The organism is Pseudemcibacter aquimaris, from assembly GCF_028869115.1.
Lineage (GTDB): Bacteria > Pseudomonadota > Alphaproteobacteria > Sphingomonadales > Emcibacteraceae > Pseudemcibacter > Pseudemcibacter aquimaris.
In genome coordinates this window covers 2,748,186-2,805,856 of record NZ_CP079800.1, presented here as the reverse complement: position 1 = coordinate 2,805,856, position 57,671 = coordinate 2,748,186, and the positions used below count along the sequence as shown (strand labels likewise).

The 57,671-nt window shown below is 42.6% G+C and carries 50 protein-coding genes and 1 other RNA gene (2 of these 51 cut by a window edge); 30 read left to right on the top strand and 21 right to left on the bottom strand.

Features of this window, described 5'->3' with window-relative positions:
• From murB to ftsZ, 5 genes are all read left to right on the top strand, one after another.
• On the top strand, positions 1 to 11 hold the end of the coding sequence (murB, locus tag KW060_RS13160; RefSeq protein WP_420833196.1) for a UDP-N-acetylmuramate dehydrogenase. The gene continues 907 nt to the left of window position 1, outside the view; only the last 11 of its 918 coding nucleotides appear in the window; the start codon falls outside the window, past its left edge; it ends in the stop codon at positions 9 to 11.
• On the top strand, positions 8 to 913 hold the full coding sequence (locus KW060_RS13155; RefSeq protein ID WP_249035849.1) for a D-alanine--D-alanine ligase: 906 nt from the start codon (positions 8 to 10) through the stop codon (positions 911 to 913). Before murB ends, KW060_RS13155 begins: the two co-directional genes overlap by 4 nt.
• Positions 901 to 1,785 (top strand): cell division protein FtsQ/DivIB, encoded by an 885-nt coding sequence (locus KW060_RS13150; protein ID WP_249035848.1) that lies wholly within the window; start codon positions 901 to 903, stop codon positions 1,783 to 1,785. The genes KW060_RS13155 and KW060_RS13150 overlap by 13 nt, the downstream gene beginning before the upstream one ends.
• Complete coding sequence (gene ftsA, locus KW060_RS13145; protein WP_249035847.1) at positions 1,786 to 3,021, top strand: cell division protein FtsA; 1,236 nt, start codon at positions 1,786 to 1,788, stop codon at positions 3,019 to 3,021.
• A gap of 196 nt (positions 3,022 to 3,217) precedes the next feature.
• Positions 3,218 to 4,852, top strand: a complete 1,635-nt coding sequence (gene ftsZ / locus KW060_RS13140; RefSeq protein WP_249035846.1) for a cell division protein FtsZ — start codon at positions 3,218 to 3,220, stop codon at positions 4,850 to 4,852.
• A 71-nt stretch (positions 4,853 to 4,923) separates the two neighbouring features.
• Here ftsZ and hppD read toward each other — a convergent pair whose 3' ends face one another.
• Entirely contained in the window at positions 4,924 to 5,979 is a 1,056-nt protein-coding gene (hppD, locus tag KW060_RS13135; protein WP_420833195.1) for a 4-hydroxyphenylpyruvate dioxygenase, read from the bottom strand.
• Between the two features lie 125 nt (positions 5,980 to 6,104).
• Between hppD and KW060_RS13130 the strand changes: the two genes are divergently transcribed.
• Positions 6,105 to 6,578 (top strand): Lrp/AsnC family transcriptional regulator, encoded by a 474-nt coding sequence (locus tag KW060_RS13130; RefSeq protein WP_249035844.1) that lies wholly within the window; start codon positions 6,105 to 6,107, stop codon positions 6,576 to 6,578.
• 1 nt (position 6,579) lies between these two features.
• Here KW060_RS13130 and KW060_RS13125 read toward each other — a convergent pair whose 3' ends face one another.
• The gene (locus tag KW060_RS13125) at positions 6,580 to 7,533 is read right to left on the bottom strand and encodes a zinc ABC transporter substrate-binding protein (protein WP_249035843.1); all 954 of its coding nucleotides are present in this window, start codon (positions 7,531 to 7,533) and stop codon (positions 6,580 to 6,582) included.
• A gap of 218 nt (positions 7,534 to 7,751) precedes the next feature.
• Between KW060_RS13125 and KW060_RS13120 the strand changes: the two genes are divergently transcribed.
• From KW060_RS13120 to KW060_RS13105, 4 genes are all read left to right on the top strand, one after another.
• Entirely contained in the window at positions 7,752 to 8,522 is a 771-nt protein-coding gene (locus tag KW060_RS13120) for an outer membrane protein assembly factor BamD (RefSeq protein ID WP_249035842.1), read from the top strand.
• 15 nt (positions 8,523 to 8,537) lie between these two features.
• Positions 8,538 to 10,208 (top strand): DNA repair protein RecN, encoded by a 1,671-nt coding sequence (gene recN, locus KW060_RS13115; RefSeq protein WP_249035841.1) that lies wholly within the window; start codon positions 8,538 to 8,540, stop codon positions 10,206 to 10,208.
• Between the two features lie 4 nt (positions 10,209 to 10,212).
• The gene (gene ligA, locus KW060_RS13110) at positions 10,213 to 12,300 is read left to right on the top strand and encodes an NAD-dependent DNA ligase LigA (RefSeq protein WP_249035840.1); all 2,088 of its coding nucleotides are present in this window, start codon (positions 10,213 to 10,215) and stop codon (positions 12,298 to 12,300) included.
• Positions 12,301 to 12,441: 141 nt separating this feature from the next.
• Positions 12,442 to 12,702, top strand: a complete 261-nt coding sequence (locus KW060_RS13105) for a hypothetical protein (protein WP_249035839.1) — start codon at positions 12,442 to 12,444, stop codon at positions 12,700 to 12,702.
• Between the two features lie 33 nt (positions 12,703 to 12,735).
• Here KW060_RS13105 and KW060_RS13100 read toward each other — a convergent pair whose 3' ends face one another.
• Positions 12,736 to 13,674 (bottom strand): 50S ribosomal protein L11 methyltransferase, encoded by a 939-nt coding sequence (locus KW060_RS13100; RefSeq protein ID WP_249035838.1) that lies wholly within the window; start codon positions 13,672 to 13,674, stop codon positions 12,736 to 12,738.
• A 166-nt stretch (positions 13,675 to 13,840) separates the two neighbouring features.
• On the opposite strand from KW060_RS13100, the gene KW060_RS13095 reads away from it, so the two are divergent.
• Genes KW060_RS13095 through KW060_RS13085 form a run of 3 tightly spaced genes read left to right on the top strand, consistent with a single transcriptional unit; the run spans position 13,841 to position 16,114 of the window.
• Positions 13,841 to 14,497: a head GIN domain-containing protein gene (locus KW060_RS13095; RefSeq protein WP_249035837.1), complete on the top strand. Its 657-nt coding sequence runs from the start codon at positions 13,841 to 13,843 to the stop codon at positions 14,495 to 14,497.
• Positions 14,498 to 14,533: 36 nt separating this feature from the next.
• Positions 14,534 to 15,316, top strand: coding sequence for a head GIN domain-containing protein (locus KW060_RS13090; RefSeq protein ID WP_249035836.1), 783 nt, complete (start codon positions 14,534 to 14,536; stop codon positions 15,314 to 15,316).
• Positions 15,317 to 15,331: 15 nt separating this feature from the next.
• Entirely contained in the window at positions 15,332 to 16,114 is a 783-nt protein-coding gene (locus KW060_RS13085) for a head GIN domain-containing protein (protein WP_249035835.1), read from the top strand.
• Here the strand turns inward: KW060_RS13085 and KW060_RS13080 are convergent, their stop codons facing one another.
• Both KW060_RS13080 and KW060_RS13075 read right to left on the bottom strand, forming a co-directional pair.
• Positions 16,115 to 18,409, bottom strand: coding sequence for an ATP-dependent helicase (locus tag KW060_RS13080; protein ID WP_249035834.1), 2,295 nt, complete (start codon positions 18,407 to 18,409; stop codon positions 16,115 to 16,117). It lies immediately after the preceding gene.
• Positions 18,410 to 18,467: 58 nt separating this feature from the next.
• Positions 18,468 to 20,249 (bottom strand): chloride channel protein, encoded by a 1,782-nt coding sequence (locus tag KW060_RS13075; RefSeq protein ID WP_249035833.1) that lies wholly within the window; start codon positions 20,247 to 20,249, stop codon positions 18,468 to 18,470.
• Positions 20,250 to 20,396: 147 nt separating this feature from the next.
• On the opposite strand from KW060_RS13075, the gene KW060_RS13070 reads away from it, so the two are divergent.
• Positions 20,397 to 24,017, top strand: coding sequence for an AsmA family protein (locus tag KW060_RS13070; protein ID WP_249035832.1), 3,621 nt, complete (start codon positions 20,397 to 20,399; stop codon positions 24,015 to 24,017).
• A 5-nt stretch (positions 24,018 to 24,022) separates the two neighbouring features.
• Here KW060_RS13070 and KW060_RS13065 read toward each other — a convergent pair whose 3' ends face one another.
• The 4 genes from KW060_RS13065 to ssrA all read right to left on the bottom strand — a co-directional run bounded on the left by KW060_RS13065 (position 24,023) and on the right by ssrA (position 26,816).
• Positions 24,023 to 24,241 (bottom strand): ribbon-helix-helix domain-containing protein, encoded by a 219-nt coding sequence (locus KW060_RS13065; RefSeq protein WP_249035831.1) that lies wholly within the window; start codon positions 24,239 to 24,241, stop codon positions 24,023 to 24,025.
• 9 nt (positions 24,242 to 24,250) lie between these two features.
• A complete protein-coding gene (locus KW060_RS13060; protein WP_249035830.1) occupies positions 24,251 to 25,861 on the bottom strand; it encodes a fumarate hydratase in 1,611 nt (536 codons plus the stop codon).
• Positions 25,862 to 25,884: 23 nt separating this feature from the next.
• Complete coding sequence (locus KW060_RS13055) at positions 25,885 to 26,388, bottom strand: SspB family protein (RefSeq protein ID WP_249035829.1); 504 nt, start codon at positions 26,386 to 26,388, stop codon at positions 25,885 to 25,887.
• A gap of 102 nt (positions 26,389 to 26,490) precedes the next feature.
• Positions 26,491 to 26,816, bottom strand: a transfer-messenger RNA (tmRNA) gene (gene ssrA, locus KW060_RS13050).
• A gap of 57 nt (positions 26,817 to 26,873) precedes the next feature.
• On the opposite strand from ssrA, the gene KW060_RS13045 reads away from it, so the two are divergent.
• The gene (locus tag KW060_RS13045; RefSeq protein WP_249035828.1) at positions 26,874 to 27,668 is read left to right on the top strand and encodes a thymidylate synthase; all 795 of its coding nucleotides are present in this window, start codon (positions 26,874 to 26,876) and stop codon (positions 27,666 to 27,668) included.
• A complete protein-coding gene (gene folA / locus KW060_RS13040; protein WP_249035827.1) occupies positions 27,668 to 28,177 on the top strand; it encodes a type 3 dihydrofolate reductase in 510 nt (169 codons plus the stop codon). Before KW060_RS13045 ends, folA begins: the two co-directional genes overlap by 1 nt.
• Here folA and KW060_RS13035 read toward each other — a convergent pair.
• The 4 genes from KW060_RS13035 to ilvD all read right to left on the bottom strand — a co-directional run bounded on the left by KW060_RS13035 (position 28,174) and on the right by ilvD (position 32,902).
• Entirely contained in the window at positions 28,174 to 28,926 is a 753-nt protein-coding gene (locus KW060_RS13035; RefSeq protein ID WP_249035826.1) for an SIMPL domain-containing protein, read from the bottom strand. The genes folA and KW060_RS13035 overlap by 4 nt on opposite strands.
• 64 nt (positions 28,927 to 28,990) lie before the next feature.
• A complete protein-coding gene (locus KW060_RS13030; RefSeq protein WP_249035825.1) occupies positions 28,991 to 29,725 on the bottom strand; it encodes an SIMPL domain-containing protein in 735 nt (244 codons plus the stop codon).
• Positions 29,726 to 29,788: 63 nt separating this feature from the next.
• Positions 29,789 to 31,048: a threonine synthase gene (locus KW060_RS13025; protein WP_249035824.1), complete on the bottom strand. Its 1,260-nt coding sequence runs from the start codon at positions 31,046 to 31,048 to the stop codon at positions 29,789 to 29,791.
• Positions 31,049 to 31,054: 6 nt separating this feature from the next.
• Positions 31,055 to 32,902: a dihydroxy-acid dehydratase gene (ilvD, locus tag KW060_RS13020; RefSeq protein ID WP_249035823.1), complete on the bottom strand. Its 1,848-nt coding sequence runs from the start codon at positions 32,900 to 32,902 to the stop codon at positions 31,055 to 31,057.
• Between the two features lie 98 nt (positions 32,903 to 33,000).
• On the opposite strand from ilvD, the gene KW060_RS13015 reads away from it, so the two are divergent.
• The 5 genes from KW060_RS13015 to KW060_RS12995 all read left to right on the top strand — a co-directional run bounded on the left by KW060_RS13015 (position 33,001) and on the right by KW060_RS12995 (position 37,896).
• On the top strand, positions 33,001 to 34,026 hold the full coding sequence (locus KW060_RS13015) for a threonine aldolase family protein (RefSeq protein ID WP_249035822.1): 1,026 nt from the start codon (positions 33,001 to 33,003) through the stop codon (positions 34,024 to 34,026).
• Positions 34,027 to 34,061: 35 nt separating this feature from the next.
• Entirely contained in the window at positions 34,062 to 34,385 is a 324-nt protein-coding gene (locus KW060_RS13010; RefSeq protein WP_249035821.1) for a hypothetical protein, read from the top strand.
• 66 nt (positions 34,386 to 34,451) lie between these two features.
• Positions 34,452 to 34,715 carry a DUF6460 domain-containing protein gene (locus KW060_RS13005; RefSeq protein WP_249035820.1) on the top strand — a complete coding sequence of 88 codons (264 nt, stop codon included), beginning with the start codon at positions 34,452 to 34,454 and terminating at the stop codon, positions 34,713 to 34,715.
• A gap of 60 nt (positions 34,716 to 34,775) precedes the next feature.
• Positions 34,776 to 35,312 carry a cytochrome b gene (locus KW060_RS13000; protein ID WP_249035819.1) on the top strand — a complete coding sequence of 179 codons (537 nt, stop codon included), beginning with the start codon at positions 34,776 to 34,778 and terminating at the stop codon, positions 35,310 to 35,312.
• A 121-nt stretch (positions 35,313 to 35,433) separates the two neighbouring features.
• A complete protein-coding gene (locus KW060_RS12995) occupies positions 35,434 to 37,896 on the top strand; it encodes a hypothetical protein (protein WP_274757293.1) in 2,463 nt (820 codons plus the stop codon).
• 29 nt (positions 37,897 to 37,925) lie between these two features.
• Here KW060_RS12995 and KW060_RS12990 read toward each other — a convergent pair whose 3' ends face one another.
• Positions 37,926 to 39,302, bottom strand: a complete 1,377-nt coding sequence (locus KW060_RS12990; RefSeq protein WP_249035818.1) for an MATE family efflux transporter — start codon at positions 39,300 to 39,302, stop codon at positions 37,926 to 37,928.
• Positions 39,303 to 39,462: 160 nt separating this feature from the next.
• Between KW060_RS12990 and yaaA the strand changes: the two genes are divergently transcribed.
• The gene (yaaA, locus tag KW060_RS12985; RefSeq protein WP_249035817.1) at positions 39,463 to 40,242 is read left to right on the top strand and encodes a peroxide stress protein YaaA; all 780 of its coding nucleotides are present in this window, start codon (positions 39,463 to 39,465) and stop codon (positions 40,240 to 40,242) included.
• 3 nt (positions 40,243 to 40,245) lie between these two features.
• On the opposite strand, the gene KW060_RS12980 is transcribed toward yaaA, so the two are convergent.
• From KW060_RS12980 to KW060_RS12970, 3 genes are all read right to left on the bottom strand, one after another.
• Complete coding sequence (locus tag KW060_RS12980; protein ID WP_249035816.1) at positions 40,246 to 40,866, bottom strand: DUF1134 domain-containing protein; 621 nt, start codon at positions 40,864 to 40,866, stop codon at positions 40,246 to 40,248.
• On the bottom strand, positions 40,866 to 41,096 hold the full coding sequence (locus KW060_RS12975; RefSeq protein WP_249035815.1) for a DUF2842 domain-containing protein: 231 nt from the start codon (positions 41,094 to 41,096) through the stop codon (positions 40,866 to 40,868). Before KW060_RS12975 ends, KW060_RS12980 begins: the two co-directional genes overlap by 1 nt.
• A 149-nt stretch (positions 41,097 to 41,245) precedes the next feature.
• Positions 41,246 to 41,680: an NUDIX hydrolase gene (locus tag KW060_RS12970; protein ID WP_249035814.1), complete on the bottom strand. Its 435-nt coding sequence runs from the start codon at positions 41,678 to 41,680 to the stop codon at positions 41,246 to 41,248.
• A gap of 52 nt (positions 41,681 to 41,732) precedes the next feature.
• On the opposite strand from KW060_RS12970, the gene KW060_RS12965 reads away from it, so the two are divergent.
• The 3 genes from KW060_RS12965 to KW060_RS12955 are packed head-to-tail and all read left to right on the top strand — an operon-like array spanning position 41,733 to position 45,992.
• Entirely contained in the window at positions 41,733 to 42,464 is a 732-nt protein-coding gene (locus tag KW060_RS12965; RefSeq protein ID WP_249035813.1) for an SOS response-associated peptidase, read from the top strand.
• Between the two features lie 23 nt (positions 42,465 to 42,487).
• Positions 42,488 to 44,242, top strand: coding sequence for an ATP-binding protein (locus tag KW060_RS12960; protein ID WP_249035812.1), 1,755 nt, complete (start codon positions 42,488 to 42,490; stop codon positions 44,240 to 44,242).
• Positions 44,235 to 45,992, top strand: coding sequence for an ATP-binding protein (locus KW060_RS12955; protein ID WP_249035811.1), 1,758 nt, complete (start codon positions 44,235 to 44,237; stop codon positions 45,990 to 45,992). Before KW060_RS12960 ends, KW060_RS12955 begins: the two co-directional genes overlap by 8 nt.
• Positions 45,993 to 46,040: 48 nt before the next feature.
• Here KW060_RS12955 and KW060_RS12950 read toward each other — a convergent pair whose 3' ends face one another.
• The 4 genes from KW060_RS12950 to KW060_RS12935 form a co-directional block, all read right to left on the bottom strand.
• Positions 46,041 to 48,128, bottom strand: a complete 2,088-nt coding sequence (locus KW060_RS12950; RefSeq protein ID WP_249035810.1) for an outer membrane protein assembly factor BamB family protein — start codon at positions 48,126 to 48,128, stop codon at positions 46,041 to 46,043.
• 121 nt (positions 48,129 to 48,249) lie between these two features.
• The gene (locus KW060_RS12945; protein WP_249035809.1) at positions 48,250 to 50,304 is read right to left on the bottom strand and encodes a molybdopterin-containing oxidoreductase family protein; all 2,055 of its coding nucleotides are present in this window, start codon (positions 50,302 to 50,304) and stop codon (positions 48,250 to 48,252) included.
• Between the two features lie 3 nt (positions 50,305 to 50,307).
• A complete protein-coding gene (locus tag KW060_RS12940) occupies positions 50,308 to 51,735 on the bottom strand; it encodes an FAD-binding oxidoreductase (RefSeq protein WP_249035808.1) in 1,428 nt (475 codons plus the stop codon).
• Positions 51,736 to 51,738: 3 nt separating this feature from the next.
• Positions 51,739 to 52,701, bottom strand: a complete 963-nt coding sequence (locus KW060_RS12935) for an L-threonylcarbamoyladenylate synthase (protein WP_249035807.1) — start codon at positions 52,699 to 52,701, stop codon at positions 51,739 to 51,741.
• A gap of 93 nt (positions 52,702 to 52,794) precedes the next feature.
• Here KW060_RS12935 and KW060_RS12930 point away from each other — a divergent pair, with 93 nt between their 5' ends.
• The 5 genes in view from KW060_RS12930 to KW060_RS12910 are tightly spaced (at most 50 nt apart) and all read left to right on the top strand, a layout consistent with a single transcriptional unit that may run on beyond the window.
• Positions 52,795 to 54,582, top strand: coding sequence for an acyl-CoA dehydrogenase (locus tag KW060_RS12930; protein WP_249035806.1), 1,788 nt, complete (start codon positions 52,795 to 52,797; stop codon positions 54,580 to 54,582).
• A gap of 22 nt (positions 54,583 to 54,604) precedes the next feature.
• Positions 54,605 to 56,299, top strand: coding sequence for a long-chain-fatty-acid--CoA ligase (locus tag KW060_RS12925; RefSeq protein WP_249035805.1), 1,695 nt, complete (start codon positions 54,605 to 54,607; stop codon positions 56,297 to 56,299).
• Positions 56,296 to 57,213 (top strand): histone deacetylase family protein, encoded by a 918-nt coding sequence (locus KW060_RS12920; protein ID WP_249035804.1) that lies wholly within the window; start codon positions 56,296 to 56,298, stop codon positions 57,211 to 57,213. The genes KW060_RS12925 and KW060_RS12920 overlap by 4 nt, the downstream gene beginning before the upstream one ends.
• 50 nt (positions 57,214 to 57,263) lie before the next feature.
• Positions 57,264 to 57,530 carry an exodeoxyribonuclease VII small subunit gene (locus KW060_RS12915; RefSeq protein ID WP_249035803.1) on the top strand — a complete coding sequence of 89 codons (267 nt, stop codon included), beginning with the start codon at positions 57,264 to 57,266 and terminating at the stop codon, positions 57,528 to 57,530.
• Between the two features lie 2 nt (positions 57,531 to 57,532).
• Positions 57,533 to 57,671, top strand: partial view of a polyprenyl synthetase family protein gene (locus KW060_RS12910; RefSeq protein ID WP_249035802.1) — the 5' portion only. The gene runs 764 nt beyond the window's last position; the window shows 139 of its 903 coding nt (coding positions 1–139); its start codon is at positions 57,533 to 57,535; its stop codon lies beyond the right edge, outside the window.

Genomic DNA, 57,671 nt, shown 5'->3' with positions numbered 1-57,671 from the left:
GCAAATCATGAAGAAATTTCAAAATATTTGCGTACTAAAAGGTGGATGGTCCAGTGAACGGGAAGTGTCGCTCGTGAGCGGTGCCGCCATTGCGGAAGGGCTTCGTGAAGCTGGGTATAATGTGACCGAAGTTGATGTGCAGCCAGATATCTATGAAGTTCTAACAGAATTAAAACCCGAAGCCGTTTTTAATGGTCTTCACGGTACGTGGGGTGAGGATGGCTGTGTTCAGGGAATACTTGAAACATTGAAAGTCCCATATACTCATTCCGGTGTTAAGGCATCGGCACTAGCCATGGATAAAATATTATCCAAAAAACTGTTTCATTCAATTGACATACCATGTGCGCCAGACATGATTATCCACCGTGATGAATTGTTTAAAACTGACCCAATGAAGCGTCCATTTGTGGTGAAGCCTTATAATGATGGCTCAAGCGTCGGTGTGATCATTGTGGATCATGGTGATGACTTTCACGAGAACTTAGAGGGACCGTGGAAAGATACAGAATACTTGATGGTGGAAAAATATATTCCGGGCCGTGAACTCACTGTTTCAGTGATGGGGGATAAAGCGTTATGCATCACAGAATTAAAGCCCAAGGCCGGATTTTATGATTATAAGGCCAAATATCAGGACGGTATGACGGATCATATTATTCCCGCGGATTTAAGTGATGAACAAGAACATGACTTAAAAGATATGGCGTTAAAGGCTCATAAAATTCTTGGCTGTCGCGGTGTAAGCAGATCGGATTTCAGGATGGATGGCGATGATGTTTATATTCTTGAAACCAATACGCAGCCAGGTATGACACCACTTTCGCTTGTTCCAGAGCAAGCAGCATATTTGGGTATGTCATTTTCAGAATTGGTTGGCTGGATGATGGAGGATGCATCATGCGAGCGATAAGGGAAAATGCAAATTCTGCACAAAAAACAATGCGTCGCGGTGAACAGGAAGCCATCAACCTGCGACGCCGTAGGTTGAGAATTTCTATTCTACGCGGTGTTTCTGTATTTGTAATTTGTGTGTCCATTATCAGCAGTCTTTATTTATGGCGTAGCGGGCAGATTGAAACCTGGATTAACAGTGCGGAAACTAAGGTCGAGGATAGTCTTGTGGATGCGGGGCTAACGGTAGAAAAAATTGATATCGAAGGTGAGCTTCAAACCAGCGTTGGCGAGATAATGGAAACGGCGGGTATTGAAATTGGCCAGCCATTACTTGCGGTTAATATCAAGGAAATTAAAGAGCGTATAGAGCTTTTAAATTGGGTAAAAACAGCAACGATTGCACGAAAAATGCCTGATGGTGTTGCCATAAATATTGTTGAACATCAACCGGCCGCCCTTTGGCAAGTGGATAATAAATTGTGGATTCTTTCTGATGAAGGGGTGCGCATTACGGATCAGGGGCTTGAGTATTTTTCGGATCTTCCGATGATCAGCGGCAATGGCGCCGATGATAATCTGGAAGAATTAATGATCACCGTATCACAGAATATGGAACTTTTTGACCGTGTTGAAACGGCAACGTGGGTTGGCGGTCGCAGGTGGGATTTGATCTTAAATAACGGCATTAAAATTATGCTGCCGGAAAATGGCATGGAAGTCGCCTGGCAAAACCTAATCGAATTTGAAAGGCAGGAAAAATTGCTCGCGAAAAATATATTGGCGGTTGATTTTCGCATTCAGGATAAAACGGTTGTCCGTTTAACACCGGAAGAAGCAGCAAGAAGAAGACTAATGGCAAAGACCAGTGGTAAGGGAGAAGAAATTTAAATGGCGGATCAAACTATTGCCATATTGGATGTAGGCAGCAGCAAGATTTGTTGTTTCATCGCCGAAGTGGATCCGGTGACAAACAGGCCACGAGTGATCGGCATTGGCCACCGTGAATCCAGAGGGCTTAACCTTGGTACGGTTGTGGATATGGTGGAAACGGAAAATGCCATTCGCACGGCTGTTGATGCGGCGGAAAAAATGGCGGGCGGCGCACCAATTGAAAATGTTGTTGTAAATCTTTCTGCGGGTGAGCCGAAATCAACCCAACTTGCTGTTGAGGTGGATGTTGCCGGTCATGAAATCAGCGATATTGACATTGAACGGGTTCTTAATCATGGCAGACAACATTTAAATGAACAAGAACGGTTTGTTATTCATTCAAGACCGACGAGCTATATTATTGATGGGGTAAGTGGCGTTCGTGATCCAAACGGAATGTACGGTGAAAAACTTGGTGTGGATATGCATGTCACAACCGCATCCGTTAGCCCGCTTCGAAATTTGCAGGCATGTGTGAATAATTGTCATTTAAATATGGTTGGAATTGTATTTTCGCCTTATGCATCCGGTCTTTCCACATTGGTTTCTGATGAAATGGAACTTGGTTGTATCTGTATTGATATGGGTGGGGGTGTTACGACCATCGCGGCGTTTAAGGATAATGAATTTATATATGGTGATATGGTGCCATTTGGCGGTCATCACGTAACCAAAGATATTGCACAGGGGCTTTTCACACCGATCAATTCTGCTGAAAGATTAAAAACATTATTTGGGAATTGTATGGCGGGAATGTCGACGGTTCGTAATCAGATTGATGTGACGCAAATCGGCGACAATGGTCAGGAAAATGTAACCACAATTCCACGCCGTATGTTGACGTCGATCATTGAACCGCGTGTTGAAGAAATATTTGAAATCGTTCGTGACAAAATCAGGAATGCCGGGCTGGAAAATACGGCTGGTCGCAGACTTGTCATTACGGGCGGCGGAAGCCAGCTTGGTGGTGTTGAGGAACTTGCGAAAAAGGTTTTTGGCGGCAGTGTCAGGTTAGGGCGGCCGCTTAATGTTGATGGTCTGGCCGACACGACGGCCGGTGGCGGATTTGCAACCGGTGCAGGATTGCTGATGTATATGGCAACAAAACCGGATGAACTGCATTTTGCAGAAGAAAAAAGTAAAGGTCAGGGAATTTTCGAAACGATCACAAATTGGTTTAAAGAGAATTTCTAGTTAAGTTTATTACCATAAGTTGAAAATGACTCGTATAAAGGGCAAAAATATTTGCCAAACGAATCGTAAGTTAAAAAAAACGACTCGGATTCATTTTTTTAAAGACAGCGCGAATCACTTGTTATAAAGTTACTGTTAACTGTTTGTTAAAGAAGAATGAATCCAGATTTAGCAATAAGAATCCTGGGAGGTTAAGATGACAATTGAATTTACATCGCCGGAATTAACGGAACTAACACCAAAAATTACTGTGTTTGGTGTCGGCGGTGCAGGTGGGAATGCTGTTAACAACATGGTTAACTCCTCACTTAAGGGGGTTGATTTTGTCTGTGCAAATACGGATGCGCAGGCATTAAGTCATTCCCTTGCCGAACAAAAAATACAGCTGGGTGCTGAACTGACACAAGGGTTGGGCGCAGGTGCCCGTCCGGAAGTTGGCCGTGCAGCCGCAGAAGAAACAATGGACGCTATTGAAGAGCATCTTGAAGGGTGCCATATGGTGTTTATCACAGCCGGAATGGGTGGTGGTACGGGTACGGGTGCTGCGCCGATGATCGCACAAAAAGCACGTGAAAAGGGTATCCTGACCGTTGGTGTTGTTACCAAACCTTTCCAGTTCGAAGGTGGTCGCCGCATGAACCTTGCGGAAGATGGAATTTCAGAACTGTCAAAGCATGTTGATACGCTGATTATTATTCCAAACCAGAACTTGTTTAGAATTGCAAATGAACGCACAACATTTGCCGATGCCTTTGCGATGGCGGATGAAGTGTTGCATTCAGGTGTTCGTGGTGTAACGGATCTTATGATGTTGCCGGGCCTTGTTAACCTTGATTTTGCCGATGTTCGCACAGTGATGAGCGAAATGGGTAAAGCAATGATGGGTACTGGTGAGGCAGAAGGTGAAAACCGTGCGCTAGAAGCAGCTGAAGCAGCCATTTCAAACCCACTTCTTGATGAAGTGTCCATGAAAGGTGCGCAAGGCGTTCTGATAAATATTACAGGTGGTATGGACCTGACGCTGTTTGAAGTGGACGAAGCAGCAAACCGTATTCGCGGTGAAGTTGATCCAGAAGCAAATATCCTTGTGGGTTCTGCATTAGACGCAAATCTTGATGGTAAGATGCGTGTTTCTGTGGTGGCAACTGGTATTGAAGCCAGTTCAATGCCAAAGGCAGAAATTCCACAAAAAACATATAGTCATCAGCGTCCTGAAACGCCAAAGATAGAAGAAAAGCCAGCTGAGCCAGTAGAAGAAGTTAAAACGGAAGAAGAGCTGCTTGATCTTGTGGATGAAGCGGCACCAGAGCCAATGGAGCTTGTTGATCAAATTCGTGAAGAGCAAGTTCAAAAAGAAGAGCCTGTTTTAGAAGAGAAGCCGGTAGAAGAAAATATCGCTGAAGACCGCGATGCCCCTTTTATTGCGCCTGAGCCAACAATGCCGGAAGAGCCGATTGAAGTTAAAATGGCGGAACCGGAAATTATTGCTGAGCCAGAACCAGAAGTAAAACCGGCGAAAGTGGAAAAACAGCCAAGACAAAAACTTGGTCTTTTCCAAAACCTTCTTGGCAATAAGAAAGAGCCTGCTGTTTCAAAAGAGCCAGTTATTAAAAACGAACCAACCGTTCAAAAGAAGCCGATCATTAAGCAAGAGCCATCAATGAAACAGGGTGATATGCTTGATTTTGAAAGCACGGCTGAACTTGAGCTTTCTATTGAAGCAGAGCAGCCAAAACCGGAACTTGTTGTTTCAAAAGAGCCAGAAATAAAGCAACCGGAAAAAGAAGATCATCTTGAAATTCCGGCCTTCTTAAGGCGCCAGGCTAACTAAATTAAAGTTTATAAAATGAAAAAAGGCGGCTTATATAAGCCGCCTTTCTTTTTGTCTTATCGTAACCTTTATTAGATTACACCGCGTCTCATTTGATCAAGTTCGATTGATTCAAACAACGCTTTGAAGTTACCCTCACCAAAACCTTCGTTGCCTTTTCTTTGGATGATCTCAAAGAAGATCGGGCCAATAACAGTATCAGTAAAGATTTGCAGTAAAATGCCGTCATCTTTACCGCCATCAATAAGAATACGACGTTTGCGTAGCTCTTCAACGTCTTCTGCATGTTGGTCGATACGGTCATCAATGAGGTCATAATAGGTGTCAATCGTATCCTGAAGCGGTACGTTTCGGGATTTAAGTGTATCAACCGTCTTATAAATATCATTGGTATAAAGTGCGATGTGTTGAATGCCTTCGCCGCGATATTCGTTAAGATATTCAACGATTTGTGATTGGTTATCCTTTGATTCATTCAGCGGAATGTGAATCTGACCGCATGGGCTTGTCATAGCCTTACTTGTAAGACCTGTTTTTTGGCCATCGATATCAAAGAACTTTAACTCTCTAAAGTTAAAGATACGCTCGTAGAAATCAGCCCAGTAGCTCATACGGCCCGTATAAACATTGTGGGTTAGATGATCGATGAATTCAAAGCCAGTGTCAGCGATTTCGGTGACGTTGTCATCTTCGCATGGCACAAAATCCACGTCATAAATTGTATTTTCACCGTAACGGTCCACAAGATAAAGACGGCTGCCGCCGATGCCTTCGATTGCAGGGATGTATAGTTCCATTGGTGCTACTTCTTGCACAACTGGGTTTGCGCCTTGTGCGATGGCGTGGTCGTATGCTTCTTTTGAATTACGAACACGGAATGCCATTGCGCAAATGCTTGGTCCATGGGCAAAAGCATAACGCTGTGCGAAACTGTTAGGTTCTGCGTTAATCAGGAAATTAACGCCGCCAGCTTTGTGAAGGGTTACGTTCTTTGAACGATGCTTGGCAACCATTTTAAAACCAAGTTGATTAAATAGTTCTCTTAATTTTTCTGGTTCAGGAGATGCATACTCTACAAATTCAAAACCATCTACACCCATCGGATTGTCAAATAAATCAGCCAAAATCTTATCCTTCGCTTTATTGTTGAAATTGACGGAATTATACACCGAAATTGGTGAAATTTTGTTTTTAAATTCGTGCAAAATTGGATATAATTGAAATTATAATTCAAAAATAAGGTTATATATAAATGTCAATTTCACTTGATAATTCTGATGTAAAGATCTTAAATCTTATACAAGCTGATGCCACACTTACAAATCAGGACATCGCAGAAATAACCGGTGTATCCGCCACTTCGGTTTGGAGACGCATAAAAAACCTTGAAGATGTAGGCATCATTAAAGGGACAGTCGCCCTACTTGACCGTAAAAAAACGGCATTAAACGTATCAGCGATCATACATGTAAGACTAAGCCGACATGGTGAAGATACCAGAATGGAATTTGAAAATTTTATCGAAGGTCGCCCGGAAGTAACGGAATGTTATGCCATTCTTGGACAACATGATTATGCGCTGACAGTAGTGGTTCCGGATGTAGAAAAATTTGAAAAGTTTTTGGCGGGTCATTTATTAAATCACCCGCTCATTTCTGAATCGACGTCATTTTTCACCCTAAGGCAGGTAAAATATACGACAGCATTACCGCTTGAACTGCAGTGAATTAATTGTCACCAAACATGGCATTGTCATCTTTTTCATGACAGTCCAAAATACTTTGTGTGATTTCAAACATTAATTGAAGATAGCTTTGCGGCCCGGCTTCCAAGTATTGACCAAGATGGTCAACGACACCATACCCGGTATCCATTTCACCCATCACAGCCATGGCGATTTTTGGGTGGGTTCCTGGAATGGCAAGCACGCAGGCAACGTTTTTCTCTTCTGCGATTCTTTTAAGTGCAGTCAGATGTTTCACACTTGGTGTTTCATCTGCATGCAGCTGGATCGCGCCCATACTTCTTAAGGAGTAAGCACGTTCATAATATTGGAATGCATCATGATATACGATCATTGCGCTGTCACGCAGCGGTCTTAGAAGTTCTCTGATGAGTTCTTCTTGCTCATAAAGCTCTCTCTTTAATGATTGCGCGTTACGGGCGTAATGAATTGAATTCATTGGGTCAAGTTCAGAAAGGGTTTCTTGGATGATATCAACAATACGTCTTGTGTTAGAAGGGTCTAACCAAATATGAAGATCTACATCACTATGATGGTGTTCATCCTCTAGATCGCCTTCGCTAAACCATACTTTACTGTCGCGGTATGGATATAGCTTAATACCTTCTTGTTCTGCCAAGATAATCGCATTTAATGATGATCTGTTAACAAGAGATGCGGATTTTAGGAATGTTTCGAATTTAGGGGAAATGTAAAACAAGACATCCGCATCAACGATCTTTTTTAAATCGGAAGGACGCATTCTGAAAATATGTGGCGTGACGCCACCATTTACCAATAGCTCCACTTCGCCACGGTCGCCCATTACACGTGCTGCAAGAGAATGGATTGGTTTGATGCTTGTAACAACTTTAAGGTCTTTTGCATTTGCGTTTACTGTGCCCAATGTAATTACAGTAATAGCCGCTAACGCGAATAATTTAATAAATGATTTCATTTATACCTTCTATAAAGATTCGTAATTGTTATTATATAACATTTTTATTTGCATTGGCAAATAGTCAATTTTGAACGATATTACAATAGTCTGTTTAAGTTTTTTTCCAAAATGTAAAAAATTAGGCTACTAATTAAATTAGCAGTGGTGATTTTCACTTGAAGCGTGGTATATATTTGCGATATTGATTTTTCTGCAAATTGAAAATTGGAAAAAGTATGAACTTCAGGCTCTCAAAAGCATTCATAAAAAATATTTCAGTCGCACTGGTTGCAATAATCGGTCTTAGCGCTTGTGGTGGCGGGACGTTGCAGTATCGTGATCTTCCTGTTGAGCAATTATATGTTGAGGCTCAGAAATATAGTGACCGTGGACAATGGAAGTTTGCTGCCGTTGCATTTGACGAGGTTGAAAGACAGCATCCATATTCTGTTTGGGCGACACGGTCAAAATTAATGTCTGCCTATGCCCATTACATGGCAAATAATTATGAAGATGCGATTTTGACAGCACAAAGATATCTTGCGCTTCATCCGGGTAATAAAAATGCGGCATATGCCAGATATATCGTTGCGCAAAGTTATTATGAACAAATTGCAGATGTCAGACGCGATCAAATGAACACAGAGCTTGCTTTATTTTCATTTAACGAAGTGATCAGACTTCATCCTGATTCTGATTATGCCAAAGATGCCCGCGTAAAAATTGAACTTACACTTGACCATTTGGCGGGTAAGCAAATGGAAATCGGCCGTTTTTATCAATCAACGGGTGACTTTTTTGCTGCCATTGGACGTTTTAATAATGTGGTGGATGAATATGAAACTACCAGCCATACCGCAGAAGCCTTACACAGAATCACAGAAGCATATTTGGCACTTGGGATTGTGATTGAAGCCAGAAAATCGGCAGAGGTTCTTGCGCTAAATTATCCTGATAGCGAATGGAACGGGTATAGCCAGAATCTATTGCAGCGTTATTCAAATTAATAGGTGAAATGATCTATGATTGTTTCGCTCACGATCAAGGATATTGTTCTTATTGACCGCCTTCAAATGGATTTTGAAGACGGTCTTTCAGTATTAAGTGGTGAAACAGGGGCTGGGAAATCTATTCTTCTTTCCGGTATTGGCCTTGCGATCGGGGCAAGAAGTGGCCGTGAAATTATCAGACAAGGACAGGACCAAGGTTCTGTGACGGCTGAGTTTTCATTGTCAGAAGATCATAGAATATGGGATGTCCTGAATGATCAGGGACTGGATCACGAAGATGGTCAATTGATTCTTCGTCGTGTGATTGGAAAAGATGGCCGTAGTCGCGCATTCATTAATGACCAATCCGTAAGCATTACACTTCTTAGACAAATTGGTGAAACACTTGTTGAAATTCATGGGCAGCATGATGAAAGAGGATTGCTTAATCCATCGGGGCATAGAAGTCTTCTTGATGATTTTGGTGATTATCAGGAATTGCATATAAAAGTACGAAATAATTTTGATAATTTAACGGCTCTTCAGGATGAACTTGCCGATGAACAAGCAAAATTAGAGCAAGCAAAACAAGACGAGGATTATATCAGATATAATCTGGAAGAACTTGATCAGCTAAACCCGCAGGAAGGCGAAGAAGAAGAGCTTGCCAAAGAGCGCACCCGAATGATGCAGGGCGAAAACTTATCAGAGGGGCTTGGTGAACTGCTCAATAAGTTATTATCCGATAAAGGGGTAGATACGGTCTTAAGGGCGACAATCCGTAAAATGGAACGGATGGCGGCACAAGCACCGGGTTTATTAGAAGGCGTATCTGAAAATCTTGACCGTGCGGCCAATGAAACGGCAGATGCGATTGCGGAACTAGAAGAGATTATCCGTAATCTTGAATTTAATCCTTATGATCTTGAAAACACGGAAGAAAGGCTTTTCGCATTAAGGGCCGCAGCGCGTAAGCACAATTGTCAAGCGGATCAATTGCCGGCCTTAAAAGCCGAATTTGAAGAAAAACTAAGCACAATTCAATATGGCGATGAAGAGGTTAGAAGGCTGACTGAAGATGTTTATCGTGCGCAAACAATATTCGAGGCCAATGTGGAAAAACTGTCCAAAGAACGCGAAATGGCTGCGGCGATATTAGATGCGCAAGTGAATGAAGAACTACCGGCGCTGAAAATGGACAAGGCAGAATTTAAAACATTTTTGGAACCGCTTGATAAAGAACATTGGAACGGCGAGGGCGGTGAACGTATTGATTTCAGGGTTTCCACAAACCCTGGCGCACCATTTGGCGGCCTAGTTAAAATTGCATCGGGCGGTGAACTATCCCGGTTTATCCTTGCGTTAAAAGTGGTGCTAGCCAGAAAAACAAGTGTTGCCACACTTATATTTGATGAAATTGATCAGGGCGTTGGTGGTGCTGTTGCCAATGCGGTTGGTGAAAGGCTTTCTGAACTTTCCGATAAGGGACAGATTTTAGTGATAACGCATTCACCGCAAGTAGCCGCCCGCGGCAAAAATCACTGGTTAATAAAGAAAGCGGCCAATGAATCAGATGGTCCGGTCACAACGGCTGTAACACCGCTTTCTGATGACTTAAGACGCGAAGAAATTGCACGCATGCTTGCGGGTGCTGAAATCACCAACGAGGCCCGCGCCGCTGCAGATAATCTTCTGGATTGGTAAATATATGAGCGATTTTAGCAATACACCTATTGATGAACTTGATAGCAATGCTGCGGAACATGAACTTGAACGCCTTGCGAAAGAAATAGCTCGTCATGATGAACTTTACCATAACAATGATAATCCGGAAATTAGTGATGCGGATTATGATTTATTACGTATCCGTAATGAAAAAATAGAAAAGAAATTCCCGTTACTTATCCGCCCGGATAGCCCAAGCAGAAAAGTTGGCAGTATTCCCAAAAGCGGATTTCAGAAAGTTGACCATGTTAAGCCGATGCTGTCGCTTGATAATGCTTTTTCAGCAGAAGATGTCCATGATTTTGCAGGACGTATCAAGCGATTTTTAAATCTGGAAGAAACAGCAGAAATTGAAATTCTGGCTGAGCCAAAAATCGATGGCCTTTCGGCAGCACTTAGATACGAAAAAGGTGTTTTTGTGCAGGGTTTAACCCGTGGTGATGGCAAAACGGGTGAGGATATAACAGAAAATCTGAAAACCATTGATCAAATCCCACATAGTTTATCCGGTGATGAATGGCCAGATGTGGTTGAAGTCCGCGGCGAAGTTTATATGGCCAAGGATGATTTTGAAACCTTGAACAAAAGCCAAATCGCAGCAGATAAACAACCCTTTGCAAACCCGCGCAACGCGGCGGCAGGTTCCTTAAGACAGCTTGATAGTAGTATTACAAAATCAAGGTCATTAAAGTTTTTTGCTTATAGCTGGGGTGACCTGTCAGCGCCACTTGGTGAAACACAAGATCAGGCGATAGAAAAGTTTAAAAAGTGGGGCTTTACCACAAACGATATGGTTTATGTGAACAGTGATGTCGATGAAATTATCAAACATTACGAAATGATTTCAGATAAACGTGCTTCATTAAATTATGATATTGATGGTGTGGTTTATAAGGTTAACCGCCTTGATTACCAGGAACGTCTTGGTATGGTGGCGCGAGCGCCAAGATGGGCGATTGCCCATAAGTTTCCGGCAGAAAAAGCAAAAACCATATTGAAAACAGTGGACTATCAGGTTGGTCGAACGGGTGCAATTACCCCTGTTGCAAGGTTGGATCCAATTACCGTTGGCGGTGTGGTGGTGTCCAATGCAACGCTTCATAATGCCGATGAAATTGAACGTCTGGGCATTAAAATTGGTGATGAAGTTGTCGTGCAACGTGCTGGTGATGTTATTCCGCAAGTGGTGGAAGTCGCCTCTACTAATGAAAAAAATGAAGCCGTTAAATTTCCAACGGAATGCCCATCATGCAGCAGTCATTTGATCCGCGAAGGGGATGATGTTGTCTGGCGCTGTTCTGGCGGACTTATATGTCCCGCGCAACGTGTGGAACGGCTTCGTCATTTTGTCTCGCGTAATGCGTTTGATATTGACGGGCTTGGCAATAAGCAAATCGAGTTTTTCTTTAAAGAAGGCATGATCGAAAGTCCGGCTGATATTTTTAGGTTGGAAAAAAATGATAATGATGCGCCATTAACATCACTTAAAAACCGTGATGGTTGGGGCGAATTGTCAGTTACTAATCTATGGAATGCCATAAATGAAAAACGCAATATTCCCATGGACCGTTTTTTATTCTCGCTCGGGATTCGTCATTTAGGACAACAAAACGCAAGATTGATGTGTTTGAATTATTTGACCATCGATAATTTCCTGCAAAATATAATTGCGGCCACAGATAGGGAAAGTAACGAGTATCAATTGCTGTTGGATATTGATGGCATAGGTGAAAAAGTGGCGGATGCCATAATTGATTTCTTTGATGAACCGCAAAATATGGACGTGGTAAATGATTTACTTAATCAAATTACTGTCGAGGAATTTACACCACCGGAAACAGGAAATTCGGAAATTGCCGGTAAAACAATCGTTTTCACTGGCAAGCTCGAAAAAATGAGCAGACAAGAAGCAAAAGCATCCGCAGAAAATCTGGGGGCTAAAGTTTCTGGTTCTGTATCAAAGAAGACAGATATACTTGTTGCGGGGCCAGGTGCGGGTTCAAAGTTAAAGAAAGCAAATGACCTTGGAATCAAGACGTTAACCGAACAAGAATGGCTTGATATTATTTAATATATTTAGCTATGCATTTTTTGCATGCCTGTAAAGTGATTTTTCCTACTACTCATACCATATGAACATGGACTATATCCTGCCTCACAAGATGATGAACATCTTATGAGATTAATATTCAGCAGATTTAAGGATAGATCAATGACATATATATTCGACACATATAACTTCATGGATCTGTTGAAGGACAAGAAATATGTACCTGAGGCAGATGTAACAGAAACAACATACACACAGGATATCAATGAAATGATTGATACTGTTTCAGCGTTTGTGAAAAGCCGTACAGAAGATTATGACTTTATGGATCTTCTTGGCGACAAAGGTTACCAATCAGTCAATGATAACTGGGTGAAATCACACAGTAATGACAACCAATCGACGTTGGAAGTAGCGTCATAAAAAATAATAAATGCGGTTTCATGCGTGCCGCATTTATTCATTCATATCTAAAACAAGCGTTACCCATTCATTGATCGGGTAGCGCTTTTTTAGTATCCAGCCATGTTTTTTATAAGCGCCCAGCACGTCATCTTCTTGGGTTTGTAATAATCCGGAAAGAACAAGGGTTCCAGTATCCTTTAAATGCGATGTGATATCAGGGGCAAGCATTTGAAGTGGTTTCGCAAGAATATTGGCAACCGTAATATCATAAGGCGCGTTTGATTTTATTGCGTCATGTTCATAACCATCACTGGTAACCGCAAGAATGCCGGAACCATTTTCCCCTTCGTTCAAGGCGGTAATGTTATTCATTCTTATATTGTCTTTGGCCGTTTCAACGGACACTGGATCAATATCACTGGCGATAATTTGAATATCCCAGTATTTCGCCATGGCAATGGCGAGAACACCACTGCCGCATCCAAGATCCAAAATGGACGCAGGGTTTAATTCATCACAAAGATCACTGATCGCAAGCAAACAGCCGTTGGTTGTTTCATGGCTTCCGGTGCCGAATGCTTGTCCGGCTTCCATTTGAATGGCAAGCTTTCCTTCGGGAATGCTGTCCGCATCATGGCTTCCGTATAGATGAAATTTTCCTGCTGTGATCGGTTTAAGCATTTTTTGCGATTCGGCGACCCAGTTCTTTTCTTCGAGCAATTCAACATCAGCATTTGGTGCAGAAATTCCCATAACAGATGCCATGTTTTCGATGTTATTTTGCAAAATGGACATGTCAGGTTCGATATTCAAATAACATTCCATCAGCTTGTTATCTGTATCGCCCTTGATTTCAAAGGCGGCGAGTGATGGAAATTCATCATCATATGTCGCGTATAGAATTTCTTCCAATGCAGGTAAAAATGCGATGGGGGAAATGATGCTGATTTTCCATGTTTTTGGATTCGAAAGTTCTTTGTTGTCGGTCATTATTTATCCATTCAGCGGTACAATAATACGGAATATATCCTTATTTCATGCGGTTTTAGTTGTCGTTTTGCGATGAAATGCATTCAAAATGAGATAAGCCGTCTTTCGTCCTATTGTGCCGTTTTTGTCCGTTTAATATAATGGCAATCTATAGGAGATACCCGATATGGCAATTAAATTTTCAAAGTTTTTTATCATAAATGCATTTCTAGCAACCACGTTTGTAGCAGGTGCAAATGCACAAGAAGCATTCGTTGAACATGATCTGGAAGGATTTGATAAAATCCGCCTGGATGAAGTTGGCATTGAGCTAGATGTAAATGTTGGCGAAGATTTTGAAATTATTGCTGAGGGTGACGAAGAGTTACTAGAACACCTTATGTTCCGCGTAAGAGGCGACAAACTGGTTATTTATAAAGACGGCGGCAAAAAAGTGTGGGATCACAGCGGCAATGACAGCCCGAAAGTGACCGTTAATATGCCATCATTTACCGGTCTTGATCTTAAAGGTGCGGTTGATGCAGAGATTAAAGGTGTTGATAGTGACGAAGTGGAATTTGACCTAAAAGGCGCAGGCAATATTGAAGTCGAAGGTACATGTAACTGGCTGATTATCGATTTGAAAGGTGCCGGCAACGTAGAAGCCGATGAGCTTATTTGCAAAAAGGTCGATGTAGATTTGAAGGGTGCTGGCAATATTGAAGTATTTGCCAGCGAAGAAGTAGATGCCGAAATTAGAGGCATGGGGAACATAGATGTCTATGGTAATCCGGAAAACGTAACAAAAAGTGATGGATGGTTTAGCAATATTTCAATCCATTAATATTTAAAAATACGGAAGATAATCCAGGAGGTTATTATGAACAAATTGATTAAACTAGCCGGTGTATCCGGCGCGGCCCTAACGGCGGCACTTTATGCAGCATCCGTCACTGAATCAGTGGCAGCGGATATTACAAAAAGTTCTGATCTTAGCGGCTTTACTAAAGTACAGCTTAACACATCATCTGATGTAAACATTAAAATGGGAAATGATTATTCCGTTGAAATGGTTGGTGATGAAGAACGTATTGGTAATACAATCCTTGAAATTAAAGGCGACACTTTAAAAATCAAACATAAAAAAGGTAATTTCAATTATGACCATGATCAAGATATGGTTGTAAACATTGTAATGCCAAACATCGAAGCCATGAAAATCAATGGTTCTGGTGATGCGGTCATTACAGGCGTTGATAATGAATCCCTTGAATTAAACATCAATGGTTCTGGTGATATGGATGTTGATGGTAAAACAGAAGAACTGGATATCAGCATTAACGGTTCTGGCGATATTTCCATGGATGAAGTCGATGGTAAAAATGTTGAAATTTCCATTAATGGTTCCGGCGATGTGATGCTAAACGGCGGCGTTTGCCAGTCACTTGAAATAGATATTCATGGGTCAGGCGACGTTGAAGCAAGAGATATGAAATGCGAAGATGTGAATGTAGATGTTTCAGGATCAGGCGATAGCGAAGTATATGCGAGCAATTCACTGACCTTTGATAGTCATGGTTCCGGTGAAGTAGAGGTTTACGGCAAGCCACAAACTGTGATAGACCATGAAGCTAAGCGTAGAAGCAAAATTAGAATTCACTAATCGGTAGTTAGTTTTATGTCTATGAAGTATTCAAATATATTAATGCCAGCGGCCATATCCATGGCCGCTATAGCTGCTCCGGCAAATGCCGAAGACCGTAAACTCATTACAGATATTGATGATTTCATTGAAGTTCAACTTAACACCTCTTCTGATGTTCATATTACAATAGAAGATGAATATTCAATTGAGCTTGTTGGTGACGCTGATGCCATTGAAAAAATGGTTCTAAAAAGACGCAGCGATGCTTTACAGATTAACAGCAAAAGTAGCGGTTGGTTTGGCTTTGGTCGCGGCAATAGTGGTTCTGTAACTGTCTTTATTACCATGCCGGATCTTGAAGAGCTTGAAATCAATGGGTCTGGTAATGTGGAAATTAATGATCTTGATAATGATCAAATTGAATTAAGCATTAATGGTTCCGGTGATATTTTCATGAAAGGCAGCAGCAACCAGGTAACCATTGATATCAATGGTTCCGGTGATGTTGAACTTGATGAAATTACTGGTGATGATGTTGAAATTGATATTCATGGTTCCGGTAATGTAGATATTGATGGCGGCACATGTAATTCAATGGAAATTGATATTAATGGCTCCGGTGATGTGGATGCCAAGGATCTTATTTGCAAGGAAGTCACTGTTGATGTTTCCGGATCCGGTAACAGCATGGTTTATGCCGTTGAAAAATTAGAATTTGATGGCAGTGGTTCTGGCAGCGTTGATGTGTTCGGCAGACCGGAAGAGGTCATCGATCATCAGGCAAAACGAAACAGCAAGATTAAGATCCGTAACTAATCAGGCGGGCTTGATAAAACTGTCCATCACTTTACGGGATGAGCCCATTTCAAAATCAATCATCAATTTATTGCCATCAATTGATGTGACCTTGCCGTAACCAAATTTATCGTGAAAGACGCGGTCGCCAATCGAATATTCAGATTGGATGATCTTGGTTTTACGTGCGCTTGATGTTGGTCGTTTTTTCGCTTTGCTGCGGTCCAGTTGATAATTTTCGCGCCCTTCACCGAAATTGAAACCCAAATTTGGTGCGGCATCAAAACTGCGGCCAAAGGTGCCGTGATCAAGTTTGCTTAAACCTTGTTGGCCATGACGTTCAATATGTTCATCTGGCAGTTCTGCGATGAAGCGGGATGGAATAGGTGACATATAATTGCCGAACATATAACGGCTAGCGGCATAGAAAATATGGGCACGTTTTTTCGCCCGTGTGATACCGACGTAAGCAAGACGGCGCTCTTCTTCAAGTCCCTTTTCACCATGTTCATCGATTGATTTCTTACTTGGGAACAGCTCTTCTTCCCAACCGGGTAAGAAAACGGTATCAAATTCAAGTCCTTTTGACCCATGCAGCGTCATGATGCTGACACTGTCATATTGGCTTTCGGCTGTATTTTCCATCACAAGCGATATATGTTCCAGAAACTCTTCCAGATTTTCAAAGGCTTCCATACCGCGCAGAAGTTCTGATAAATTTTCAAGCTTGCCCGGGGCATCCGGCGATTTATCATTTTTCCACTTGTCGTAATAACCACTTTCTTCAAGGATAGTATCGGTTAAATCAATATGGCTCGTGTCCGTAGATAGTGAACGCCAACGGTCAAAATCGGCGATTAATTTGGTTAGTGAATTTCGTGCTTTTTTCGGAATTTCTTCCGTTTCAATAATATCCCGGGACGCGCGCATTAATGATGTGCTGCTCGCACGGGCAATGCGGTGAAGTTTCGCGACCGTACTGTCACCAATGCCGCGCTTGGGCACGTTGATAATACGTTCAAAGGCAAGATCATCATCCTGATTATTGATCACGCGTAAATATGCCATCGCATCACGGATTTCCGCACGTTCATAGAAGCGGACCCCGCCAATGATACGGTATGGAATACCAAGTGTTAAAAAATTTTCTTCAAATTCACGGGTTTGGAAACCAGCACGAACAAGCACAGCCATTTCATTAAGGGGGGCCTTTTTTCTTTGAAGGTCTTCTACCATATCACCGATGGCACGGGCTTCTGCGCGGCCATCCCATACGGCGTTTATGGATACTTTTTCACCGCCATTTTCTGCGGTCCAAAGCGTTTTGCCAAGGCGGTCTTGATTGCTGTTGATCAAGCCGCTCGCGGCACCAAGAATATGTGTGGTTGAACGGTAATTTTGTTCAAGGCGGACAACTTTGGCCCCTTCGAAATCTTTTTCGAAGCGCAGGATATTCCCAACTTCTGCGCCGCGCCAACCGTAAATTGATTGGTCATCATCACCAACGCAGCAAATATTTTTATGGGCCATGGCAAGTAACCTTAGCCATAAATACTGCGAAATGTTGGTATCCTGATATTCATCAATCAAAATATATCTGAAACGGTTTTGATATTCGCGTAACACATCTGGGTGTTTTTGGAACATATTGACACATAACAGGATCAAATCACCAAAATCCGCGGCGTTTAATTCTTTAAGTCTTGCTTGATAGGCCGCATATAATTTTATGCCCTGCCCATCGGCATAAGAATGTGCCTCATTCGCGGGTACTTGGTCGGGAAGGAACCCTTTATTTTTCCAGCTGTCGATTAGGCCTGCGAGCATACGCGGCGGGTATCTTTTTTCATCAATATCTGCAGCGCGGATAAGCTGTTTTAATAGTCTGATTTGATCATCCTGATCCAGAATGGTGAAATTGGGACCAAGTCCGGCGAGGTCCGCATGACGGCGCAGTATTTTCACGCAAATGGAATGGAATGTTCCAAGCCAGAACATGCTTTCTACGGCATCGCCAATGATCGATCCGACACGTTCTTTCATTTCCATCGCCGCTTTATTGGTAAAGGTTACTGCCAAGATTTGATTGGGAAAGGCGCGGCCTGTTGCCAAAATATGTGCGAGCCTTGTTGTAAGAACGCGTGTTTTTCCCGTTCCGGCACCCGCAAGCACCAACAGCGGGCCATCAACGCTTTCGATTGCTTCTGTTTGTGGTTCATTTAACCCTTCCAGATAAAAAGGTGGCACGGCCGCACGCGCTTCTTCTGCAGGTGAGGGAGTTTCGGTTAAATTATCAAGGTCAAATGGATCAGACATGGGATCATATATACCCTAGTTCTGAAAAAATGACAGATGAAAAAAACGGAATTAAAAATTATTCCTGATCGGCTTCGATCAGGACACGGTTATAGGTCCTAAGCAGATTTCTTTGGGATACAACACCAAGAATATTGGTGGGGTCATCATCGGCAATAACAGCAATTCTTTCTTCGCCGGTTTGCTTAAATAAATATATGGCCTGTTCCAAAGTATCATTCGGGGAAAGGTGGAAATTTTGCTGATGGCAGATCATTTCCGCGGTTAGCTCTTCATCCGTAGTATCTCTGTTAAGCCCTTCACGTAATTCATCGATGGTAATAATGCCGCGTATGTTAAATTTATCACCAACCACAAAAAGATTATTTTTGTTTTTGTTAAGTAGTAATTCCTTTACTCGGTCAATATTTGTATCGGTACCAACGGTCGAAAAATCATGGGTCATAATTTTCCTTATGGATATTTGCCTACTTAGGGTTTGTGCACGGCTTCCTTCAAGATCTTTACCGCTTCGTTTTAATTGTAAGTGGAAAAAGGATGATGCCTTTAAATAATGATTGGTGATCAGGTTGGCGGTGACAACCGCAGCCATCAATGCAAGGGTAATTTGATAATCGCCAGTTAATTCAAAAATAATCAAAATGGTTGATATAGGCGCGCCGAGAATGGCCGATGAAACAGCGCCCATGCCCACGATGGCATAAAGGCCGTTACTGCTTGCCAGATCAGGCTGTGCCATTGTGGCGAAATAGCCAAATGTGCTACCGACCACGGCACCTAGCAGAATAGATGGACTAAAGATGCCGGAACCATATCTGAAGGCAAGACAAATTGATGTTGCTGCAATTTTTGCAACAATCAAAATAATCAACAGATCAATTGAAATGATGTTCTTAAGGGCAGCGTCAGTCGTGCCGTATCCTGCACCCAGAATATAAGGGCAAAGAATAGCGATAAGACCAATACCAACACCACCAATTGGTGGTTTCGCCCAATGGGGTATCGGAAGTTTTGACGCCAAATCATCTGTAAAGAATATAGACTTTATCATGATGATGGCGACAAGCGCACTAACAGCACCCAGCATAAGGAATGCCGGAAATTCCAAGAAGCTGACAATCTGATAGTCAGGAATGTTAAAGGCGGGAAAATCACCAAAATGGATGCGTGAAATAATCGCTGCAGTCACTGATGAAATCACGATCGGCGCAAATGCATGAAGTGCATAATTGCCAAGTATAACCTCAAGTGCAAAGAAAACACCGGCAATAGGTGCATTAAATGATGCGGAAATCGCCGCCGCAACACCGCATCCGAATAATGTTCTGCACATTCTATTTGATAAATGAAGCTTCGATGATACCCACGATGATAACGTCGCCCCCAGATGCACAACCGGTCCTTCACGACCCGCACCGGATCCGGTGCCTAGGGCAACGGCAGCTGTGATGGCGCTGAATATGCCATCTTTGGTGTTCATTTTCGTATTGTGGTATGTGTTTGCGTCCATTACTTCGGCAATGGCGCCTGCTTTTTTCTCACCCATGAACAAGAAATAAATAATGCTGATGATGACACCGCCAGATATGGTTGAACTCATGATTTGCCACCATTCAAGTGTGGTGACATATTCATAAATATTCTCTTCAAATGTACCTAGTGCGAATAGCTGGGTTATATGAATTAGATAGCGAAAACCAATGGCTGCATAAGCAACAAGTGCACCAACAAAAACAGCGAGCAGCACGCCGGTGACTTTATCATGGATATTGATATAGTTCCGTATGCGTATCTGGCTTTGGATAAATTGCCTTTTTATTGTGCTGTTTTTATCGGCCATATTGTTAAATTTATTCCCTCGTACTACAAATATACATATTATTCATAATATGTTGACCAATTATTGCCACTATTTTCGTGTTATGTATAATTATGGTGATATGATTTAACAGTAAATCATTATTAAATCGTGAATTGCGGGGTTTAAATGAAAAAAGTTGGCATTATTGCCGGAACATTACTTATTCTATTAATTGGCGGTGCGCTTGTCGTGCCGAGCTTCATTGATTGGAATCAGTATAAGTCGGAAATTGAAACGACCGCATCGAACCTTAGTGACCGTAAAGTCACGATTAATGGTGATTTGTCGCTTTCGATTTTACCTTCACCTGCCTTTTCCGCGGAAGATGTAATTGTATCTAATGTTGAGGGCGGTGTTGCCAGTAATTTTATTTCTTTAAAATCCGTTGATGTGAATGTTGCGTTTTTCCCTCTTTTAAGCAGCGATATTCAAGTTAAAAAATTCATTTTGGTTGAGCCTGTCATCGCACTTGAGGTTGATGAAAACGGTAAAGGAAACTGGGAATTTGGGTCTGGTGGTGATGAAAGTTCCGGCGGTGGTGGAACAGAATTAAGTTTCGAGCAGTTCCAGATTGAAAATGGCCAAATTAGTTATCAGGATCTTTCCGCAGGCACGCAGGAACTGGTTCGCGGCATTAACGCCGATGTATCTATGGAAAGTTTGGACGGCCCATTCGAAGTTGCCGGCAGTGTTCGTTATAAGAACTTGCCTGTTTCAGCAGATGTTACCGTCGGCAGAATTCGTGAAGGGCGAAAAATTCCGATTAATCTTACTGGAACGCTGCTTGATGATGATGTGGACTTCAGGTTTTCCGGTGGAGTTGATCTGTCGAATGATGCACCAATGGGTGATGGTAAAATCACATTAAACACTTCTGATATCGGTTATTTGATGGCAGCGGCTGTGATGCTTGATCCGGAAGCGGCGGATCAACCGACACCGGAATATAACCAGCCCTTATCCCTTGAAACAGAATTTGCCTATGGCGGCGATGCGGTTAATATTTCTGCACTTTCATTTGAAATGGGTGAAAGCCGTGGTAGCGGTAATTTAAAAGCGACCCTTGGCGATCTCTCAAGGTTTGAAGGCGCCCTTAATATCAATAGCTTTAATCTGGATGATTTTTTACTGGCGTCAACAAGTGATGCAGAAGAGGCTGTAACAACAAGCGAAAGTGAAGCCGATTTTTCATTTTTAAATGATTACGAGGGAACGTTTGATTTTAAATTAGGGGCCCTTGAATATAATGAAAAAATCGCAAGTCAGCTTGATGTAACCTTATCGATGACAAACGGTGGGTTTAACATATCCGATTTGAAAATGAATTTACCGGGCGGTTCGGAACTCGCCGTTGATGGAACGTTAACGGCCCCTGAAAATAAACCGGAATTTAATGGCGATGTAAAACTGGCTTCTGGCAATTTACGTGCTTTTCTTGAATGGTTGAAAGTTGACGTGACAACCATACCGACGGGGCGTTTAACCAGATTAAATTACGCTAGCGCGGTGCGTGCCGATGAAAGCGTTATTCAAATTTACGGCATTGATGGCGCACTAGATACGTTCCAGTTTAAAGGTGGCCTTTCATATGCATTACAGGACCGTCCATCATTTGGTATTGATGCAGAAGTCAGCAATTTAAATATTGATAATTACCTGCCGGAAACAGAAGAAGAAACGGATTATAAAGCGGCACTGGCGATCCTTGCGGATTTCGATGCTAATTATAATTTGACCTTGAATAACATTACAACAGGTGGTGTTACCGTTAAGAAAACAACATTAAATGGTGAACTTTTTGACGGCAGATTAAATGCCAGAACAATCAGTGTCGAGGATTTCGTAGGTTTTGATTTTAACGGATCCTTGATCGCGAGCAACTTGGGTACAGAACCGGGATTTGAAACATCGTTTAATACAACGGCAGCATCACTCGTTCCATTACAGCGAGCATACAGATTTAAAACGGAATTTGATATTGCCGAGGTTGGCGCGGTTGCCGTAAATGGAAGGTTGAACGGCACATTTTCCAATGCCAATGTTGATATTAAGTCCACGATTGGCAGCACTAAAGCGGATTTTGATGGTGTCATTAATAGCCCTGCTGGTGGCGGGCTTCCCGATATTGATAGTTATGATCTTGTCGTTTCAGCATCAAACCCGAGCCTCGTTAGCCTAATCGACCAGTTTGATTTACCGCTTGAAAAACCAGCAGCCAATGATGACCGTGCCATTACCGTAAATTCTGCCCTTAAAGGAACCATGGAAACAATTGATGTTGATGGTTCCATGTCACTTGCCGGTGCTGATATTACTTTAAAAGGAAACAGCCAGTTTACGGCGGAAAATGGTTTAAGTGCATTTGATATGGCCGTGAATATCGCTGGCGATAATATGCGTGAATTTATTCGTGGCATCGGCACAGAATTTAACCCGGCGAATAGTAATCTCGGCTCTATTAACCTTGCGATGAATGCGAGCGGTGACGCGAACAATATGTCATTTAGCAATATTGCCGGTAATCTGGGCCCGACCAGCCTTAATGGTAATGGATCACTCACCGGATTAGGGGCAGAGGGTGAAAATGCAGCAAAACCAAACTTTGATTTCACATTGGTCATTGACAGAATTCCAGTTAAAGAATTTATGGAGCCGGAACCAGAAGTTCCGGCGGATGAGGACTGGGGCAATTGGAGCGATGAACCAATGGAACTCGCCGTAATGAATGATTATGATGGTCGGATAGGTATTAATGCCGCAAGCATTGAATATGATGATTATCATTTCCAGAACCCACGTTTTGAAGCTATCCTTAAAGATGGTGTTTTAAACATCAGTAATTTTACCGGAAAGCTATTTGATGGTGATGTTAATGTTGCCGGAACCTTTAGCAGTACGGGTGACCTTAACATGGATGTTGGACTTAAAGGGGCAACCCTAAATCAGGCGACATCCATTTTTGCGGGAATTAGTCCGGTTTCCGGAACATTTGATATGACGCAAAACATAACCGGACAAGGCTTAAGCCAAAATGATCTGATATCATCGTTAAATGGTACTGGCGAAGTTGTAGCAACACCGGGCGCTATTAGAGGAATTGATATCCCGCGCATCAGTGAACAAATTGACGGTTTGAGGGAACAAAGAGGCATACTTGGTTTCTTAACCACTGCCTTATCAGGTGGTGAAACACCCTATCAAGGCGGGCAAACAACCATCACTATGAAAGATGGTTTCCTGCAGTTAAGCCCATTTGATATTCAAATGTTGGGTGCCGATAGTGCCATTAATATGGGTATTAACCTGGCGCAGTGGAAGATGAATTTAACCGGTGATATGGCATTAAGTGAGCATCCGGATGCACCACCAATTGGTATGAGCATTGCGGGTGATCTGCATAATCCGGATATTAGTTACAATACGAAAGCACTTGAAGGATATATCGGTGAAAAAATTGCGGCAAGCCTGTTGCAAAATATGGTTGAAGGCAACGGCGGCTTAAGCGATTTATTCGGTGGTGTCGTTGGTGGCACTTTACCAGGTGGACAAGCACCAGCAGCAGAGCCACAAACAGAAGGACAGGCCGCACCAGCGGAAACAGAACCACCTGCACAAGATTTCATTGAGCCGGAAATTGAACAATCTGAAGAAGCGCCAGCCGAAGAAGAAGAGAGACCGGAATCTGTTGAAGAGTTGGGTACCAAGCTGCTGGAACGTTTATTCCAACGTCCCCCACCCCCCCGGTAATTAAATTATTCTTTTAATCGTTTTAAGATAAAAACACGAATAGCGCTGCTTAAATTTGTGCGGCGCTGTTCGTCGATTTCTGTGATAAGTGATTTGATGCTTTTGCCTTCTTCCTTGGCGATTTTTTTAAGCTCAAGCCAGAAGATTTTTTCCAGTGTAACGCTGGTTTGATGGCCGGATATGACGACAGAATGTTTTTCCAATAATTCGTCGTCATAATCCATGTGATTTCCTTAGATCGCCTTGAAGAAATCGTTGCCTTTGTCATCAACGATGATAAAGGCAGGGAAATCTTTAACTTCGATTTTCCAAACGGCTTCCATACCGAAATCTTCGAAATCTAGGACCTCAACTTTGGTGATATTGTTTTTAGCGAGGATCGCAGCTGGGCCACCAATCGAACCAAGATAAAAACCACCATTTGCATTACAAGCATCCGTTACTTGTTTGCTGCGATTTCCTTTCGCAAGCATCACCATGCTGCCACCTGCTTTTTGGAAGGTATCAACATAACTGTCCATACGGCCTGCTGTGGTTGGACCAAATGATCCTGATGCATATCCATCCGGTGTTTTGGCCGGACCCGCATAATAAACAATATGATCTTTTAAGTACTGCGGCATTGGTTCGCCGTCCTCTAATTTCTTGAGGATTGCCGCATGGGCAAGATCACGGGCCACAACGATGGTACCTGTTAATGAAAGACGTGTACGGATCGGATGTTTGCTCAGTTCCGCGCGGACCTCATCCATCGGACGGTTAAGATCAATGCTAACCACTGTATCGCTTAGGTTATCTTCGGATACTTCCGGCATAAAGCGGGCAGGGTCACGTTCCAATTGTTCAAGGAAGATACCGTCTTTGGTAATCTTGCCTTTTGCCTGACGGTCAGCGGAACATGAAACACCAATACCGATTGGAACCGATGCACCATGACGTGGCATACGAATAACGCGAACGTCATGACAGAAATATTTACCGCCGAACTGGGCGCCAATGTCAAAATCCTGCGTCATTTTCAGCACCTTTTCTTCCATTTCAGGGCAGCGGATGGCTTGACCGAAATCACTTCCTTCTGTTGGAAGGTTATCCAGATAATGGGTACTGGCCATTTTAACGGTTTTAAGGTTTTGTTCCGCGCTTAAGCCACCAATGACGATCGCAAGATGGTATGGCGGACAAGCTGCTGTGCCAAGCGTTCTGATTTTTTCATCAAGAAATTCAGTAAGCTTATCTTCACGAAGGACCGCTGGTGTTTGTTGGAACAGGAACGTTTTATTGGCGCTGCCGCCACCCTTCGCGACGAATAGGAAATGATATTCGTTGCCCTCTGTCGCGTAAATATCCACCTGTGCCGGGCCATTTGTTTTTGTGTTGGCTTCTTCAAAAAGGCTTTTTGGCGCAAGCTGTGAATAACGTAAATTTGTTTGCGTATAAGTATCAATCACGCCTTGATTTAATGTTTCCGCGTCATTGCCATCGGTCCAGACATATTGTCCTTTTTTACCCATGATGATGCCGGTGCCGGTATCCTGACAACTTGGTAAAATCATACTGGCGGCAATATTCGCATTTTTAAGAAGTTCTGTTGCGACAAAGCGGTCATTGTCGGACGCTTCCGGGTCATCAAGAATGCTTGATAGTTTTTCAAGATGTGTTGGACGCAAAAGATGAGAAATATCTTTCATTGCTTCCGCGGTTAAAAGACGGATGCCTTCCGGATCAACTTTTAGAATTTCTTTGCCGTCAACCTCAACGGTTGAAACATAATCGGATGTAATTTTGCGGTATTCTGTATTGCTCGGGCTTTGAGCATACATGTCAGTATATTTTGGAGATGTCATAAGTAATCCCGGTATTTAATAATCTATTTCTTATTACGGAAAGCATCGAGCGTGACGATGTTGTCTTTTTCTTCAGATGCTTCATCTGTTGCCGCTTCATCATCATCTTTTGCTGCAACATTTGCTGTTTCTTCTGTTGCTTCTTCCTCGATCTCTTCTGCTGTTTCGTCAACTTCAGTGTTAAAATGAAGCCCGAAATCAACGCTTGGATCAAAGAAACCAAGAAGTGCATCAAATGGAATTTTAAGATGTTCTTTATTGCGGTTGAAACTTAGTGAAATTTCAAAAAAATCTTCTTCAACATTTAAATCCCAGAACTGGTTCTGAAGAACGATTGTCATATCGTCTTCATAACGTTCCCTTAAGTAAGGTGGCATAATCACGCCGGGATGTGTTGTTTGAAAGGTAATATAAAAATGATGTTCGCCCGGAAGGCCAAGTTTTTCAGTATCAGTTAAAATATCACGGACAACGCCAATCAGGGCGTTTTGTACCATTTCGTCATATTTTATAATGTTGTCGGTCATATTAATTGCTTACTTCTTTTTTCGACTCTATATTTTCCGGATTATAGCCCCAACACCAAATCGGTGCTAGTCATTTTCGATATTTGATTTTGCATGGAAAATAGTGGTGGGCTTCTGTTGCTAGGTGCCCACCGAACCCCGCGTAGCTAAACTTATTAAGCTGCTACAGCAAATGCTTCGTTATCGTTTGCATTTGTAAATTATGACCCGTCACAGCGGTATCATGCTGAGCAAAAATCATATCTTTATCGCGCACGTCGATCCTAATTCGCCCCCATTATGCCCATATTTTCAATAGGTTAAGGTAATGGTGGAGGCGCCGGGTACCGCCCCCGGGTCCGATACGTTTATTCCATATAACAGTTTATTGCCATAGTCGGTTGCCCGACACCCTATATATAAGGTGCATTGCACAAAATTTAAATAGATTTGAACAAATTTTTATGTCATCTATGTATCATACTTAATTTTGATAATGGATACTCATGAAACAATATCTTGATTTATGTCGCCGCATTCGCGATGAAGGCACCACCAAAGATGACAGAACCGGTACAGGCACCAAAAGTGTTTTTGGTCATCAAATGCGTTTTGATCTTTCGGAAGGTTTTCCGATGGTCACCACGAAAAAACTTCATTTAAAATCGATTATTCATGAACTGCTTTGGTTTGTTGCCGGTGACACCAATATCAAATATTTAAAAGATAACGGCGTGCGTATCTGGGACGAATGGGCCGATGAAAATGGTGATCTTGGCCCCGTTTATGGCCATCAATGGCGTTCATGGCCGACACCAAATGGTGAAACGGTTGATCAGATCACGAACCTGATTGATATGATCAAAAATAACCCGGATAGTCGCCGTCTTATTGTTAGTGCATGGAATGTTGCGGATGTGGATCATATGGCCTTGCCACCATGTCATTGCTTGTTTCAATTTTATGTGGCCGATGGCAAATTAAGCTGTCAACTTTATCAACGTAGCGCCGACGTATTTCTGGGCGTGCCGTTTAACATTGCGTCATATGCGCTGCTGACCATGATGATTGCCCAAGTATGTGATCTGGGGCTGGGTGATTTTGTTCATACGTTTGGTGACGCGCATTTATACCTTAACCATTTGGAACAAATTGATTTGCAATTAAGCCGTGATCCAAAACCATTACCGACCATGAAAATCAACCCGGATGTGAAAAGCATTTTCGATTTCAAATTCGAGGATTTCGAGCTTTGCGATTACGAAGCCCATCCACATATTAAAGGATTGGTGGCCGTATAATGGTTAAAGTATCGCTTATTGTTGCTGCCGCAGAAAATCGTACCATTGGTAAAGACAATGATATGCCATGGAAGATTTCATCTGACTTAAAATATTTTAAAAAAGTCACCATGAATAAACCAGTGATCATGGGCCGTAAAACGTTTGAGAGCATCGGAAAACCTTTACCCGGCCGCACCAATATCGTTATCACCCGTGACACAGGTTTTACCCATGAAGGGGTGATTACTGCACACAGTGTTGAAATGGCACTGGATGTTGCACACGGTATGGCCGAAATGCGAAAAGAAAAAGAAATCATGGTGATCGGCGGCGCACAGATTTATGCGCTCACCTTACCGATTGCAGATAGGCTTTACCTAACCCGCATCCATGCGGAAATTGAGGGCGACGCCCATTTTCCGGAACTGGATGAAAAAGACTGGCTTGAATATTCCCGCGAAGATCATTCAAGAGGTGAAAAAGACAGCCACGACCACAGCTTCATTGTGTTAGATCGGATTAGTTAATTCTCCAGTTGGTAGACAATAGAAACTTTTGATTTGGTTTTTATTTTGCCTGGCTTAATGGGAATGTTTGGAATTCTAGCTTGGCTGAGCATTGCTGCACCACTCATTCTATAATTATTGACTGCGTAATTTACTGGGTCGGTTACTTTTCCGATATCTCCTTCGGTAATAGTACAAATTTCTCCTAATCTATTTCCTGAGAGTTTAGTGAATTGTTCTGCTTTATTTTGCGCTTTAAGAAATGCCGCCTCTCTTGCTTTTGAAAGAAGAACTTCTTTTTGTGATGAGGAAAAATTAATTTGAGATAATAAATTTTGGCTTCCATTCATGACCTTATTCGCTATCTCTTCGATGTTTTCAATGTTTGTTGTTTTGAATGAAACAAACGAGCTGCCTTTGAATGATGTGATTTCCGAATTGTTACCTCTTGGGTAGGGTTCAAGACCGTACATTGGCGAAATATTCAAGCCGCCAGTTTGTATGTCTGCTTCATCAATATTTATACTTTTTAGAATATTGATGACCTTATGTGTATTTTCTGCGAGTTCATTAAGGATGATTGTTTCATTTTCGTTATTAGCGATAATTGAAATTCTTAATTCTGCTATATCCGGAATGCTTTCAACTTCACCTTCGCCCTCCATGATAATTACTGGTCCCTGGCAATAAGATGCGAGCTGTGCAAAGCTTACGCTTGCAAGAAAGCAGTAAGATATGATGAATGTACAAATAGAAATGATAGTTTTCATTATGGCCTCCCAAGTTAGTTAATGAAATGTTATAATATCACATTTTTAACATAGAGGCAAATAGCTACTTTTCCAGTTGATAAACCACCGATACCCGTGCAGACGTTTTCATAAGACCCGGTTTAATAGGAATATTAAGGCCGCCTTTCATGGCTGGGGCGGATTCCATGGCCATCATATCTGATCTGCGGTTTATGGCGAAGGGTTGAATGTTGGTGAAAATTTGGTTTTCGCTGATGGTGCAAATTTGGCCTAATTTATTGCCGGAAAGTTCTGCATATAATTTGGCTTTATGATGAGCTTTTTTAAACGCTTTTTCGCGGGCTTTGTCTTCTAAATTTTCTGCATCCGATGATGAATAGGTAATGTTTGAAAACAGGTTATCACTTCCCGCCATCACGCCGTTCATAAGGTCGGAAATTTTCTTTAAATCAAATGTTTTAAAATAAACCCGCGATGTGCCGCTATATGCAATGATTTCCTGACGGTTTCTTGGATTATAAACGGGATTGATATTGATGCTATCGGTGCGGATATGTTCATCTTTAATATTAAGGTCTTCTAGAACATCCACAATTTTCTGAAGATTTTCTGATAAATCCTGTAATGCTTCGCCTTCGGTTTTGCTTTCGCTTTTTACATTCAGCATGACTTCGGCGATATCGGGAACGCTTTCCACTTCACCTGCCCCTTCCATACTGATAAGCGGGCCTTCGCACTGCGCGATTTGTTGTGCAGATGCGGTGTTTGTCATTATAAATGCAGCTACCGGAAGCATAAAAAGAGATGATTTGATCATAATAAATCTCCAAATAATTAAAGAATATTTTTAAGTTATTCGCAGATTATGTCAAATTCGTGATTACTTAAACTGTCCGTAATCAATTGGTTCATTTTTATCGAGGAACTGATCTGTTTCCGGCATCGGATATTTTAGCCCCGTTGCGCAGTTAAACAGAATAACTTTGTCATCTTTGCTCACTTGCCCACTTTCAAGGGCCATTTCCCACGCGGCGAATGTTGCGGCCCCTTCTGGGCAGAGCAGCACACCATCTTGTTTCGCGACACGGTCACGGCAATCAAAGATATGGTCTTCTTTAACGGCAATGGCAAAACCACCACTTTCACGTACGGCGCGTAGGATCAGAAAATCACCCACGGCAACGGGAACGCGAATACCCCATGCTTCGGTGAAGGCATCATCCCAAAGCGGGGCATGTTCTTCACCGTCATCATATGCTTTTACGATTGGGGCGCATCCTTCTGCTTGTACGGCGACCATTTTTGGCCGTTTGCTGCCAATCCAGCCAAGTTTTTCCATCTCATCAAAGGCTTTCCACATACCGATTAGGCCAGTGCCGCCACCGGTTGGATAAAAAATCACATCCGGCATTTCCCAACCGAGCTGCTCCGCAAGCTCAAGGCCCATGGTTTTCTTACCTTCGATGCGATATGGCTCTTTTAAGGTGGAAATATCAGCCCAGCCCATTTCCTCTTTGCCCTCGAATACGATTTTGCCGCAATCGTTGATCAGGCCGTTGACCGTATAAACATCCGCGCCCTGAAGTTCAATTTCACGAATGTTCACAATCGGGGTGTCATCCGGGCAAAATACGGTTGTTTTTAGCCCCGCGTAACTGGCATATGCCGCAAGTGCCGCACCGGCATTGCCGTTTGTCGGCATGGCAAGATGGGTTTGCCCCAGTTCTTTGGCCATCGCCACAGCCATTCCAAGGCCACGTGCTTTAAATGATCCGGTTGGAAGGCGCCCTTCATCCTTTACAATGATATCATAACCATCAGGAACGGATGCTTTTAACGGGATCAGTGGCGTCATCACTTCACCAAGGCTGGTGACCGCATCACCCGTGTTCACTGGCAATAATTCGCGGTATTTCCAAAAACCGCCCGGACGGGCTTCAATTTCTTCTTTGGTGACGCTGTTTTTAATGGCATCAAGATCATAACGAACCAGTAATGGTCTACCTGCTTCTGATAATCCGTGGATTTCACCAGCTTTATAATCATCCTTTCCTGTGATTGAACATTCAAGGTTGGTCACGAATGATGCTTTTGCATCATAAAGGTCTTTGGTGAATTTATATTCCACGGAATTGGTCATTTATATTTATCCTTTTAAGTGATCAAGACGGCGCACGGCACCTTTATCAGCGGATGTTGCCATCAAGCCGTATGCTTCAAGCGCTTTTGAAACCACGCGTGTGCGAATTTCGGTTGGTTTCCATGCGGCACTACCGCGACCGTTCATAATATCGCGGCGTTTCGCAAGCTCTTCATCACTGACATCAATGCGGATTACACGGTTTGGAATATCCACTTCGACGATATCACCATTTTGGACAAGTCCGATTGCGCCCCCTGATGCTGCCTCTGGTGAAACGTGACCAATGGATAAACCGGAAGTACCACCGGAAAAACGGCCATCAGTGATCAGCGCGCATGCTGTACCTAATCCCATGGATTTCAGGTATGACGTCGGGTAAAGCATTTCCTGCATTCCCGGTCCGCCGCGTGGTCCTTCGTAACGGATTACGACGGCTTCACCGGCTTTTACTTCGCCGCCGATTATGCCTTCCACGGCACTATCTTGGCTTTCATAAACGCGGGCTGGTCCCTTGAATGTGAAGTTTTCTTCTGCGACGCCCGCTGATTTAACGATACATCCGTCTAACGCGATGTTTCCTTGCAGTACGGCCAAGCCGCCATCCTTGGAATAGGCGTGTTCAACGCTACGGATACAGCCGCCTTCACGGTCTAGGTCAAGCGTATTGAAACGTTCAGATTGTGAGAATGCTTCTGTGGTGCGGACACCACCCGGGGCGGCTTTATAAAAATCCTGTACGTCTTCGGGTGCGTCGCGGTTTACGTCAAAATAATCGATGACTTCGCCGATTGTACGACCCTGAACGGTTGCACAGTCGCGGTGAATAAGGCCGCCTTTTTCCAGCTCACCCAAAATGGCGATAACACCACCGGCGCGGTGAACATCTTCCATATGATATTGCTGTGTGGCTGGTGCCACTTTACAAATATTTGGCACGACTTTGGATAATCTATCAATATCATCCATATCGAAATCACATTCGGCCTCGTTTGCGGCGGCAAGTAAGTGAAGAACCGTATTGGTTGAACCACCCATGGCGATATCAAGTGACATGGCGTTTTCAAATGCTTTGAATGATGCGATGTTACGCGGCAGCGCGCTTTCATCGTCATTTTCGTAATAGGCTTTGGTCAGATTCATGATTGTTTTGGCTGCCCCAAGGAACAATTGTTTTCGGTCAGCATGTGTTGCAAGCGCGGAACCATTTCCCGGTAACGATAAACCAAGTGCCTCGGTCAAGCAGTTCATGCTGTTGGCGGTGAACATGCCGGAACATGAACCGCATGTTGGGCATGCGGATGCTTCAACTTTATTCACTGTTTCATCATCCACATTTGGATCAACGGCCATCACAATCGCATCCACAAGATCAAGACCGTGATTAACGCCTTCTGTTTTTCCGGCTTCCATTGGGCCACCGGAAACAAAAACAGCAGGGATATTCAGACGCATTGCTGCCATCAACATGCCTGGGGTGATTTTGTCACAGTTTGAAATACAAACGAGCGCGTCGGCACAATGGGCATTGGCCATATATTCTACACTGTCGGCGATTACTTCGCGGCTTGGCAGGGAATAAAGCATGCCGTCATGGCCCATGGCGATGCCGTCATCGACAGCAATGGTGTTAAATTCTTTTGCAATGCCGCCGTATTTTTCAATTTCACGGGCAACCAATTGGCCCATATCTTTTAAATGGACATGTCCCGGTACAAATTGTGTGAAGCTATTGACCACAGCGATAATAGGTTTTCCAAAATCATTATCGGTTACCCCGGTTGCGCGCCAAAGGGCACGGGCACCGGCCATATTGCGGCCATGGGTTGACGTTTTGGAACGATAAGCAGGCATAATCAGGTCTTCCTATTCAAGAATTTAAAAAAACACTGTAATAAATAACCATTTTATGTCATTTGTCGATACATAAGTGATCGAAAAAGGAGCAATTAATGCGCAGTGATAACCTATCTGGTGTTTCTGAAAAAGTAATGCAGGCTATTATTAATGAAAATAACGGTCTGGCACTGGCATATAGTGAAGATGACGTCACGGCGGCATCACAGGAAAATTTACGCGCATTGTTCGAAAATAAAGATCTGGTTTCTTATAATTTGGTGACGGGGACGGCAACCAATACATTAATTCTTGCAACACTTTGCCCAACATTTGGTGCTATTTTTTGCCATGAAAAATCACACATTTATGCTGACGAATGCGGCGGGGTTGAATTTCAGACGGGCGGCGCAAAGCTACACCCGATTTCCGGAAAAGACGGAAAAATGATACCGAGTGCAATTGAGGATGCAATCGGTCATTATATTATTGATGAACCACATCACAGCCAGCCGGCTATTATTTCAATTGCAAACAGCACTGAAGCCGGAACCATTTATTCACCAGATGAAGTTGCCGCCATTTCAGAGGTTGCAAAAAAGCATAATTTAAAACTGCATATGGACGGGGCAAGATTTGCAAATGCAGTTGTTGCAAATGGGTGTAGCCCAGCGGACCTTACGTGGAAGGCGGGTGTCGATGCACTTTCATTCGGGACAACAAAAAATGGGACACTTGGTGCAGAAACAGCAATCTTTTTTAACGCATCTGATGATAAAGGATTTGTTTATCGCCGTATGAGGAGCGGACATCTTGTTTCAAAATCACGGTATGTTTCAGCGCAAATTAATGCCTATATTGATGATAATCATTGGCTTGATAATGCAAAGCACGCCAATGATATGGCAGATAAATTGAAAGGCGCTATTCTTAATTCATCGGCCATTGACCTGCTTTATCCAATGCAGACAAATATTTTATTTGTGAAAATGATACCGGCATTAAACAAGGCGCTCGAGGAAAGTGGTGCCGTTTATTATTCATGGGGCGTGGATGATTTGGTCGGTGCCAGGTTTGTAACGGCATTTAATACCCCAGAAACCGATATCGAACGTATGATTGAAGTCATCGGCAATTTTTGATAACATGCTGTAACGTAAGACAAATTGGATTATGTATGAGAAAAATTGTTGCTCTTATAACTTTATCATTGTTGCTTATTTCCTGTGATAATAATCAGGAAAGAAAGAAAAAATCGCTGGAAGAACGTCTTGTGGATAGTTACGCGCAAACGGAACAAGATGTGCGGGACCGTATTGACATTATCGTTAAGGCTAGCGAGGAAAAGGATTACATCCTCGCGATGAATGAGCTTGGAATGCTTTACCGGACTCGAATAAATTCAAAAGAACAAATACAGGCAATAGAAATGTTAATGACGGATCTTCGCATCGCGATGGAGACCGAAGAATTGGAAGCAAGAAACGCCAGATCCAACTAATCTATTGACATATCACGTAAAAATACCTCAATATCCCAATATAAAATTGTTCTGGCTGGAAAATACATGGATAAAACAACATCGACATTAATCTGGAAACTTATTATTGCCTCACTTTGCGTGGGGCTATTGTTAAGCTTTTTTAATATCGATCCTGTTGAATTAATCAATAATGTGCCGGAAACATTAGGACGCATTCTCGAAGTCGTTCTTGATGTGATAAATTGGGCTGGCAAATACATCCTGCTTGGTGCGATCATCGTTATACCGATCTATGTTATTTTTAATTTCAGAACAATTTTTGAAAAACTTTTCAGCAAGAAAAAGTAATAAGCCGTAAATCGGCGCCAAAAAATTAAGGGTTCACAAAATAATCGGAGGATATTTTTAATGTCTGTTAAAAATACAAGTAATTCATATGGATCGGTCGCCAAATTGTTCCATTGGGGAATGTTTCTTATTATTGTCGGCCAATATTGGCTAGGCGGAAATTTCAAGGATGAAGCATACGAAGGAATGGGCCTTGCGGGGTATCATTTCTCTGTTGGTATTCTTATTTTATTTTTAATGCTACTTCGTTTTGGGTGGCGTGCGAAAAATCCGGTTCCAGAAATGCCGGAGGGAACGGGTAAATTTCAAACATTAGGGGCTCATAGCCTTCATATTTTATTTTATATATTGCTGGTTGGATTGCCACTTTCTGGTATTGTAATTGTTCAGGCAAAAGGCGGCAGTCCATCATTGTTTGGCCTGTTTAATTTCCCGAAATTAGTTGAAAAAGCTGAAAGCAGTGCGGAACTTGCAGCAACCATGCATGGTACATTTGCAAAAGTAACGATCGCATGTATTTTGCTGCATATCATTGTAGCGTTATTCCATCATTTCGTTAAGAAAGACAATGTCTTAAGTCGTATGAAGCCATGGTAAAATTACATTGAATATTTAATAATTAAGGGTCCCGCGGGGCCCTTTTTTATTCGGTTGACTGTCCATGGATTTTGTATAAAATCCTGCATGTAAAGCCATTTTTATTTATTGGGGGGATGTTATGCAAAGTAACACGTCTATTGATTCCAAATTAAAATTTTCAAATAATTTAAAATTAAAACGCGGCGGCATTTTGATGGCGTTATTGCCTTTATCTGCGTGTGGTGGTGGTGCCACCACAGGTGGTGGAGGTGCGCCCGCGCCGACACCAACGCCAACGCCTGGCCCAGCTCCTGCAACACAAACAAATTTTACTGAAACGGCTGCGAATACATATATTGCTGATGATGGTGATGATAGTACGCTTGTTTTTGTTGAAGCAACAGAAGATCTGTCGATTACATCAAAAGGCGGTGATGATAGCATTTCCAGTGGTGCAGGTGCTGATGTTATCGAAGCGGGGGATGGCAATGATATCATCCGCGGCGGTACAGGTGCCGATGATATTTCCGGCGGTGATGGTGATGATATTATTGTGTTGATCGGTTCAACAACTGCCGGTGAATATTCAGCTAGTGATATTACCAATCCTGCGGGCACCGGGACAGATTTATCATCCGTCATTACGCTGGACACATTAAATGGTCAGGTGACAGAAGTGACCGCAGGTGAAACCATCGATGGTGGTGCGGGTAATAATACATTGGTAATTTACGGCGAAGTTGATTTGACGGGCATTACGCTTAGCAATGTGACTATATTATATGTTAATTCAGATGTTTTAATGTCAATTGATCAATTCAATTCATTAGAAACCATAGATGGTGATGGTACGTCAATAATTCGTATTGAAGCGGCGAATGGTGGCGTTTTAGATTTACGTGGAAAATCAATTACCGATTTAGGGAAAATCCATATAGATGGCGATATCCAAATACTTGTAGATGATAAATCTGATTTTGCAGGAATTGCAAATGTATCCGTTTCTGCTGGAGGCACAATTCAACTAAAATTTACAATTACTGATGAATTGCAGGATGTTTCGTTAGAAGAAATTGCCGCCGTATTCGATCAGGCTCTAATCAGTGGAAATGTAGCTGATATATATAATATTTTTGGTAACCAAAAAGGATATCAGCTTTACACAGAGAGAAGTAACTTTGATAGCGATTTAAGCAATGATCTTTTGGCAGATCATATTGAATATGATGGAATTTCTTACAATCATTTGTTTTTATCAGGCGACATTACAGGAGAAAATGTTACTGAATTCAATCTATCAACGGGTGATTTATCAGGAATTGACACTATTAGTTTAAGTGAAATTGGTCGTGAATCTATCACTGTTAATGAGCAAAATATCCATGATTGGTCACTTTATTCGTCTCCTAGGTCATCCATAAGAATTTATGGTCATTCGGATGATTTATTAAATAGCGATTTTGACTTTCCATTTTCATATAGTTCTATTTCAGGAATAAATGGATTTGCATATATTTATACCGATCCAGATACAGGAAGCTATTTTAGAATTTCTGCTGATTTGGCAGTTGCCAGCGGCTTTGAAGTGCCTGATTCAGGTTTTACACAGACCGATACTTTTGAGTATACGGCAAATGTTTCTGATTCAAATGTAAACCTTAACTTAGCGTCAGAAAGTGACGGGTATACGGTATTGGGGAATGACATCAATAATAACTATATTATGACAGGCAGTGGTGATGACATTATCACCTTGGGCGACGGTCGTGGATTTGTATTTACGGGAGCAGGCAATGATGTGCTTAATGGTGGTACCGGGCATGATTATTTGCGTGGCAAAGAAGGTGATGATGAGCTTTATGGCTTTGGCGGGAATGATCGTCTTTATGGTGGCGAGGGGGCAGACATCATTGATGGTGGAGCAGGAATGGACACTGTAAGTTATTTTGATAGCAATGTTGGGGTAACAGTAAACCTAGAAACAGGCGAGGCAAGCGGTGGTTTTGCAGAAGGCGATACAATTATTAATGTTGAAAATATTAGCGGATCTGAAAGATTTGATAACAATTTAACTGGTGATAGTGGAAATAATGGCTTAACTGGGGGGGCTGGAAATGACATCATTAATGGTGGTGATGGTAATGACACTTTATTTGGTAATGGTGGTCAGGATATCTTAAATGGTGAAGAAGGAGATGACAGATTTTCATTGTATGAGTGGCATGATGACTTAATGCAAACCGTTTTTGATGGTGGAGCTGGTACAGATGTCGTTTGGGTTCTTCCTGAATTCACCGATATTCCATTTGAAATTGATTTCGCAAATTATGATTTTAGAAACATAGAGCAAATTAGGTTAACTCCTGATGTAGGAGAGGAAAATGAATATATAACGATTTCGTTGCAGGATGTCATCGATATGACAGATGAAAATATTGAATTATATATATTCAACGGTAGTGTAACGGATACCGTTACATCAACCGGACAGGGTTGGGTTCAACAAGCTGATCAGAATATTGATGGTATTGATTATGATGTTTATACCGCTGGTGGTGCAACGCTTTATATCGAAACGGATATAACGCAAGATATCTCATAAATTAGGTAAGGGCCCTGAGGGGCCCTTTTTTATGTGCTACGTAATTTATTGATTGCGCTTTTGATCCAGATATAGGCAACAATACCCGCGATGGCATTTGATGCACTGATGAATATAAATGCGGTTTCAAGGTCATAATATTGCGATGCAAAATAAAAGAGCGGTAATTGCAAAAAGAATACCCGTAGGCTTGATATCATCACACCGGGCATTGGTTTGCCGATGGCGTTAAACATGGCATTCACACTCATCACCATGCCGTAAAGACCATAAGAAATCGGCACATAAATAAGATATGCGCGTGCAAGATTTACGATATCTGCCTCATCACGGAAAAGGCCGGCTAGTTCGGTTGCAAATAATCCAAGAACAACGGCTGAAACAGCGCCAAATGCCAAGCAGAAAAGCATGACTTTGGTAATACATTCATCAATCCGTTCAAAATTATTGGCGCCTAAGTTTTGACCAAGGAATGGCCCAACAACGGCAGATAGGGCAAAGAATATAACAAGCGCCAGCATTTCGATGGTGGTCGCCAAATGGGTTGCGGCCACAGCATTATTGCCGTATGTGGCAACAAGGGCGATGATCATCGCTTGTACAATCGGGATGATCATATTTGTGCCCGTGGCAGGAATGCCCACATGCATAATACGTCTTACTGATTTTGTGAAATCTTCGAGGGTGTCCCCCTTAAAACAGATCACATGAAATTCAAACTGAAGTGAATATAAAATATAGGCGAAACTGACAAAGCGGGTGATGAGAGATGCCCAAGCCGCGCCAGCAAGACCAAGCTCAGGGAACCCATAAAGTCCAAAAATAAGTAACGGATCAAGCACAGCATTACCGAATGCTGAATAAAGCATGATCTTGCCTTGTAGTTTGGTGTCGCCAAGGGCGCGCATGATGGCGCTTCCGGTCATTGGGAAAATGATGAAAAGTGCCGTGAAATACCAAATATGGATATATTCCTTGATCATCGGCATCACAGAATCATCAGCGCCCATTGCCCTGAATAAGGGGTCCACGGTCATAAGGCCAAAAATGGTGACGGCGATGGATACAAGGAAAGTAAGAATTAATGTATTGGTGGCCAGTTTTTTGATCTCGTCTTGATCACCGTTACCGGCAACACGGGCAATAACAGATGTGACACCGGCACCCATGCCGATGGATACAGCAACAATAATCATGGCCACACGGGTGACAAACCCCATTGCGGCGACCTCATCCGTACCAAGCTGGGCAATGAAATAATTATCCACAAATGTGAATGACATGCTGGCTGCGATCCCCAGTGTCATAGGAAGAGCCATTCTGATTAGATGTTTATGAACCGGCCCTGTGGTGAGGTCTACCCGTCTTGATTTTTTCTGGGGCTTGGCTGCCGCTGCGTCTGACATTTAATGAATACCTGAATTTAATAATTATCGGAACATTAGATGGTGTTATTGGTCATAAAGTCAATAGGGCATATCATATATTAATTATGCTGTAATTTTTAAAAGTCTGTGTTATCTCTATAATCATAAATTAGAAGTATTATAATCAGGGATAAAAATTATGATTGTTGTTGTATCACCCGCAAAAAAACTTGATTTCGCAAGTGATGAAGTGCGCCCAAACTGGTCAGAACCGGATTATCTGGATCAAAGTGAGGAACTGATTAATGTCGCAAGAAAATTGACACGTGGTGATATTGAAAAACTTATGAAAGTGAGCGAAAAAATCGCGGATCTGAATTATGAACGATACCGTGATTTTTCAAGACCATTTTCTTTAACAAACGCAAGACAGGCCGCCTTTGCTTTTAAGGGTGATACATATGTCGGTCTTGATGCGGAAACGCTTTCCGATGACGATCTTAACTTTGCGCAGGATCATTTCCGTATTTTATCTGGCCTTTATGGCATGTTGCGTCCGCTTGATTTGATGCAGGCATACCGTCTTGAAATGGGTTGTCGTCTTTCAAATCCAAAAGGAAAGAACCTTTATGAATTTTGGGGTAATACGCTTACGGACGGTTTAAATAATTTGCTGGATGAACAAAAATCAGATGTGATTATCAATTGTGCGTCCAATGAATATTTTAAATCCATCAACGAAAAAGAATTAAAAGGACGCGTAATTACGCCGGTCTTTAAAATTGTGAAAGAGGGCGTCGCGAAAAGCCCTGGAATGATGGCGAAACGCGCCCGTGGTATGATGGCGCGTTATATTATCCAGAACCGCATCAAAAATGCAGATGACATTCTTGGTTTCGATATGGATGGTTATAAATATATGCCGGAATTATCAACACCGGAAAAACCGGAATTTCATAAAGTGGTAACGCCCGTTTAAATTTTAAAACGGGTTCCAGCTTCTTTCTTTGGTGAAATGTAAGTACCCAAGATTAACGCCCGCGCGCAGGCCAACGCCCATGCGAATTGGTGCAATAACGATTTCGTCAACCTGTTGGTAATTCATTCCCACACCGGCGACATAATAAAGACTTCCTTCAACGGCCGGGAAACGCTGATACAGCTCTTGTGTATCGTTCAAATTATACACAAGCGCAAATACACGTGATCCATTGGCACCAACGTCAATGCCGATAGATGGCCCTTTCCAGTATACTTTGGTGTCGCCTTCTATTTTGTGGGAAAGAACACCATCACCATAACGGGCACCGACGATTAAAGCGGCGCTTGCTTCTGTACCAATGATATATCCGTTAGGGCGGCCAAGATCGGCAAATGCCTTTTCAATAACACTTGCAACGGCTTCTGATCCTTCGCCGAAAAATTCAGATGCGGCATTGATGACATTTTCTTTGTCATAGGTGCTATTTGGGTCTGCTGAATTCATATTTGGGCGTTCCGCCGCGGAACGCTGTGGCGGTGCAGAATTTTCCGTGTTATTGCTGGCACATGCCGAAAGAATAAAAACAAAAGACAGTGATAGAAGCCTGATGAAATTGCCCATTATTGATCCCCGTTATCAGTATCCGTTCTATTGATGATAAACATTATTTTTTTTGCTGGGAAAACCCAGATGATGCCAGCCAGAATATAGCTGATCAATTCCATGATAATATTTCCGGCAAATAAGGCATCAATAAGACGCGCGACCAATAAAATATAGATGGTCATGACTGCCAGCATTAAAAGTAGCCACAGAAGTTTACTTATTTTTGGCGGTGGATTTTCGTTCATTCTTTATACTCTAAATTCTTCCGGCCCACATAAGAAGCAAATACATGGACCCATAAGCGATTGTTGAGAATCCTGCAGCGATCAACAATACTTTTATATGCCTTCCAAAGCTTGTAATAAAGCGTTTTGGCAAGCTTTGTGGGGGTTTGCTATTTGGATCGTCTATGTACAATTGCGTCTTCTATTAAATCGATTGTTTCCTGCCAAAGGTTATAGCTTTTAAAATCATTGATGTGAACCCATTTTGCGTCAAGGACATCGTCGCCTGCGACCAAATCACCCGATTTATAATCGGCCATATAATCGATTAAACTATAATGAAAGCGGATATCATTATTTTCATCTTTATCAATGTAATCTACGGCTTTTAAGAGTGTGATATTTTCTATCTTAATACCGGTTTCTTCATTAACTTCGCGCATAGCGCATTCTGTCAATGTTTCACCAAGATCTTGGGCACCGCCTGGAATGCTCCATTCTGCTGCTTTTGGTTCCTTGTTACGTTTGATTAATAGGATTTTTTCACCGTTAAAAACGACAACACCGACACCGGGAATGGGTCTTTTGGGATACTCTCTTTTCATATGATTTTTTTCGTTTATTATCTTATTGAAATCACTATAGCGAATAATAAGAATGTGTGGAAGATACTCTTTAGCAAGCGAGGCATATAATAGTTTTATTGAATTTATGGACATGGGGTATCCGTTCAAGGTGCCGTCCAGGTTTAATATTGCGCCCAGCCAACCTGTTGCCGTGATCCGTTTAAAAGGATCAGATAAAGATCAGGCCATTATTCCGGATGCGCCACTTCCAGAACGGGAAGGGGCATTGATGCGTTGGGGGCTTGTACCGCATTTTGCCAAAGAGATAAAAAATGATCGCCCGCTTATAAATGCACGTTCAGAAACAATTGCGGATAAACCGTCATTTCGCGGCCCGTTCAGAAGACGAAAATGTCTTGTTCCGGCAGATGGTTTTTACGAATGGAAAAGGGATGGTGCGTCGCCCATTCCATATCATATTTGTTTGCAAGATCATGCACCATTTACATTTGCTGGGATTTGGGAAGCATGGACAGGACCAAATGGCGATGATTGGCTAGAAACAGTTTCACTGATCACAAAGCCAGCAAATGGTGTCGTTAAGAAAATTCATCATAGATCACCTGTTATTATTGAACCGCAGGATTATGATTTATGGCTTAGACCCGAAGATCCACCTGATAGGAAGATATTTGATAAACTATCAACCGATATTGATTTGAAGTTGGAAATGTACGAAGTCAGCCCATTTGTAAATAATGCAAGAAATGATGGGGAAGAATGTATTAAACCAGCCAGCAAAGACCAATTTAAATTATTTTAGAAATAAAAAAGAAAATACTAAAAATGAATAATAAAATTACTGTAACCTTTGGCCCTTCTTTAAAACATTCCTCAAAAATTGTCTGCTTTGAATATTGCGCAGATGATTTTGGCGGCAATTTTGATGTTTCACCAAACTATCTTTCTAAAATCTCAAAAATATTACCACCCTATTTGAGAGCGGAACTAAATTTTGAAAATATTCAAACAATACATGATTTATTACCGATGATTGTTAGTGCATTGCATAATATTGGCGTGCCGATTGAGCACTTTATTAAAGTCAGCGATCAAGGGGGTGGAAATTATATTCTATGCTGTGAATATAATAATCAACGAAGAACTGTTATGTCGATAAGGGCGGCTGCGATGACATTAAAAGTGGCAGGGTTAAAGGAAGGAATGGCTGCGCCACAGGCAATCGGACAAATTAATAGGATGATTGAATATGTTAAAAAATGGGCCGCTGGCAATGTCGTTCAAGGATTTCTGATGAAAGCTAAAGAACGAAACATTCCGGTAAGGTTACTGGTCAATGATTCATATACTTATTCTTTCGGACAGGGAAAATATGGCCGTATTTTCAATTATTCTGCCAGTGAACTAGATAGTTTTATTGGCTTCACACTTCAAAAAAGTAAAGCAATTACCAATGAATTGTTGGAGAAAACTGGTTACCCAACAAGTGAACAGAGAATAGTTAATTCTCCTGATATGTGTGTTGCGGAAGCAAACAAGTTAGGGTTTCCTGTCGTCATAAAACCGCTTAGCGAAGGCGGTGGCCTTGGTGTGACCGCTAATATCAGAACGATTGAGCAATTATTAGTGGCGTTTCAAGAGGCAAATAAATGTTCACCTCAACAAGTTTTGATTGAAAAACATGTGGAGGGTGACGTTCATAGGATTACGGCCTCTGGTGGGGAGGTTTTAGGACTTGCGAGGCGTTATCCTGCGCAGGTCATCGCGGATGGTGTGTCGAACATAAAAACGCTCATTGAAAAAGAAAATATCCGTAGAAAAGAGCCGGAACTTGCAGCTTTAAAAGTGAAGCAAATAATGCACGATGAACGCTTGAAGATGAATTTAACCAATCTTGGATATACTTTGGATACCATACCAGAGCAGGGTGAAAGAGTGATCTTAGGTGATATTGCAAATCGCAGTGCTGGTGGTACTCTCGAAATGCTAAATATTGATGATATGCACCCGGATTATATCGAATTATCCGAGCAGGTTTCGTTACTTTTCCGGATTGATAGTATAGGTATTGATGTCATTTCGCCGGATATTTCAAAATCCTGGCGAGAGGTCGGGGTCATTATTGAATTAAATTGTTATCCGATGGCCGCACCGGATCTTGCAGACAAATTTTTAGAGAAACACTTTGGTAAAAGCGAAGGAAGAATTGATACAACATTAATCGTTTCAGAAAATGATGAAGCCGCCAGAAAAATTTTTAATCAAAAAATGAATGAATTCGAAAACCCTGGTTTCGCATCAAAAACTACAGCTGAATTTAAGACGGGAGCCTTGAAAGTCGTAAAAAATGGATTAGGACATTATTGCCAAGCTTTTATTCTGAATAAAAGTTGTGATGCTCTTGTTGTATCAATTAGGCCTGATGAAATTATCGCCAATGGTTTGCCGCTTGATTATTTTGATCGTTGTATTATTGGTCAGGGTATAGATATCGATAAAAAAATTGAGGCATTAACTGATCATAAAAACCTTAAAAATTGGCTTTCTCAATACTGTGGAAATGTTGAAATAAATGAATAATAAATTGAAAATTAAAATCACATCTGGCCCAAGTTTATATTCGAATTCAAAATCGGTGTTGTTTGATTATGATCAGGCCACTTTTGGAAACGGTTTTGAGATATCGGCAAATGAAATTCAGAAACTGCATAAAATATTGCCTAAACCGTTATCAGATAAATTAGTAAATAATGAAAAAAATAATGTTCATGATTTGTTAGTGTCATTGGTAAATGTTTTCTTTCAGTTTCAAAAACATCAAAATATGAATACAAATGTTCAGCACTTAAAATCAGGTGTGAATAGGCTTGTTGCAGAATATGACAATGCTTTGGCGATGAAGAATGCTGTGGAAACAGCGGTTCTGATTATGCAATTTATTAAATCAGATATTGAAACCCCTCCTGTGCCGTTTGTGACAAAAATAAATGAACTTTCTCAATTCTTGATTTATTGGTCACCTTCTGAACTTACTCAAAAATTTAGAAATGCAGCGAAAAGAAAAAATATTCCTTTTTTATTATTGCTAGAAACTACACCTTTTACTGTGTTTGGTCAGGGTATCCATTCGAAAATTTTTGATTATGGTTTGACAGAACTTGATAGCCAAATTGGCTATAGGTTACAGGATAGTAAGTCACTCACTGTAAATGTGTTACAGCGTATTGGGTATCCGACCCCTGAACAAGCTGTGGTCAAAAATTTTCAAATGTGCGTTGATGCAATAAGGCAGATAAATTTTCCTGTCGTAATCAAACCATTATCAGAAGGAATGGGTAATGGTGTAACGGCAAATATTCAGACATTGGAGCAAGCCCGAGACGCATTTTCGCTAGCATCGAAATTGTCATCAGATGGGGTTGTTGTAGAAAAACATATTGATGGTGATTTATACCGTATTACACTTTCAAAAAATAAGATACTTGGCGTTGATATCTGCGCTGGTGCAAAGGTTTTTGGGGACGGAATTTCAACGGTAAAAGAATTGATTGATGTTGAAAACAGACGGCGCAAAGAATTAAAAAATGCGAAATTTTTGCTTAAAGACATTCAATTCGATGAACGTGTTACTAGGAATTTGAGAAACGCCAATTTGAATGGCAATAGTATTCCTGATAAAGGGCAAGAGGTATTGCTGACTGACATTGTGAACAGGCATGCCGGGGGCACAAAAGAACCTATAAATATCGAAGATATGCATCCAGATACAGTGGAAATGGCCGAAGATATTTGTAAAACGTTTCGGTTGGATTCTGTAGGAATAGATATGATTTCAACAGATATTTCAAAATCTTGGCGTGATAATGGGGCAATTATTGAAGTGAATGCCTACCCGGGGTCTGTCCTGGCATTTGGGGACAGAATTATGGAAAATTATTTTGGGGAAACGCAAGGCCGGATTGATACAACATTGTTTATTGCGGATCATCATGAAATAGCGCTGAATTATTATAAGAGCAACCTTGAAAAACATGATAAATGCGGCTTTGCCTGTCACGAATTTGCGATGTTCGAAAGCGGAAGATTAAGTCAGTTGCATGATACTTTGGCGAATAACTGTCAAACACTGGTGCTGAATAAATCATGTGATGCAATTGTCGTTTCTTTGAGGGCGGATGATCTAATGAAAACGGGTTTGCCTCTGGATTATTTTGATCGCTGTATCGTTGATAAAAACGTCAATTATGATGATGTCATCGCGGAATATACCGATCACAAAAATCTTGAAAGTTGGCTTTCACAATTCTGTGGAAAAGTTGAACATCAATAAAAAAAGGGAGCGCTGAACGCTCCCTTTAAAATAATTATGTTTACCCGATTAATCTTCAGGTAGGGCATATGCACGGAATTCACCCGGATATGCACCGCCACTAACAGCCACAACAATATATTGTCTACCATCGATTTGGTATGACATCGGTGAACCGGATTGACCCGCTGGCATCCAAACTTCACCAACATGATCACCAGTCATTTTGTCATATGCACGAAGCATCGCGCCGCGTTCACGGTCACGAGGGTTCGTTACGCGCTGATCACCAACAATCACAAGTGTCTTGGTCACAACCACGCCAACGTTGGCGCCTTGGCCAGTACGTGGAATGTCAAGATCACGTAGTTTTGGATGATTACGAACGTTATCTGGTGTTTCACCGTGTGGCACTTTCCAGATCACTTCACCTTTGTTCATGTCAATCGCTGAAAGAACGCCATATGGTGGCTTCAGAATTGAAAGGCCTTCTACTGAAAGAGATGGCATATCAACTGGTGGTTTGCTCCAGTCGTATTCTTCGAACTGCGGCTTTTCATCCGGTGCATCAGGGTTTTGACCTGTACCCGCTGCATTACGCATACGGAATGGCTCACCTTTACGGCCGGCCATATAGTTCACGTTTGAGTAGCCCTCTGGCGGTGGTGCCAGTGATAGGTTATCAAGGAATACTTGTGATGCTGGTGCATATACGATACCTGATTCAGGATCGAATGACGCACCCGGCCAGTTTGTACCACCAGATGTCGCACCAATGTTAATCGCACCAAGAAGGCCATTTACATCACCTTCGATTGGTGGGTTATACATTCCACCGTTGCTCCAGTCCCAGTGATGCATTTTATCAAGGGCTGCTTGGCGCATTTCCGGTGTAAAGTCGATCAGATCATTCGGCAGATCCAACTTACCACGACCATACATTAGATGCATTGGTGGCATTGGTTGTGTTGGTGAATACCATTCGCCCGGCACGCTGCCTTGTGGTACTGGCATTTCAGGAATATCCCAAATCGGCTCGCCTGTAATACGGTCAAACGCGTAAATGAATGCCTGCTTTGTTGGAAGCGCGATAATCTCACGTTCTTGACCATCAATGGTTACATCCATGACAAGTGGGGCAGATGACAGGTCATGGTCCCAAATTGGATGGTGAACCACTTGGAAATGCCATTTGTAAGAACCGTCTTTTAGATCAACAGCAACAAGACTTTCACCAAACAGGTTGTTACCCGGACGGTGACCGCCGTAGAAGTCAGACGCAGGGCTTTCAACCGCTAGGAAAACTAGCTCGTTTTTCTCGTCTACAGTGATTTGTGTCCAAACACCTGTGTTACCATTGCGTTCCCATGAATTATCAAGCCATGTGTCGTTACCGAATTGGCCCGGACGTGGAATTGGGTCAAACTGCCATACTTTTTCGCCTGTTCTGACGTCGAATGCGCGAACAAGACCTTTGGTGTTGTTGTAGTTATCAATGGTCATGCCTTCTTTCATCGCGGAACCCACGATGATCAGATCACCGGCAACAGTTGGTGTCGCATGAAGACCGATTTCACCGGTCACAAGGTCGATCTGTACTTCGTTGCCTTGAACAGCACCGATTTTAAGGTCAAGAATACCATTACCATCTGTTCCGAAGCTATCAATTGGAACACCAGTTTGCGCGTTAAGGGCAACAAGTTTATATCCTGTTGTCACATAGAAAACACGATTGTCGCCATTGCCGTCTGACCAATAGGCAAGACCGCGACCGGATAGTTGACGTGGGGCCATACCCGCACGAAGGCCTTCGCGCATACTGTGAAGCCACATTAATTCCCCTGTTGCACCGTCAAGGGCGATTGCCGTACGGCGCGTGCCTGCCGTCGCGTAAAGCACGCCATCAACCATAATCGGTGTTACTTCAAGCTTATATTCGCCGCGTGTACCAAGATTTTTCGTTGAAAAGTTCCAGACCATTTCAAGGTCTTCAAAGTTGTCCGCATTGATTTGATCAAGCGGCGTATAGCGGGAACCTTTTACATCACCAGTATAGTGATGCCATTCACCGTTTGCGGTGCCTGGTTCCTCTGCTACAGCACCGAAGGTGGCAAAGCTTGTCGCAATCGCCCCCAGCGCCATAAATAGATTTTTCATTATATTACCTCCAAGAAAGATGGGTTTGTCAAAAGACAGGGAAAAATCTAGCTTTACCAATGGGTAAAGTCAAGTTGACTCGGATAAATATTCTCTATTGTCACGGAAGTTTAATTAAGAATTACGGACTTTTTCTCACCCAGACGGCGCTGTCATGATAAACGGCGCCACCAGCAGGGGCAGCAATTTCAGAATGGGTTAAGACATTGATGCCTTTTCCGCCATTATGTTTGCTATTGGCCCAAAGTCCTTCCACAATCAGGACGCCGGGATTGATGCCGTCAAATATTTCCGCCTTTATTTTTAGCTCACCCTGATTATTTCCAATGATAACAAGGTCACCATTTTTAATGTTTCTCATCGCCGCATCATCAGGGTGGATCATCAATGATGGCTCACGTTCACGCTTTAATGATGACGGTGTGTTATTGAAAGATGAATTTAAGAAATTACGTGCCGGTGGTGTCACCAATTTGAACGGATGATCATCATCACGTGGATCGGTTGCGTCCCAATGATCGGGTAATGCGGGTAATTCATCACCACGCTCGCCGATTGCTTTCCAATCTGGTTTAAAACGGAACTTGCCATCCAGCCAGCCGAAACCATCCATAAAATGATGGCCGTCAAACCCTTCTTCACAATCATGCCAGTGGTTTTCAGTCATATTTTCAAGATCAGGATATCCGGAAAGTCTAAGTGTTTCATCAATCACTTCATTGGTTGTCATGGTAAAGGCACGGTGCGTGGCACCAAGTCTTTTCGCCAGTTCGTTAATGACATAATCGTTCGGTTTACTTTCACCAACAGGGTCAATGATTTTTGGGCCAAGACCAATATAGGTATGCCCGCCCGCTTTATAAATATCATCATGCTCGAGAAATGTTGTGCACGGCAGAACGATATCCGCCATCATGGCCGTTTCGGTCATAAATTGTTCATGGACGCAAAGGAATAAATCTTCGCGTGATAGTCCTTTGTGAACTTTATTTTGATCGGGGGCGATGGACATGGGGTTTGTGCCTTGTACGATCATGGCGGTAATTGGCGCCCCACCCGCAAGATCGCTTTTATCGCCGGTAAGTGCTGCACCGATGCGTGGGTGATCAATGGTTCTGATGCCATTTTTCTTAAGTTCCGGCGCTTCAATCACAGATGTATCAAAATGATAAAGATCACTACTGCTGAAATAAGTGCCTGCGCCTTTGGTTGGCCATTTACCGGTAACAGTTGCAAGCGAACTGACTGCATGAACATTCACGGCACCATTTCGGCATCTGGATAATCCATACCCAAGTCGGATATAGGCGCGTTCCGTTTTGCAATAACTTTCCGCAAAATTTTCGATTTCTTGAACATCAAGCCCTGTAATTTCAGCGGCCCATTCAGGGGTACGTGTTTTTAGGTGTTCTTCCAATTCATCCGGAACGTCAGCAAATTTGGCCATATATTCCTGATCCGCATATCCATCACGGAAGGCAACATGCATGACCGCACAGGCAAGCGCACCATCGGTGCCGGGGTTTAAACATAAATGCTGGTCTGCTGATTTTGCGGTTGGATTTAAATATGGGTCAACGACGATGACTTTGGCGCCCCTGTTTTTCTTGGCGCGGGCCACATGGGTCATGACATTTACTTGTGTGGATACGGCATTGGTGCCCCAAATGATAATCAGATCACTTTCTGCCATTTCGCGTGGATCTGGGCCGATTTTACGGCCTGTTCCCGCAACCCAACCTGCATTTACAATCGCGCTGCATGTTGTGCCACGCATGTTGCTGTAACCCATTTCATGGCGCAGCCGTTCCATCGCCGCACTTTGTACAAGCCCCATTGTGCCGCCATAATTATAAGGCCAAACGGTTTCAGCGCCGTGTTTGTCAGCGGCTTTTTTAAAGGCATCCGCGGTTATGTCTAGCGCTTCTTCCCACGTGATTTCTTCAAATTCACCGGATCCCTTTGGGCCAACACGTTTTAACGGTTTGGTTAATCTTTCCGAGTGATGGGTCCGTTCCGCATATCGTGCGACCTTGGCGCAGATTACCCCCGCGGTATAGGTATTTTGTTCAGAACCGCTTAAACGACCAATGGTTTGGCCATCGATTTTTTCCACTTCAAGTGAACATGTGGACGGGCAATCGTGAGGACAGGTTGAATATGCGATTTCAGTCATTGATTATACCTTTAAAATCCGGCCCGGGTTCATGATGTTTTTTGGATCAAGCGCATCTTTGATTGATTTCATTGTGTTTAAATCCACATCCGGTTTGAAATGGGCAAGTTCATCTGCCTTAAGCGTTCCGATGCCGTGTTCGGCGCTGATGCTGCCACCCAATGACACCACAAGTTCATGAACCTTGTGATTAATATCTTCCCATTTTGCAAGATATTCGGATTTTTCCATGTCGGTTGGCTGTGAAAGGTTGAAATGAATATTACCGTCACCAATATGACCGAATGGCACAGGACGAATGCCGGGAATTTCCGCCTTTACAAGTTCTGTTCCCTTTTCAAGGAATTCCGGAATTTTGGAAACGGGTACTGCAACATCATGTTTGATGCTGCCGCCTTCAAATTTTTGTGCTTCCGACATAAATTCTCGTAGGTTCCAAAGTTCACGTGCTTCTTTTTCATTCTTTGGCACGACACCATCCAGAACAAGGCCCTGTTCCATGGCTGTTTCAAGAATGCGTTCCATTACCGTTTCAAGGTCCAGCAAATCTGATGAAAGCGATGTTGCGCATTCCATGATCATGTACCAATCATATTTAGCTTCTAGTGGCTCACGGCATCCGGACATATGTTCAATTGTGAAATCAAGGCCAATACGCGGCAATATTTCAAATGCGATTAGGCTGTCGCCACTAACTTCACGGGCAAGTGATAATAATGTTACGGCGGCATCCGGATCGGGTATGGCAACAAATGATGTGTTTTTCTGTTTATGATCCGGATAAATTTTTAATGTGGCAGCCGTGATGATGCCCAGCGTTCCTTCGGCGCCAATAAACAGCTGCTTTAAATCATAGCCAGTGTTATCTTTTCTTAAGCCTGTTAAGCCATTCCAGATATCACCATTTGGTAGTACGACCTCTAACCCCAAGACGAATTCACGCATATTGCCGTATCTAAGGACGTTGATACCACCTGCATTGGATGAAATATTACCACCGATCATGGCGGACCCTTCGGATGCGATGTGCATCGGCATGATAGCGTTCATGCTCGCGGCGATATCATGGGCATCTGATAAAATGACACCGCTTTCAAGTGTCATGGTATTATTCAGCAAATCTTTTTCACGAACCTTGTTCATTCGTTTTAAACTGATGACAACTTCATTGCCGGACTGGTCGGGAATCGTACCGCCAACAAGGCCAGTGATGCCGCCTTGTGGGACAATTTTAATGTTGTGCTGGTAACAATATTTGACCAGATCACTGACCATTTCGGTGCTATCCGGGTATAAAACCAGTAACGTCTTACCGAAAAATTTGCCGCGCGGTTCTTCGGTATGTGGTTTAATGCTTTTAGGATCAATTGTGTATCCTTTATCACCAGCGATTTTTATTAAGGCATCAATATGGGTTTTATCAATTGTCAATTTTTATTCCTTTGGTGCGGCGGCACGGGATAATCTATCATTAATGGCAATTCCAAGTCCATTTTGTGGAATTGGAGAAACCGCAATTGTTTTTAATTCCAAATCATCCAATTCACGCATCATGGAAAACAGATTTGAGGCTGCTTCCTCAAGATCACCAGTAGGGCTTAGGTTTAACATATTTTCGTGATGGGCCGTTTCACCAAAAGCAAGGAATGCCTCGCCATCATTTGGCCCTGTGGCATTTAACCGTACTTTTGCATTCGGTGCATAATGGCTTTTTAATTGCCCGGGCGCGACCGGATTATCGGTTGGTGTTAAGCTCGAAATCACATCAATACCGGTTTTATTTTTAATATCTTCTGGTGTGATCGATCCAGGGCGTAATAAAACCACATCATGATCTGTGATCTGGATGATTGTGCTTTCAATGCCCTTATTGCAAGGACCGCCATCAATAATTATTTCAAGTTCATCACCAAATTCACCATCCACATGGTTAGCTGTTGTCGGGCTGATGTGTCCGGATTTGTTGGCGCTTGGTGCGGCAATAGGGCCATCAAATTCTTTCAGTAATTGATGGGCAACTTCATTGGCCGGTACGCGAATGGCAACAGTATCAAGCCCCGCCGTGATCAAATCAGAAATACCACTTTCCTCATTTAACGGTAGGACCATTGTAAAAGGTCCCGGCCAAAAGGCTGACGCGAGTTTCTTGGCAACGTCATTCATATGTACGTAATTTTCAGCGGCTGATGGATCAGGTAAATGAACAATCAACGGATTAAAATCGGGTCTGTTCTTTGCCGCAAAAATTTTTGCAACTGCTTTACCGTTTTTCGCATCTGCACCAAGCCCGTATACAGTTTCGGTTGGAAAAGAAACGATATTTCCATCCCGCAATAAGTCGGCAGCACTTCTAATACTGTCGCTATCGGGTTTCTGTATGCGGTTCTTGTTCGTCATGATACAATATGCTTGAAAAGTTGGTTTTAATACTGTTCTATAATTGTAAAAGCATGACATAACAAGTCAGTATCAACAATAGAGAAGAATATTATGTCCGAATATAAAGCCCCGGTAAAAGAAATAAAATTCACTCTGGATGAGGTCATCGGAATATCCGAGGTCACGGCATTGGAAAAATTTCAAGATACCGACAATGATCTGATTGAAGCCATTTTACATGAAGGGGCAAAATTCGCGGGCGAAGTATTATCGCCGACATACCGTGCGGGTGATGAACATCCCGCAACCGTAAAGGATGGTGAGGTCACAACATCACCAGGATTTAAAGAAGCCTATCATCAATATTGTGAAATGGGTTGGAACGGCATTACCGCAAACCCGGAATATGGGGGGCAGGGATTGCCACATGTCCTCGGGCTTCCGATTGTGGAAATGGTTGAGGGCGCCAATACGGCCTTTAGTTTATGTCCGGTTTTGACATCCAGCGCGATTTTGGCGATTGACAGCCACGGTACGGATGAACAGAAAAATACGTATCTGGAAAAGCTCATTACGGGGGAATGGACGGGTACTATGAACCTGACGGAACCTAATGCGGGCTCTGATGTCGGGGCATTACGGTCAAAAGCTGAAAAGCAGGATGACGGTACTTATCTGATTAAGGGGCAAAAAATATTCATCACGTATGGCGAACATGATATGGCGGAAAATATCATTCATATGGTGCTCGCCCGTCTTCCTGATGCGCCAGCGGGTACCAAGGGGATCAGTTTATTTATCGTGCCGAAATATTTGGTGAATGATGATGGTTCCATTGGCAAACGAAACGAGCTGACCTGCGTGTCACTGGAACATAAAATGGGTATTCATGGCAGCCCGACTTGTACAATGTCATTTGGGGATAATGATGGCTGTGTTGGTTACCTGATCGGTGAGGAAAATCGTGGTATGATGGCCATGTTCACCATGATGAATGATGCGCGTCTTGCCGTGGGTTCACAAGGGGTAGCCTGTTCAGAACGGGCCTATCAAATGGCGCTTGAATATGCGAGCGAAAGGGTGCAGGGCCTATCCCTTAAAACCCGTGATAAATCACCGATCATTGAACACCCTGATGTCAGGCGCATGTTGATGACGATGAAATCAACCACAGAAGCGGTAAGATCAATCGCGCTATTAAACGCGAAATCGATTGATATGGCCAAACATCATCCGGATAAGGAAACCGCTGCAAAATATAATGGTTTAGCGGATCTATTAACACCACTTTCCAAGGCATATGGTTCTGATCTTGGTATTGAAAATTCTTCACTCGCGATGCAGGTTTTTGGCGGGATGGGCTATATCGAAGAAACCGGCATTGCCCAAGTGTACCGCGATGCCCGCATTAATGCGATTTATGAAGGAACCAACGGTATTCAGGCAATGGATCTTACGGGTCGGAAGCTTGCTATTGATAATGGTGTTCATTGGCGGGCGTTACATGATGAAATTGATGCGTTTGTTGGTGAATTGCCGGAAACAGATGAATTTGCATCAATAAAAAGAAATCTTGGCAAAGTGGCAATTCTTTCAAGGGATTGTGCAGAATGGCTATTAAGCCAGCATAACCAAAATATATGCAATACCATGGCGGGGTCAGTACCGTATTTAAGAATGTTAAGTGTGACTGTCGGCTGTTATTTATTGGCAAAAGGGGCGGTGGCTGCGCGCAAGAGATTGGATAGCGGTGACAGCGACCAAGATTTCTTATACGCAAAAATAAACACATCAAGATTTTATGCAGAACAAATCGTACCAACCGTTCTTGGGCTGGCGGAAGCCATTAAAGCCGGTGACGAATTATTCTACGCAATTGATAAAAATAACATGGCATAAAAAAATATAAGGGAAAATAAATATGAGCGATCATCCGTGGTTAAAAAGTTATCCAAAACACGTTAAGTGGGATCAGAAATTTACTGGCAAACCGCTTTATTCGCTTATTGATGAAACCGCGCCAAAAGTTCCTAATAATATTGCTTTGGATTTTCTAGGTAAAACCTGCACCTATGGTGATCTTCAGGGCAAAATCGAAAAATGTGCCAAGGCATTACAGGACATGGGTGTTGAAAAGGGTATAAAAGTCGGTCTTTTCTTACCTAATTGCCCGCAATTCATCGTTGTCTTTTTTGCGGTGGCAAAAATTGGCGGCACGATCGTGAATTATAGCCCGCTTTATTCTGAAAGTGAGCTTCTTTATCAGGTCGAAGATTCCGAAACGGATATCATGGTGACGCTTGATCTGGATGCGCTTTATGCCAAGATGAAACGTGTTGTCGATCAGACGCGTATTAAAAAACTGATTGTTGCGAATTTTTCAGAAACGCTGCCTTTTCCCAAAAACATTCTTTTTAAACTGTTTAAACGCAGTGCTATTGCGAGTGTGATTAAGGACGAAACATACGTTGATTATAATGCGTTATTTGAAAATTCTGGAAACAGTAAAGATGTCGAAATTAATCCGGATGATGATGTTGCCGTGTTGCAATATACCGGTGGGACGACGGGCGTGCCGAAGGGCGCGATGCTCACCCATACTAATCTTTATGTGAATATGCGACAGCTTGAAGTATGGCCGCAAATGCTTGAATTCGGCACTGAAAATGTGGCCGCCTTTCTGCCGTTTTTCCATATTTTTGCGCTTACGGTTGTGCTGAATATGGGCTTAAAAGTCGGGGCGCGTATCGTGATTGTGCCGAAATTTGAATTGGAAGATGCGGTGAAACTGTTAACCAAAGAAAATATCACGCTCTTTTCCGGCGTACCGACCATGTATACAGCACTCGCCAATCATAAGGATGCTGATAAGATCGGTATTGGAAATATCAAAATGGCAATGTCGGGCGGTGCACCGCTTCCTGTTGATTTATGGAATCTTTATAAGGATCGTTTCGGCCTCGAAATTACGGAAGGGTACGGCTTAACCGAAGCATCCCCCGTAACACACGCCAGCCCCATGGGTGGCGGCAGCATTCCCGGTTCCATTGGTTTTCCACTGGCGGCGACAGAAGTATTCATAATGGACCGTGAAAATATGGGAACTCCCCTTCCGGTTGGGGAAGTCGGTGAAATTTGCGTGCGCGGCCCACAGGTGATGAAGGGATATTGGAAACGTCAGGATGCCACAGATAATGTGATGATTGGTGATATTTTGCGCACTGGTGATGTGGGTAAAATGGATGAAAATGGTTTTACCTATATCTTGGATCGGGATAAGGATTTGATCCTTGTCGGCGGGTTTAACGTGTTCCCACGCACCATCGAAGAAGCCATTAATGATCACCCATCGGTCGAAGAAGTCACCGTGATTGGTATCCCCGATGATTACCTTGGAGAAACGCCAAAGGCCTTCGTCAAATTAAAAGTGACAGAAAACCCAATCACAGAGGACGAATTAATGGCATTTATCAAACCGAAAATCGGTAAACATGAACGTCCCTCACAGATCGAATTCCGTGATGAACTTCCGAAAACGATGATTGGTAAATTATCGAAAAAAGAATTGGTTCAGGAAGAAAAAGAAAAATACGAAGCCGCCAAGGCCGCAAAATGACAACCGCGCTTTTTACGCATTATGACTGCCTTGATCATGTATCGCCACTGGGTCACCCAGAATGTGCAGAGCGGCTTTCTGTTGTTCTGGCTGCACTGGAAGGTTTTGATCTTAAAAAAATAAATGCCGAGGACGCCACAGAAGAACAGATACGCTTGGTTCATGGCAGGGATCATATCGACAAAATTAAAAATAATATCCCGGATACGGGTAATGCTTATATCGACGGTGATACTTATCTTTCATCCGGTTCGGAAAAGGCTGCATTAAAAGCAGCGGGGGCGGTATGTCAAGCAATCGATATGGTTATGGCAGGGGATGCGGACAATGCCTTTTGTGCGGTAAGACCGCCGGGTCATCATGCGGAACCGGATGTCGCCATGGGGTTTTGTTTATATAACGCGGCTGCCATTGGGGCATTATACGCGAGGAATACTCATTTTTGTCACCGCGTGGCGATCATTGATTTTGATGTTCATCATGGCAATGGAACCCAGACGGTTGCTGAAAATACATCACGTCTTTTTTATGGATCAACCCATCAATCCCCGCTTTATCCAGGAACAGGGCATCTTCATGATTTTGGCAAAGGGGTTATTGTGAATGTACCGCTTGCGGCAGGAAGTGGCAGCAATGCATTCAGGCGCGCTTATGAAGCGCGAATATTGCCGGAACTGGATCAGTTTAAACCGGATTTAATCATTATTTCTGCGGGGTTTGATGCCCATATGATGGATCCGCTTGCGGATCTTAATTTAGATGAGGATGATTATTACTGGGTCACTAAAGAAATTATGAAAATTGCTGATAAACATTCAAATGGCAGAATTATTTCCACATTAGAAGGCGGGTATAATCTTGCGATCCTTGGGGAATGTGCAAAGAAGCACGTTTCTGCATTGATGGGGGACTAGCTTTTCCGCTATAAGGGTGAAATTGATTCAAGAAAGAGCGGGAGCAGATTTTGACAGCAGACGGAAATGAAGCAGTTGATATTCCTGAAGATATTAAATCTATGGAATTTGAAGAGGCATTAGGTGCCTTGGAAGAAATTGTAAGAAACCTTGAAAGTGGACAGGTTTCGCTTGAAAAATCCATTGATATTTATACACGCGGTACACAGCTTAAAGCGCACTGTGAAGCAAAGTTGAAAGATGCCACAGCCCGTATTGAGAAAATTACCAAATCAGGGAACGGCTCGTTAAGCACGTCGCCGCTTGATAGCGAATAAATATGTCCGAATGCCATTCTGAACTGGCACAGAAATCGTTAAAGGATTTCGCCAGTACAATCGAAGATAAAATGTTGTCACTGCTTCCAAAACCGGATGGAATGGAAGAACGGGTGATAGATGCCATGCGTTACGCACTGC

Excerpts from the sequence above, each read along its gene's own strand:
- KW060_RS12945 (WP_249035809.1), bottom strand. The coding sequence starts at position 50,304 with ATGACTGAAATCGCATATTCAACCTGTCCTCACGATTGCCCGTCCACA.
- KW060_RS13065 (WP_249035831.1), bottom strand. The coding sequence starts at position 24,241 with ATGGATTATGACGACGAATTATTGGAAAAACATTCTGTCGTCATATCC.
- KW060_RS13080 (WP_249035834.1), bottom strand. The coding sequence starts at position 18,409 with ATGTCTGATCCATTTGACCTTGATAATTTAACCGAAACTCCCTCACCT.
- KW060_RS13125 (WP_249035843.1), bottom strand. The coding sequence starts at position 7,533 with ATGAAATCATTTATTAAATTATTCGCGTTAGCGGCTATTACTGTAATT.
- KW060_RS13035 (WP_249035826.1), bottom strand. The coding sequence starts at position 28,926 with ATGAAAACTATCATTTCTATTTGTACATTCATCATATCTTACTGCTTT.
- KW060_RS12925 (WP_249035805.1), top strand. The coding sequence starts at position 54,605 with ATGAGCGATCATCCGTGGTTAAAAAGTTATCCAAAACACGTTAAGTGG.
- KW060_RS12970 (WP_249035814.1), bottom strand. The coding sequence starts at position 41,680 with ATGAAAAGAGAGTATCCCAAAAGACCCATTCCCGGTGTCGGTGTTGTC.
- KW060_RS12930 (WP_249035806.1), top strand. The coding sequence starts at position 52,795 with ATGTCCGAATATAAAGCCCCGGTAAAAGAAATAAAATTCACTCTGGAT.
- ftsA (WP_249035847.1), top strand. The coding sequence starts at position 1,786 with ATGGCGGATCAAACTATTGCCATATTGGATGTAGGCAGCAGCAAGATT.
- KW060_RS13015 (WP_249035822.1), top strand. The coding sequence starts at position 33,001 with ATGCGCAGTGATAACCTATCTGGTGTTTCTGAAAAAGTAATGCAGGCT.
- KW060_RS13030 (WP_249035825.1), bottom strand. The coding sequence starts at position 29,725 with ATGATCAAATCATCTCTTTTTATGCTTCCGGTAGCTGCATTTATAATG.
- KW060_RS13105 (WP_249035839.1), top strand. The coding sequence starts at position 12,442 with ATGACATATATATTCGACACATATAACTTCATGGATCTGTTGAAGGAC.
- KW060_RS12980 (WP_249035816.1), bottom strand. The coding sequence starts at position 40,866 with ATGGGCAATTTCATCAGGCTTCTATCACTGTCTTTTGTTTTTATTCTT.
- KW060_RS12975 (WP_249035815.1), bottom strand. The coding sequence starts at position 41,096 with ATGAACGAAAATCCACCGCCAAAAATAAGTAAACTTCTGTGGCTACTT.
- ftsZ (WP_249035846.1), top strand. The coding sequence starts at position 3,218 with ATGACAATTGAATTTACATCGCCGGAATTAACGGAACTAACACCAAAA.
- KW060_RS12960 (WP_249035812.1), top strand. The coding sequence starts at position 42,488 with ATGAATAATAAAATTACTGTAACCTTTGGCCCTTCTTTAAAACATTCC.
- KW060_RS12965 (WP_249035813.1), top strand. The coding sequence starts at position 41,733 with ATGTGTGGAAGATACTCTTTAGCAAGCGAGGCATATAATAGTTTTATT.
- KW060_RS12955 (WP_249035811.1), top strand. The coding sequence starts at position 44,235 with ATGAATAATAAATTGAAAATTAAAATCACATCTGGCCCAAGTTTATAT.
- KW060_RS13025 (WP_249035824.1), bottom strand. The coding sequence starts at position 31,048 with ATGACCAATTCCGTGGAATATAAATTCACCAAAGACCTTTATGATGCA.
- KW060_RS13045 (WP_249035828.1), top strand. The coding sequence starts at position 26,874 with ATGAAACAATATCTTGATTTATGTCGCCGCATTCGCGATGAAGGCACC.
- KW060_RS12990 (WP_249035818.1), bottom strand. The coding sequence starts at position 39,302 with ATGTCAGACGCAGCGGCAGCCAAGCCCCAGAAAAAATCAAGACGGGTA.
- ligA (WP_249035840.1), top strand. The coding sequence starts at position 10,213 with ATGAGCGATTTTAGCAATACACCTATTGATGAACTTGATAGCAATGCT.
- KW060_RS13075 (WP_249035833.1), bottom strand. The coding sequence starts at position 20,249 with ATGGCCGATAAAAACAGCACAATAAAAAGGCAATTTATCCAAAGCCAG.
- yaaA (WP_249035817.1), top strand. The coding sequence starts at position 39,463 with ATGATTGTTGTTGTATCACCCGCAAAAAAACTTGATTTCGCAAGTGAT.
- KW060_RS12920 (WP_249035804.1), top strand. The coding sequence starts at position 56,296 with ATGACAACCGCGCTTTTTACGCATTATGACTGCCTTGATCATGTATCG.
- KW060_RS13100 (WP_249035838.1), bottom strand. The coding sequence starts at position 13,674 with ATGACCGACAACAAAGAACTTTCGAATCCAAAAACATGGAAAATCAGC.
- KW060_RS13155 (WP_249035849.1), top strand. The coding sequence starts at position 8 with ATGAAGAAATTTCAAAATATTTGCGTACTAAAAGGTGGATGGTCCAGT.
- KW060_RS13095 (WP_249035837.1), top strand. The coding sequence starts at position 13,841 with ATGGCAATTAAATTTTCAAAGTTTTTTATCATAAATGCATTTCTAGCA.
- KW060_RS13070 (WP_249035832.1), top strand. The coding sequence starts at position 20,397 with ATGAAAAAAGTTGGCATTATTGCCGGAACATTACTTATTCTATTAATT.
- ilvD (WP_249035823.1), bottom strand. The coding sequence starts at position 32,902 with ATGCCTGCTTATCGTTCCAAAACGTCAACCCATGGCCGCAATATGGCC.
- KW060_RS12950 (WP_249035810.1), bottom strand. The coding sequence starts at position 48,128 with ATGAAAAATCTATTTATGGCGCTGGGGGCGATTGCGACAAGCTTTGCC.
- KW060_RS12995 (WP_274757293.1), top strand. The coding sequence starts at position 35,434 with ATGCAAAGTAACACGTCTATTGATTCCAAATTAAAATTTTCAAATAAT.
- KW060_RS13055 (WP_249035829.1), bottom strand. The coding sequence starts at position 26,388 with ATGACCGACAACATTATAAAATATGACGAAATGGTACAAAACGCCCTG.
- KW060_RS12935 (WP_249035807.1), bottom strand. The coding sequence starts at position 52,701 with ATGACGAACAAGAACCGCATACAGAAACCCGATAGCGACAGTATTAGA.
- KW060_RS13010 (WP_249035821.1), top strand. The coding sequence starts at position 34,062 with ATGAGAAAAATTGTTGCTCTTATAACTTTATCATTGTTGCTTATTTCC.
- KW060_RS13085 (WP_249035835.1), top strand. The coding sequence starts at position 15,332 with ATGTCTATGAAGTATTCAAATATATTAATGCCAGCGGCCATATCCATG.
- KW060_RS13090 (WP_249035836.1), top strand. The coding sequence starts at position 14,534 with ATGAACAAATTGATTAAACTAGCCGGTGTATCCGGCGCGGCCCTAACG.
- KW060_RS13130 (WP_249035844.1), top strand. The coding sequence starts at position 6,105 with ATGTCAATTTCACTTGATAATTCTGATGTAAAGATCTTAAATCTTATA.
- folA (WP_249035827.1), top strand. The coding sequence starts at position 27,668 with ATGGTTAAAGTATCGCTTATTGTTGCTGCCGCAGAAAATCGTACCATT.
- KW060_RS13150 (WP_249035848.1), top strand. The coding sequence starts at position 901 with ATGCGAGCGATAAGGGAAAATGCAAATTCTGCACAAAAAACAATGCGT.
- KW060_RS13000 (WP_249035819.1), top strand. The coding sequence starts at position 34,776 with ATGTCTGTTAAAAATACAAGTAATTCATATGGATCGGTCGCCAAATTG.
- KW060_RS13060 (WP_249035830.1), bottom strand. The coding sequence starts at position 25,861 with ATGACATCTCCAAAATATACTGACATGTATGCTCAAAGCCCGAGCAAT.
- recN (WP_249035841.1), top strand. The coding sequence starts at position 8,538 with ATGATTGTTTCGCTCACGATCAAGGATATTGTTCTTATTGACCGCCTT.
- KW060_RS13005 (WP_249035820.1), top strand. The coding sequence starts at position 34,452 with ATGGATAAAACAACATCGACATTAATCTGGAAACTTATTATTGCCTCA.
- KW060_RS13120 (WP_249035842.1), top strand. The coding sequence starts at position 7,752 with ATGAACTTCAGGCTCTCAAAAGCATTCATAAAAAATATTTCAGTCGCA.